Annotated in this window: 51 protein-coding genes (1 of these 51 running past the window's edge); 16 read left to right on the top strand and 35 right to left on the bottom strand. The window is 59.6% G+C overall.

The annotated features are described in order from the left end of the window. From AC3WN7_RS19780 to AC3WN7_RS19750, 7 genes are all read right to left on the bottom strand, one after another. Nucleotides 1-256: the start of a peptidoglycan DD-metalloendopeptidase family protein gene (locus tag AC3WN7_RS19780; protein ID WP_095965050.1), read on the bottom strand. It extends 602 nt beyond the left edge of the window; the window shows 256 of its 858 coding nt (coding positions 1-256); the start codon lies at nt 254-256; its stop codon lies beyond the left edge, outside the window. A gap of 211 nt (nt 257-467) precedes the next feature. Then, nucleotides 468-1,103 carry a protein-L-isoaspartate(D-aspartate) O-methyltransferase gene (locus AC3WN7_RS19775; RefSeq protein WP_172435346.1) on the bottom strand — a complete coding sequence of 212 codons (636 nt, stop codon included), beginning with the start codon at nt 1,101-1,103 and terminating at the stop codon, nt 468-470. Between the two features lie 41 nt (nt 1,104-1,144). Then, entirely contained in the window at nt 1,145-1,894 is a 750-nt protein-coding gene (gene surE / locus AC3WN7_RS19770; RefSeq protein WP_095965049.1) for a 5'/3'-nucleotidase SurE, read from the bottom strand. Beyond that, nucleotides 1,882-2,940, bottom strand: a complete 1,059-nt coding sequence (gene truD / locus AC3WN7_RS19765) for a tRNA pseudouridine(13) synthase TruD (protein WP_102674597.1) — start codon at nt 2,938-2,940, stop codon at nt 1,882-1,884. Before truD ends, surE begins: the two co-directional genes overlap by 13 nt. Then, nucleotides 2,937-3,410: a 2-C-methyl-D-erythritol 2,4-cyclodiphosphate synthase gene (gene ispF / locus AC3WN7_RS19760; protein ID WP_007970721.1), complete on the bottom strand. Its 474-nt coding sequence runs from the start codon at nt 3,408-3,410 to the stop codon at nt 2,937-2,939. Before ispF ends, truD begins: the two co-directional genes overlap by 4 nt. A gap of 44 nt (nt 3,411-3,454) precedes the next feature. Continuing rightward, on the bottom strand, nt 3,455-4,306 hold the full coding sequence (gene fghA, locus AC3WN7_RS19755; RefSeq protein WP_172435694.1) for an S-formylglutathione hydrolase: 852 nt from the start codon (nt 4,304-4,306) through the stop codon (nt 3,455-3,457). Nucleotides 4,307-4,391: 85 nt separating this feature from the next. Beyond that, nucleotides 4,392-5,504 carry an S-(hydroxymethyl)glutathione dehydrogenase/class III alcohol dehydrogenase gene (locus AC3WN7_RS19750; RefSeq protein WP_015093777.1) on the bottom strand — a complete coding sequence of 371 codons (1,113 nt, stop codon included), beginning with the start codon at nt 5,502-5,504 and terminating at the stop codon, nt 4,392-4,394. A gap of 107 nt (nt 5,505-5,611) precedes the next feature. Between AC3WN7_RS19750 and AC3WN7_RS19745 the strand changes: the two genes are divergently transcribed. Beyond that, nucleotides 5,612-6,508, top strand: coding sequence for a LysR family transcriptional regulator (locus AC3WN7_RS19745; protein WP_102674598.1), 897 nt, complete (start codon nt 5,612-5,614; stop codon nt 6,506-6,508). Nucleotides 6,509-6,686: 178 nt separating this feature from the next. On the opposite strand, the gene ispD is transcribed toward AC3WN7_RS19745, so the two are convergent. The 23 genes from ispD to rpsB form a co-directional block, all read right to left on the bottom strand. Then, nucleotides 6,687-7,394, bottom strand: coding sequence for a 2-C-methyl-D-erythritol 4-phosphate cytidylyltransferase (ispD, locus tag AC3WN7_RS19740; protein ID WP_095965045.1), 708 nt, complete (start codon nt 7,392-7,394; stop codon nt 6,687-6,689). Further along, nucleotides 7,391-7,669: a cell division protein FtsB gene (gene ftsB, locus AC3WN7_RS19735; RefSeq protein WP_007970710.1), complete on the bottom strand. Its 279-nt coding sequence runs from the start codon at nt 7,667-7,669 to the stop codon at nt 7,391-7,393. The genes ispD and ftsB overlap by 4 nt, the downstream gene beginning before the upstream one ends. Before the next feature lie 171 nt (nt 7,670-7,840). After that, the gene (eno, locus tag AC3WN7_RS19730) at nt 7,841-9,130 is read right to left on the bottom strand and encodes a phosphopyruvate hydratase (protein WP_015093774.1); all 1,290 of its coding nucleotides are present in this window, start codon (nt 9,128-9,130) and stop codon (nt 7,841-7,843) included. Between the two features lie 156 nt (nt 9,131-9,286). After that, nucleotides 9,287-10,132, bottom strand: a complete 846-nt coding sequence (gene kdsA / locus AC3WN7_RS19725) for a 3-deoxy-8-phosphooctulonate synthase (RefSeq protein WP_007970708.1) — start codon at nt 10,130-10,132, stop codon at nt 9,287-9,289. A 5-nt stretch (nt 10,133-10,137) separates the two neighbouring features. Beyond that, entirely contained in the window at nt 10,138-11,769 is a 1,632-nt protein-coding gene (pyrG, locus tag AC3WN7_RS19720) for a CTP synthase (RefSeq protein ID WP_007970707.1), read from the bottom strand. 274 nt (nt 11,770-12,043) lie between these two features. After that, nucleotides 12,044-13,372, bottom strand: coding sequence for a tRNA lysidine(34) synthetase TilS (gene tilS / locus AC3WN7_RS19715; RefSeq protein ID WP_102674599.1), 1,329 nt, complete (start codon nt 13,370-13,372; stop codon nt 12,044-12,046). A 131-nt stretch (nt 13,373-13,503) separates the two neighbouring features. Then, entirely contained in the window at nt 13,504-14,451 is a 948-nt protein-coding gene (locus AC3WN7_RS19710; protein ID WP_007978369.1) for an acetyl-CoA carboxylase carboxyltransferase subunit alpha, read from the bottom strand. A 139-nt stretch (nt 14,452-14,590) separates the two neighbouring features. Then, nucleotides 14,591-18,112 carry a DNA polymerase III subunit alpha gene (gene dnaE / locus AC3WN7_RS19705; protein WP_102674600.1) on the bottom strand — a complete coding sequence of 1,174 codons (3,522 nt, stop codon included), beginning with the start codon at nt 18,110-18,112 and terminating at the stop codon, nt 14,591-14,593. Nucleotides 18,113-18,189: 77 nt separating this feature from the next. After that, complete coding sequence (gene rnhB / locus AC3WN7_RS19700) at nt 18,190-18,816, bottom strand: ribonuclease HII (RefSeq protein WP_007978371.1); 627 nt, start codon at nt 18,814-18,816, stop codon at nt 18,190-18,192. Nucleotides 18,817-18,827: 11 nt separating this feature from the next. Then, the gene (lpxB, locus tag AC3WN7_RS19695; RefSeq protein ID WP_102674602.1) at nt 18,828-19,958 is read right to left on the bottom strand and encodes a lipid-A-disaccharide synthase; all 1,131 of its coding nucleotides are present in this window, start codon (nt 19,956-19,958) and stop codon (nt 18,828-18,830) included. Between the two features lie 2 nt (nt 19,959-19,960). Further along, nucleotides 19,961-20,737: an acyl-ACP--UDP-N-acetylglucosamine O-acyltransferase gene (gene lpxA, locus AC3WN7_RS19690; protein ID WP_007978373.1), complete on the bottom strand. Its 777-nt coding sequence runs from the start codon at nt 20,735-20,737 to the stop codon at nt 19,961-19,963. Continuing rightward, nucleotides 20,734-21,174, bottom strand: a complete 441-nt coding sequence (gene fabZ / locus AC3WN7_RS19685) for a 3-hydroxyacyl-ACP dehydratase FabZ (RefSeq protein ID WP_007978374.1) — start codon at nt 21,172-21,174, stop codon at nt 20,734-20,736. The genes lpxA and fabZ overlap by 4 nt, the downstream gene beginning before the upstream one ends. Before the next feature lie 272 nt (nt 21,175-21,446). Further along, a complete protein-coding gene (gene lpxD / locus AC3WN7_RS19680; protein WP_095965041.1) occupies nt 21,447-22,502 on the bottom strand; it encodes a UDP-3-O-(3-hydroxymyristoyl)glucosamine N-acyltransferase in 1,056 nt (351 codons plus the stop codon). Between the two features lie 3 nt (nt 22,503-22,505). Next, nucleotides 22,506-23,009, bottom strand: a complete 504-nt coding sequence (locus AC3WN7_RS19675; protein ID WP_015093768.1) for an OmpH/Skp family outer membrane protein — start codon at nt 23,007-23,009, stop codon at nt 22,506-22,508. Nucleotides 23,010-23,054: 45 nt separating this feature from the next. Beyond that, the gene (gene bamA / locus AC3WN7_RS19670) at nt 23,055-25,430 is read right to left on the bottom strand and encodes an outer membrane protein assembly factor BamA (protein WP_102674603.1); all 2,376 of its coding nucleotides are present in this window, start codon (nt 25,428-25,430) and stop codon (nt 23,055-23,057) included. 72 nt (nt 25,431-25,502) lie between these two features. Next, complete coding sequence (gene rseP / locus AC3WN7_RS19665; RefSeq protein WP_095965040.1) at nt 25,503-26,855, bottom strand: sigma E protease regulator RseP; 1,353 nt, start codon at nt 26,853-26,855, stop codon at nt 25,503-25,505. 53 nt (nt 26,856-26,908) lie between these two features. Beyond that, the gene (gene ispC, locus AC3WN7_RS19660; RefSeq protein ID WP_102674604.1) at nt 26,909-28,099 is read right to left on the bottom strand and encodes a 1-deoxy-D-xylulose-5-phosphate reductoisomerase; all 1,191 of its coding nucleotides are present in this window, start codon (nt 28,097-28,099) and stop codon (nt 26,909-26,911) included. Next, complete coding sequence (locus tag AC3WN7_RS19655; protein ID WP_015093764.1) at nt 28,096-28,902, bottom strand: phosphatidate cytidylyltransferase; 807 nt, start codon at nt 28,900-28,902, stop codon at nt 28,096-28,098. Before AC3WN7_RS19655 ends, ispC begins: the two co-directional genes overlap by 4 nt. Next, nucleotides 28,902-29,657 (bottom strand): polyprenyl diphosphate synthase, encoded by a 756-nt coding sequence (gene uppS / locus AC3WN7_RS19650; protein WP_095965038.1) that lies wholly within the window; start codon nt 29,655-29,657, stop codon nt 28,902-28,904. Before uppS ends, AC3WN7_RS19655 begins: the two co-directional genes overlap by 1 nt. Before the next feature lie 13 nt (nt 29,658-29,670). Next, nucleotides 29,671-30,228: a ribosome recycling factor gene (frr, locus tag AC3WN7_RS19645; RefSeq protein ID WP_007978385.1), complete on the bottom strand. Its 558-nt coding sequence runs from the start codon at nt 30,226-30,228 to the stop codon at nt 29,671-29,673. Further along, complete coding sequence (gene pyrH / locus AC3WN7_RS19640) at nt 30,225-30,968, bottom strand: UMP kinase (protein WP_003222124.1); 744 nt, start codon at nt 30,966-30,968, stop codon at nt 30,225-30,227. Before pyrH ends, frr begins: the two co-directional genes overlap by 4 nt. Before the next feature lie 209 nt (nt 30,969-31,177). Further along, nucleotides 31,178-32,041, bottom strand: coding sequence for a translation elongation factor Ts (gene tsf, locus AC3WN7_RS19635; RefSeq protein ID WP_095965037.1), 864 nt, complete (start codon nt 32,039-32,041; stop codon nt 31,178-31,180). A 189-nt stretch (nt 32,042-32,230) separates the two neighbouring features. After that, nucleotides 32,231-32,968, bottom strand: coding sequence for a 30S ribosomal protein S2 (gene rpsB / locus AC3WN7_RS19630; protein ID WP_007978390.1), 738 nt, complete (start codon nt 32,966-32,968; stop codon nt 32,231-32,233). Between the two features lie 370 nt (nt 32,969-33,338). Between rpsB and map the strand changes: the two genes are divergently transcribed. From map to AC3WN7_RS19610, 4 genes are all read left to right on the top strand, one after another. Beyond that, a complete protein-coding gene (map, locus tag AC3WN7_RS19625; protein ID WP_008057306.1) occupies nt 33,339-34,121 on the top strand; it encodes a type I methionyl aminopeptidase in 783 nt (260 codons plus the stop codon). A 41-nt stretch (nt 34,122-34,162) separates the two neighbouring features. Next, nucleotides 34,163-36,865 carry a [protein-PII] uridylyltransferase gene (locus tag AC3WN7_RS19620; protein WP_102674605.1) on the top strand — a complete coding sequence of 901 codons (2,703 nt, stop codon included), beginning with the start codon at nt 34,163-34,165 and terminating at the stop codon, nt 36,863-36,865. Between the two features lie 158 nt (nt 36,866-37,023). After that, nucleotides 37,024-38,223 carry a succinyldiaminopimelate transaminase gene (gene dapC, locus AC3WN7_RS19615; RefSeq protein ID WP_102674606.1) on the top strand — a complete coding sequence of 400 codons (1,200 nt, stop codon included), beginning with the start codon at nt 37,024-37,026 and terminating at the stop codon, nt 38,221-38,223. A 154-nt stretch (nt 38,224-38,377) separates the two neighbouring features. Continuing rightward, the gene (locus AC3WN7_RS19610; protein ID WP_102674607.1) at nt 38,378-39,133 is read left to right on the top strand and encodes a M12 family metallopeptidase; all 756 of its coding nucleotides are present in this window, start codon (nt 38,378-38,380) and stop codon (nt 39,131-39,133) included. 21 nt (nt 39,134-39,154) lie between these two features. On the opposite strand, the gene AC3WN7_RS19605 is transcribed toward AC3WN7_RS19610, so the two are convergent. Next, nucleotides 39,155-40,786 carry a Na+/H+ antiporter gene (locus AC3WN7_RS19605; protein ID WP_102674608.1) on the bottom strand — a complete coding sequence of 544 codons (1,632 nt, stop codon included), beginning with the start codon at nt 40,784-40,786 and terminating at the stop codon, nt 39,155-39,157. A 317-nt stretch (nt 40,787-41,103) separates the two neighbouring features. On the opposite strand from AC3WN7_RS19605, the gene AC3WN7_RS19600 reads away from it, so the two are divergent. The 4 genes from AC3WN7_RS19600 to AC3WN7_RS19585 all read left to right on the top strand — a co-directional run bounded on the left by AC3WN7_RS19600 (nt 41,104) and on the right by AC3WN7_RS19585 (nt 44,292). After that, nucleotides 41,104-41,466 carry an ArsC family reductase gene (locus tag AC3WN7_RS19600; protein ID WP_007978403.1) on the top strand — a complete coding sequence of 121 codons (363 nt, stop codon included), beginning with the start codon at nt 41,104-41,106 and terminating at the stop codon, nt 41,464-41,466. Between the two features lie 32 nt (nt 41,467-41,498). Then, complete coding sequence (gene dapD / locus AC3WN7_RS19595) at nt 41,499-42,533, top strand: 2,3,4,5-tetrahydropyridine-2,6-dicarboxylate N-succinyltransferase (RefSeq protein ID WP_008000057.1); 1,035 nt, start codon at nt 41,499-41,501, stop codon at nt 42,531-42,533. Nucleotides 42,534-42,685: 152 nt separating this feature from the next. Then, nucleotides 42,686-43,891, top strand: coding sequence for an aminotransferase class V-fold PLP-dependent enzyme (locus AC3WN7_RS19590; protein WP_095965032.1), 1,206 nt, complete (start codon nt 42,686-42,688; stop codon nt 43,889-43,891). Then, nucleotides 43,888-44,292: a SufE family protein gene (locus AC3WN7_RS19585; protein ID WP_095965031.1), complete on the top strand. Its 405-nt coding sequence runs from the start codon at nt 43,888-43,890 to the stop codon at nt 44,290-44,292. The genes AC3WN7_RS19590 and AC3WN7_RS19585 overlap by 4 nt, the downstream gene beginning before the upstream one ends. Before the next feature lie 118 nt (nt 44,293-44,410). Here the strand turns inward: AC3WN7_RS19585 and tcdA are convergent, their stop codons facing one another. Next, nucleotides 44,411-45,229 carry a tRNA cyclic N6-threonylcarbamoyladenosine(37) synthase TcdA gene (gene tcdA / locus AC3WN7_RS19580; RefSeq protein WP_015093753.1) on the bottom strand — a complete coding sequence of 273 codons (819 nt, stop codon included), beginning with the start codon at nt 45,227-45,229 and terminating at the stop codon, nt 44,411-44,413. Nucleotides 45,230-45,441: 212 nt separating this feature from the next. Between tcdA and AC3WN7_RS19575 the strand changes: the two genes are divergently transcribed. From AC3WN7_RS19575 to AC3WN7_RS19560, 4 genes are all read left to right on the top strand, one after another. Continuing rightward, entirely contained in the window at nt 45,442-48,033 is a 2,592-nt protein-coding gene (locus AC3WN7_RS19575; protein ID WP_095965030.1) for a glycosyltransferase, read from the top strand. 240 nt (nt 48,034-48,273) lie between these two features. Beyond that, the gene (gene dapE / locus AC3WN7_RS19570) at nt 48,274-49,425 is read left to right on the top strand and encodes a succinyl-diaminopimelate desuccinylase (protein ID WP_007995764.1); all 1,152 of its coding nucleotides are present in this window, start codon (nt 48,274-48,276) and stop codon (nt 49,423-49,425) included. Beyond that, nucleotides 49,425-50,234 (top strand): putative RNA methyltransferase, encoded by an 810-nt coding sequence (locus AC3WN7_RS19565; protein ID WP_095965029.1) that lies wholly within the window; start codon nt 49,425-49,427, stop codon nt 50,232-50,234. The genes dapE and AC3WN7_RS19565 overlap by 1 nt, the downstream gene beginning before the upstream one ends. Nucleotides 50,235-50,318: 84 nt before the next feature. Continuing rightward, on the top strand, nt 50,319-50,696 hold the full coding sequence (locus tag AC3WN7_RS19560; protein ID WP_007978418.1) for a hypothetical protein: 378 nt from the start codon (nt 50,319-50,321) through the stop codon (nt 50,694-50,696). Between the two features lie 146 nt (nt 50,697-50,842). On the opposite strand, the gene AC3WN7_RS19555 is transcribed toward AC3WN7_RS19560, so the two are convergent. After that, nucleotides 50,843-51,052 carry a cold shock domain-containing protein gene (locus AC3WN7_RS19555; protein ID WP_007954750.1) on the bottom strand — a complete coding sequence of 70 codons (210 nt, stop codon included), beginning with the start codon at nt 51,050-51,052 and terminating at the stop codon, nt 50,843-50,845. A 236-nt stretch (nt 51,053-51,288) separates the two neighbouring features. On the opposite strand from AC3WN7_RS19555, the gene plsB reads away from it, so the two are divergent. From plsB to AC3WN7_RS19540, 3 genes are read left to right on the top strand one after another with little or no spacing between them, the layout of a single operon-like run. After that, a complete protein-coding gene (gene plsB / locus AC3WN7_RS19550; protein WP_095965028.1) occupies nt 51,289-53,790 on the top strand; it encodes a glycerol-3-phosphate 1-O-acyltransferase PlsB in 2,502 nt (833 codons plus the stop codon). Between the two features lie 54 nt (nt 53,791-53,844). Continuing rightward, the gene (locus AC3WN7_RS19545) at nt 53,845-54,243 is read left to right on the top strand and encodes a YbaY family lipoprotein (RefSeq protein WP_095965027.1); all 399 of its coding nucleotides are present in this window, start codon (nt 53,845-53,847) and stop codon (nt 54,241-54,243) included. A gap of 29 nt (nt 54,244-54,272) precedes the next feature. Next, nucleotides 54,273-54,962, top strand: a complete 690-nt coding sequence (locus AC3WN7_RS19540; RefSeq protein ID WP_015093746.1) for a DUF4197 domain-containing protein — start codon at nt 54,273-54,275, stop codon at nt 54,960-54,962. A 50-nt stretch (nt 54,963-55,012) separates the two neighbouring features. Here AC3WN7_RS19540 and AC3WN7_RS19535 read toward each other — a convergent pair whose 3' ends face one another. Both AC3WN7_RS19535 and AC3WN7_RS19530 read right to left on the bottom strand, forming a co-directional pair. Further along, nucleotides 55,013-56,359: a Fic family protein gene (locus AC3WN7_RS19535; RefSeq protein ID WP_102674610.1), complete on the bottom strand. Its 1,347-nt coding sequence runs from the start codon at nt 56,357-56,359 to the stop codon at nt 55,013-55,015. A 144-nt stretch (nt 56,360-56,503) separates the two neighbouring features. Beyond that, entirely contained in the window at nt 56,504-56,785 is a 282-nt protein-coding gene (locus AC3WN7_RS19530; RefSeq protein ID WP_095965025.1) for a DUF6124 family protein, read from the bottom strand. Nucleotides 56,786-57,671: the final 886 nt, after the last annotated feature.

Below are 57,671 nucleotides of genomic sequence, written 5' to 3'. Positions count from 1 at the left end.
TGTTTCGGGCCGCAAGGGCCTTGTAGTCCCAGCCGTAACGGAAAGCAATGGAAAACAGGGTGTCCTTTGGACGCACCACGTATTGCCCGGTGGTCACGGCTGGACGCTGAGCCGCCGCATTGTTGCGATCCACGACACGAACATCACTGGATTTGTTGCTGGAACAACCGACCAGCAATGTACTCAAGACAAGGCCAGTCACCAGGCGCTGAAAGCTCGTTTTACTCATACGCTGCGCAATGACTGTGAGACTCACCCGCCGCTCCCTCTGTGGTGGCTGAAAATGTGAAATACCGGAGTCCGGCATGAACTGTCGCAAGTATAACGGGCCGTGCACGCTTTACCTTTAATGTGGCGAATCGCTGTCGCGCACACGTTTGCTGCCTGAAGATGAATCCCGTTGAAACAATCGATGCCGCTGTAAGACAAAGGCAATCGAAGAGAATTCAGCGTGCCGAAACAAATGCTCAGGCCAATGGCCCATTGAGCAATGGCACGAAGCGCACAGCCCCCAGAACATGCCTGGAAAAACCTTGTTCCTCGCGGATGATCAGCATCAATTGCTGGACTTCGCCGGCCCCGACCGGGATCACCATTCGGCCTCCCGGAGCCAACTGGTCAAGCAATGCCTGGGGCACGTCAGTCGCCACGGCGGTGACGATAATCCCGTTGTACGGCGCCAGTGCCGGCCAGCCTTCCCAACCATCGCCCCAGCGGAACACCACGTTGCGCAGGTTCAGTTCGACCAGACGTTCCTTTGCCCGATCCTGCAGAACCTTGATGCGCTCGACCGAGAACACACGCTCGACCAGTTGCGACAGCACTGCCGTCTGATAACCCGACCCGGTGCCGATTTCCAGCACCTTGTCGAGGGGACCGGCCTCCAGCAGCAGCTCGCTCATGCGCGCCACCATATAAGGCTGGGAGATGGTCTGGTTATTGCCAATCGGCAGCGCGGTGTCTTCATAGGCACGGTGCGCCAGCGCTTCGTCGACAAACAGGTGGCGCGGGGTCCGGCGAATGACCTCCAGCACCCTCGCGTTGGAAATGCCTTCTTCATACAGGCGCTGGATGAGCCGCTCCCGGGTTCGCTGGGAGGTCATGCCGATGCCGCGACGCAGCATATCGTCTTGTTCGCGACCCATCAGCGCAGCCCCTCCAGCCAGCCGTCCAGACTTCTGAAGGCATCATTGAAGGTGCGATCCAGTTGCAGCGGCGTGATCGACACATAACCCTGCATCACTGCATGGAAATCGGTACCCGGTCCACCGTCCTCGGCATCCCCGGCCGCGGCGATCCAGTAACCGGACTTGCCCCGCGGATCTACCACTTTAATCGGTGCCGCGGCACGGCCGCGATGGCCCAGGCGGGTCAACTGGATACCGCGGATGCGATCGAGCGGCAAATTCGGAATATTCACGTTCAGTACCGTACGCGGTGGCAGATCCAGGTCAGCATGGGCTTCAACCAGTTTGCGCGCGAAATGGGCAGCTGTGGGAAGGTTCTCTACCTGGCGTGAGACCAGCGAAAAGGCAAACGAAGGGTGTTTCAGGAAACGTCCCTCAAGGGCCGCCGCCACCGTGCCGGAATACAGGACATCGTCCCCCAGGTTCGCGCCCAGGTTGATACCGGAAACCACCATGTCCGCTTCGCGCTCCAGCAGGCCGTTGAGGCCCAGGTGCACACAATCGGTTGGCGTGCCGTTGAGGCTGATAAAGCCGTTGGCCAGGGTTTGCGGGTGCAACGGACGGTCGAGCGTCAGCGAACTGCTGGCGCCGCTCTTGTCCTGGTCCGGGGCGATAACCACGCACTCGGTGTAATCCGCCAGCGCAGCATAAAGCGCGGCGAGACCGGGTGCTGTTACCCCATCGTCGTTAGAAATCAGAATACGCATGGGCTGTCCGTCTGCCCCACCGGCACCAGATCAACAAGCTCGCGCACCAATACGGTGGCGAAGCATCCGGCCGGCAGGACGAATTCCAGTTGCAGAATGTCCAGCGAGGGATAATGCCACGTCAACCCGCCAATGGGCAGCCGCAGGATGCGACGTTCGTGGCTCATACCGGCGTTGATCAGCCAATCACGCAAATCCGCTTCGCGTCCGGCGATGGCCTGCTCCAGTTCATGGACAACCCCCATGGCCGGCGAGTCACCTTCGCCCCACTGAGGACCGGTCGGGTGCAGATCGAGAATCGCCAGGCGCGGGTCGCTGCACTCGGCTTCGCCTGCCGGGAAAAAGCTGCGACTGTCGGTAAATGCCAGCAGATCGCCCACCTGGGCACGCTGCCAGGTGCCGTCGGCGACACGTGCAGCCAATACCTGGTTGAACAGAAAACTGCGCGCCGTGGAGAGCAGCCGCGAGCGCACGTTGCGCTGCTCCGGCAAGGCCTTGCGCGCGGCCCAGGCGCGAGCATCGACGACGTTGCCGCCATCATGGCCGAAACGCTGAGCGCCGAAATAATTGGGAATGCCTTGCTTGGCGATCAGTTGCAGACGCTCTTCAAGCGCAGCCTTGTCACCGGCGAACTGCGTCAGGCGCAAGGTGAAGCCGTTGGCCGAGTGCGCGCCACGTTGCAGCTTGCGCTTGTGGCGGGCGGTCTTGAGGATCTTCAGCGTATCGTTTTCCGCGGCTGTCAGATCAGGGTCGGCCTTGCCCGGCAGCTGCACGCTGAACCACTGGCGAGTCAACGCCTGACGGTCCTTGAGGCCGGCATAACTGACAGTTCGCAACGGCACACCCGCAGCCTTGGCAATCCGTCGCGCCGCTTCTTCAGTATTCAGGCCGCGCTTTTCCACCCAGATCCACAGGTGTTCGCCTTCGCCACTGAGGGGAATGTCGAGGACTTCGTCGACCTGGAAATCTTCCGCGGTCGCCTTCAGGACCGCCGTGCCGAGGGCCTCACCGTAAGCCCGCGGGCCGAGCAATTGCAGTTCGTTCATGCGCGCAGCAACAAGGCAACGGAGTGCACGGCAATGCCTTCTTCGCGACCGACAAAGCCGAGCTTTTCGGTGGTGGTAGCTTTCACGTTCACTTGATCCAACTCTACTTGAAGATCCGCGGCAATCAGCGCGCGCATCGATTCGATATGCGGGGCCATTTTCGGCGCCTGGGCGACGATGGTGTTGTCGACGTTGCCGACTTTCCAGCCCTTGGCATGGACCAGTGCGACGACATGACGCAACAGCGCACGGCTGTCGGCGCCCTTGAATTGCGGGTCGGTATCCGGGAAATGCTTGCCGATGTCACCCAGCGCCGCGGCGCCGAGCAAGGCATCGCTCAAGGCGTGCAAGAGGACGTCACCGTCTGAGTGGGCGAGCAGCCCGAAGCTGTGTGCAATGCGCACACCGCCCAGAGTGATGAAATCGCCTTCAGCGAAACGGTGCACATCATAGCCGTGGCCAATACGCATAAAAAAAACGCCCCGATTTTTGTCAGGGCGTGATTCTACCTGCATTAGCCAACCAGAGCATGCGCGTGATGCCGCAAGTGCTCATCGATGAAACTGGCGATGAAGAAATAGCTGTGGTCATAGCCCGGTTGCAGGCGCAACGTCAGCGGATGACCGGCCAGTTTGGTCGCCTGCTGCAAGGCTTCCGGCTTGAGCTGGGTGGCGAGAAAATCGTCGCGATCTCCCTGGTCGACCAGCAGCGGCAGCTTTTCATCGGCCTCGGCAATCAACGCGCAGGCATCCCATTCACGCCATTTCGAACGGTCCTCTCCCAGGTAGCGGGAGAAGGCTTTGTGCCCCCACGGACAATCCATCGGATTGTTGATAGGCGAGAACGCCGATACCGAACGATAACGCCCCGGGTTGCGCAAAGCACAGACCAGCGCGCCGTGGCCGCCCATGGAGTGTCCGCTGATGCCGCGCTTGTCCGACGCCGGGAAATGGGCTTCAACCAATGTCGGCAATTCCTGCACAACGTAGTCATGCATCCGATAGTGTCGCGACCAGGGTTCCTGGGTGGCATTCAGATAAAACCCGGCGCCGAGGCCAAAGTCCCAGGCGCCATCCGGATCACCCGGCACATCAGGACCACGAGGGCTGGTGTCCGGTGCGACGATGATCAGCCCCAACTCGGCGGCCATGCGCATGGCGCCGGCCTTCTGCATGAAGTTCTCGTCGGTGCACGTCAGGCCGGACAACCAGTACAACACCGGCAGCTTGCCGCCCTGCTCCGCCTGCGGAGGCAGATAGACGGCGAACACCATGTCGCAGCCGAGCACGTCGGAGCGATGGCGATAGCGCTTGTGCCAGCCACCGAAGCTTTTCTGACAGGAGATGTTTTCCAGACTCATGGGAATCCTCCCAGCTGCAAGCCACAAGCCTGAAGCTGCAAGTCGAGGCGCGCTCTCTTGCAGCTTATGGCTTGCGGCTGACTGCTGCTTCTTAGAAATGAATGACCGAGCGGATGCTTTTTCCTTCGTGCATCAGGTCAAACGCCTTATTGATATCTTCCAGGCCCATGGTGTGGGTGATGAAGGTATCCAGCGGGATCTCACCGGTCTCGGCCATTTCCACATAGCTTGGCAACTCGGTACGGCCACGCACACCACCGAACGCCGAACCGCGCCAGACGCGGCCGGTGACCAGCTGGAACGGACGGGTGGAGATTTCCTGGCCGGCACCGGCAACACCGATGATGACCGACTCGCCCCAGCCCTTGTGGCAGCACTCCAGTGCCGCGCGCATCAGTTGCACATTGCCGATGCACTCGAAGGAAAAGTCGACGCCACCGTCGGTCATGTCGACGATGACTTCCTGGATCGGACGATCGAAGTCTTTCGGATTCACGCAATCGGTTGCACCCAGCTGCTTGGCGATCTCGAACTTCGCCGGGTTGATGTCGATGGCGATGATGCGGGCAGCCTTGGCTTTGACCGCGCCAATCACAGCCGACAGACCGATGCCGCCGAGGCCGAAAATGGCCACGGTATCACCCGGTTTTACCTTGGCGGTGTTGAGCACGGCGCCGATACCGGTAGTGACACCGCAGCCCAGCAGGCAGACTTTTTCCAGTGGCGCTTCCTTGGCGATTTTCGCAACGGAAATCTCCGGAAGCACGGTGTACTCGGAGAAGGTCGAAGTACCCATGTAGTGGAAAATCGTTTCGCCCTTGTAGGAAAAACGCGAAGTGCCGTCCGGCATCAAGCCTTTGCCCTGGGTCGCGCGAATCGCCTGGCAGAGGTTGGTCTTGCCTGACAGGCAGAATTTGCACTGGCGACATTCCGGGGTGTACAGCGGGATCACATGGTCGCCTACCGCCACGGAAGTCACACCCTCGCCGATGGCTTCAACGATCGCCCCGCCTTCGTGACCGAGGATCGACGGGAAGATGCCTTCCGGATCAGCGCCGGACAAGGTGTAGGCATCGGTATGGCAGACACCGGAGGCCACCACGCGCAGCAAGACTTCGCCGGCCTTGGGCATGGCAACATCGACCTCAACGATTTCGAGGGGTTTCTTGGCCTCGAAGGCAACGGCGGCGCGTGACTTGATCATGATGGCTCTCCAGTGAATAAAAACGAGACAGGGAGTGTAATACATGGCCAAGCGATGAATAATCGACGCAAATGCAAAATATTATTGCTACACAGGGATAATCATCGATGTCCGAAAACCGCTGGGAAGGGATCGACGAGTTTGTCGCCGTCGCCGAGTGCAACCAGTTCACCGCGGCGGCGGAACGCCTGGGGGTTTCGTCCTCCCATATCAGTCGACAAATCGTACGCCTCGAAGAGCGCCTGCAAACCCGTTTGCTCTACCGCAGTACCCGTCGGGTTGCGCTGACCGAGGCCGGACAAACGTTCCTGCAGCATTGCCAACGCTTGCAGGACGGCCGCGAAGAGGCACTGCGCGCGGTGGGCGACTTGACCAGCGAGCCCAAAGGCATGCTGCGCATGACATGCGCCGTGGCTTACGGTGAACGCTTCATCGTGCCGTTGGTGACCCGTTTCATGGGGCTGTATCCGCAGCTGCGCATCGATATCGAATTGACCAACCGGCAACTCGACCTGGTACATGATGGCCTCGATCTGGCGATCCGCCTCGGGCGCTTGCAGGATTCACGGCTGGTTGCCACCCGCCTCGCGCCCCGGCGCATGTTTCTCTGCGCATCACCCTCCTACATTGAGCGCTACGGCCGGCCGCACAGCCTGTCGGAACTCAGTCGCCACAACTGTCTTATCGGCAGTTCGGATCTCTGGCAACTGGAGCAGAACGGGCGGGAATTTTCCCAGCGAGTCCAGGGAAATTGGCGCTGCAATAGTGGGCAAGCCGTACTGGACGCGGCGCTACAGGGCGTGGGGTTGTGTCAGTTGCCGGACTATTACGTGCTGGAGCATTTGAAGAGCGGCGCATTGATTTCGTTGCTGGAGGCGCATCAACCGCCGAACACCGCGGTTTGGGCGCTGTACCCGCAGCAGCGGCATTTGTCGCCGAAGGTGCGCAAGCTGGTGGATTTTTTGAAGGAAGGGTTGGCTGAGCGACCGGAGTATCGGAGTTAGAATCACCAGTGTTTCTCAGTGACAGATTGGCTGACTGAAACGGCGCTTTCGCGAGCAAGCCCGCTCCCACAGGGGGAACAGTCTTGCTCACAAAAATTGCGGGCAACACCGGTCAAATGTGGGAGCGGGCTTGCTCGCGAAAGGCGCGACGCGGTCTCAAAGTTGATTGCCGCACAACTTAGCGACGATTAGCCCAACGCTGCCTCAACCATTCAAGATCTTCGGGACGCGTCACCTTGAGGTTATCGGACCGCCCTTCGATCAGCCGTGGTGCCGAACCGGCCCACTCCATGGCCGAAGCTTCGTCGGTAATGACGGCATCCGCCACCAGGCTGTCAGCCAACGCCCGATGCAATGCCCCAAGGCGAAACATCTGCGGCGTGTAGGCCTGCCAGATCACACTGCGATCCACGGTTTCGAGCACACGACCGTGCTTGTCGACCCGCTTGAGCGTATCCCGTGCCGGAACCGCCAGCAGTCCGCCGACAGGGTCGTCAGCCAGTTCAGCCAGCAGCTTGTCCAGATCGTCACGACTGAGGTTCGGCCGTGCGGCATCGTGAACCAGTACCCAATCCTCATTATCAGCGCCCTGCGCATGCAGGTGCAGCAAGGCATTGAGCACCGATCCGGAACGTTCGGAACCGCCCTCGACCCGGACAATACGCGGGTCACTGGCACACGCCAGGTTCGGCCAATAAGGATCGTCGACAGCAAGACTGACCACCAGGCCTTTCAGGCAAGGATGGTCAAGGAAACAGCCGAGGCTGTGTTCGAGAATAGTGCGCCCGCCCAGTTGCAAGTATTGCTTGGGACGGTCCGCGGCCATACGGGCACCGACGCCCGCGGCAGGAATCACGGCCCAGAAGGCCGGTAACGTCTGGCTCATTGCGCCAACTGGTAAAGGGTTTCACCGTCCTTGACCATGCCCAACTCATGGCGAGCCCGTTCTTCAACGGTCTCCATGCCCTTTTTCAACTCACTGACTTCGGCGTCCATTACCCGATTGCGCTCCAGCAATGCCTGGTTCTCAGCTTGCTGATCCGCGATCTGCTGCGTCAACTCGGCCACTTGCGCCAGACTGCCGTTTCCCACCCACAGGCGGTACTGCAAGCCAGCCAGCAACAAAAGCAGAATGAGGAACAACCAATTGGGACTGCGCATCGAATATCAGGTATCCAGTGAAAAAAGACAGCCATGCCAAACGTGAAGCTTCTGATAGCACGAAGCCTGGAAGAACCAGGCTTGTGCATATAAGGCATCAGATTAGTGGCAAAAACGTCGCTGTAGCGATTTTTCCGACACAATCCGGTGTCTTTTTTACCATGTACTGACTCAGCCGCGGAATTCGCCGCGACCGTTGTACTTGGCCTTGCCATTCAACTGCTCTTCGATACGCAGCAGTTGGTTGTACTTGGATACGCGATCGGAACGGCACAGGGAACCGGTCTTGATCTGACCAGCCGAGGTGCCCACGGCCAGGTCGGCAATGGTCGAATCTTCGGTTTCGCCGGAGCGGTGCGAGATCACGGCGGTGTAACCGGCAGCCTTGGCCATCTGGATGGCTTCCAGGGTTTCGGTCAGGGTGCCGATCTGGTTGAACTTGATCAGGATCGAGTTGGCGATCTTCTTGTCGATGCCTTCTTTCAGGATCTTGGTGTTGGTCACGAACAGGTCGTCGCCTACCAGTTGGGTCTTCTCGCCGATCTTGTCGGTGAGGATCTTCCAGCCAGCCCAGTCGGACTCGTCCAGGCCATCTTCGATGGAGATGATCGGGTAACGTTCGGTCAGGCCTTTGAGGTAGTCAGCGAAACCTTCGGCGGTGAACACCTGGCCTTCGCCGGACAGGTTGTACTTGCCGTCTTCGTAGAATTCGCTGGCCGCGCAGTCCAGGGCCAGGGTCACGTCGGTGCCCAGCTTGTAACCGGCGTTGGCCACGGCTTCAGAGATCACTTTCAAAGCGTCTTCGTTGGAAGCCAGGTTCGGCGCGAAACCACCTTCGTCACCGACGGCAGTGCTCAGGCCACGGGCCTTCAGCACGGCTTTGAGGTGGTGGAAAATCTCGGTGCCCATGCGCAGACCTTCCGAGAAAGACTTGGCGCCAACCGGCTGAACCATGAATTCCTGGATGTCGACGTTGTTATCGGCGTGCTCGCCGCCGTTGATGATGTTCATCATCGGAACCGGCATCGAGTAGACACCCGGGGTGCCGTTCAGGTTGGCGATGTGAGCGTACAGCGGCAGGTCCTGGTCCTGTGCGGCGGCCTTGGCGGCAGCCAGGGAAACGGCGAGGATCGCGTTGGCGCCCAGGGAACCTTTGTTTTCAGTACCGTCGAGCTTGATCATTGCCAGATCGAGCGCTTTCTGGTCGCTTGGGTCCATGCCTTTCAACAGGTCTTTGATCGGACCGTTGATGTTGGCTACGGCCTTCAGAACACCCTTGCCCAGGTAACGGCTCTTGTCGCCATCACGCAGCTCGAGCGCTTCACGCGAGCCAGTGGAAGCACCGGACGGCGCGCAGGCGCTGCCGATGATGCCGTTATCGAGAAGCACATCCGCTTCCACGGTGGGATTGCCACGGGAGTCGAGAACTTCACGACCTTTGATGTCGACGATTTTAGCCATTGTTGTAAACACTCCAAAGTTGACGAAAACGACGCAGCTGTAGGAAATCTTTGGTCGTCGGCAAGCGAGGTGCAGCGGGCAGTCTTGCAGACGACAAGGCTCAGGCTCGAGGGCCTGAGCATTAAATCGTGCGGTACTTTACCGGAGAATTGAGGATTACGCGGTTTCTACCGTCGGAAAACTCTTCACCAGTTCGTCCAGGGCTTTGAGCTGGGCCAGGAATGGCTCCAGTTTGTCCAGGCGCAAGGCGCAAGGACCGTCACATTTGGCGTTGTCCGGATCCGGGTGGGCTTCCAGGAACAGGCCGGCCAGCGACTGGCTCATGCCGGCCTTCGCCAGGTCGGTGACCTGGGCGCGACGACCGCCGGCGGAATCGGAGCGACCGCCAGGCATTTGCAGCGCATGGGTCACGTCGAAGAACACCGGGTATTCGAACTGCTTCATGATGCCGAAGCCGAGCATGTCGACGACCAGGTTGTTGTAGCCGAAGCTCGAACCACGCTCGCAGAGAATCAACTGATCATTACCCGCTTCCACGCACTTGTTCAGGATGTGCTTCATTTCCTGGGGGGCGAGGAACTGGGCTTTCTTGATGTTGATCACGGCGCCCGTTTTGGCCATTGCGACCACGAGGTCGGTCTGGCGCGACAGGAAGGCCGGCAACTGGATGATGTCACAGACTTCAGCGACGACCGCGGCCTGGTCAGGCTCGTGGACGTCGGTGATGACCGGCACGCCGAAGGCTTGCTTGATGTCCTGGAAGATGCGCATGCCTTCTTCCAGGCCCGGACCACGATAGGAGGTCACAGAAGACCGGTTGGCCTTGTCGAAACTGGCCTTGAACACGTAAGGGATACCGAGCTTTTCGGTGACCTTCACATACTCTTCGCAAACCTGCATGGCCATGTCACGGCTTTCCAGCACGTTCATGCCGCCGAACAGCACCATGGGTTTGTCGTTGGCAATCTCGATGTCGCCGACGCGGATGATCTTCTGTGCCATCGGGGTTACGCCTTCTTCTGGTGTTGAGCCAACGCGGCCTTGACGAAACCGCTGAACAGCGGATGACCGTCGCGTGGCGTCGAGGTGAACTCAGGGTGGAACTGGCAAGCGACGAACCATGGATGATCCGGTGCTTCAACCACTTCAACCAGTGCGCCATCCCCGGAACGACCGGAGATTTTCAAACCGGCTTCCATGATTTGCGGCAGCAGGTTGTTGTTCACTTCGTAGCGATGACGGTGACGCTCGACGATCACGTCCTTGCCATAGCAACCATGAACCAGGGAACCTGGCTCCAGCAGGCAATCCTGCGCGCCCAGACGCATGGTGCCGCCCAGATCGGAAGCTTCGGTACGGGTTTCGACCGCACCGGTGGCATCTTCCCACTCGGTGATCAGGCCCACGACCGGGTGACCGCTTGCACGATCGAACTCGGTGGAGTTGGCGTCTTTCCAGCCCATCACGTTACGGGCGAACTCGATTACGGCCACTTGCATGCCCAGGCAGATACCCAGGTATGGAACCTTGTTTTCGCGAGCGTATTGAACGGCAGTGATCTTGCCTTCAACGCCACGCAGACCGAAGCCGCCAGGCACCAGGATCGCGTCGACGCCTTCCAGCAGCGCAGTGCCCTGGTTCTCGATGTCTTCGGAATCGATGTAGCGCAGGTTGACCTTGGTACGGTTGCTGATGCCGGCGTGACTCATCGCTTCGATCAGCGACTTGTAGGCGTCCAGCAGCTCCATGTACTTGCCGACCATGGCGATGGTGACTTCGTGCTCAGGGTTGAGCTTGGCGTCGACCACGGCTTCCCACTCGGACAGATCGGCACCGCCGCATTGCAGGCCGAAGCGCTCGACGACGAAATCGTCCAGGCCCTGGGAGTGCAGGATGCCCGGGATCTTGTAGATGGTATCGGCGTCTTCCAGCGCGATCACCGCACGCTCTTCAACGTTGGTGAACTGCGCGATCTTGCGACGCGACGACACATCGATCGGGTGGTCGGAGCGGCAGACCAGCACGTCTGGTTGCAGGCCGATGGAACGCAGTTCCTTCACCGAGTGCTGGGTTGGCTTGGTTTTGGTTTCACCGGCAGTGGCGATGTACGGCACCAGTGTCAGGTGCATCAGCATCGCGCGCTTGGCGCCGACTTCGAAACGCAGTTGGCGGATCGCTTCGAGGAACGGTTGCGACTCGATGTCACCCACGGTGCCACCGATCTCGACCATGGCCACGTCAGCGTCGCCGGCACCCTTGATGATACGGCGCTTGATTTCGTCGGTGATGTGCGGAATCACCTGGATGGTTGCACCCAGGTAGTCACCACGGCGCTCTTTGCGCAGGACGTGTTCGTAGACACGGCCGGTGGTGAAGTTGTTGTTCTGGGTCATGGTCGTGCGGATGAACCGCTCGTAGTGACCCAGGTCCAGGTCGGTCTCGGCGCCGTCGTGTGTGACGAACACTTCACCGTGCTGGAACGGGCTCATGGTGCCCGGGTCGACGTTGATGTACGGGTCCAGCTTCAGCATGGTGACCTTAAGTCCCCGCGCCTCCAGGATGGCCGCCAATGATGCCGATGCAATGCCTTTCCCCAATGAAGAAACAACACCGCCCGTGACGAATATGTAGCGCGTCATGAAAAACCCTAGAAGTCTGCGTTAAAGCGGTCCGAGCCGCCGGGGAAAGCGAAGGAAGGCCGAAGCCCCCGATCACCTGCATTAATCACAGTGCACCTTTCAAAAAAACCGCCGCGTTGGGACAGACCGGGAAATGAATCACCGGTTCGTTGCTCGCTACACATTTTTTGGAATCGCCCAGCAAAGACTGCTTGGTAATCGGCAACTCCTGCAATTCAGGCGAATCCACAGAAGTTGTATCAAGAAGGGAGCGTAGTCTACCGGAAAGCCCCTTTCAGCTCAAACCTTGATCTTCGTTCAGTGGCTGCCAATGCAAATGCCAGTTACCGATCGCACCACCATCGAGCCCGTTGAGGTTCGCTACCGCCAGCAATTGCCCCTCTTTGTAGAGCAGCGGCAATCTGCCGCGCACGAAGGACGGTACAGCGCTTTCATTGAGCAAACGTTTCAGGTCCCGATGGCCGCGGCCTGGCAAAGCCATGACCTCACCCCCTTCACGATAGCGGATCTGTAACGGGCCATCGGGGATTTGTCCGGTGAGCGACAGCATGCCGTTGTCCGGGGTTACCAGCGGTGAACGCGGGTCCTGCCACGCTCCGGCGACAGGCAGAGGGCGCAACCAGCGGCCGGACAACCACCAGATCCGCCCGCCAGCCCGATGCAGCTCGCCATCGGCCAGCCGCCACACCGGGCAGGCATCGCCGCTGGCGTCGCGCAAATCCTGCCAGCCCGACCAATGGTCAGTGTCCGGCAGGCGGGTCAGCGGTTCGAGCCAATGACTCAAGGCATTGCGCTGCCGGGCGTCGGAGAGTTGCGCAAGCGACGCCAGTTCAAGGGATCGCAAGCCCAGCCAGGCGAACTCACTGACAGAGTTGGCGTTACGCAAATCCATGTCTGCCAGTTCTTCGAGCAACCCCTGCGCCTCGGTCAGATGCGCCGCGCTGCGGGCCATGGTTGCCACCGCTTGTGGCCAGCGCCGGGTCAAGGCGGGGAAGACTTGATGCCGCAGGTAGTTGCGCGAGTACTGCCGATCTTCGTTTGAAGGATCTTCGATCCAGCTCAAGCCATGCTCGTTGGCATAGGCCTCCAGTTCAGCCCGCGTGACGTCGAGCAATGGTCGCAGCAGATGGCCCTTGCCCAACGGGCGTTGACGCGGCATACCCGACAGCCCGCGCACGCCGGCCCCACGCAACATACGGAACAGCAAGGTTTCCGCCTGATCGTCGCGGTGCTGGGCTGTCAGCAGGACCTCATCGGGCAGTATCACTTCGGTGAACGCGTGATAACGCGCGTCCCGCGCCGCACGCTCCAGACTGGCACCGGGCTGCACCTGCACCTGAACGATCTGCAACGGGACGCCCAGCGCAGCGCACACAGAACGACAATGTTCCGGCCACGCATCGGCCACAGCTTGAAGGCCGTGATGAACATGGATGGCGCACAGCGCCGGCAGGGATTCGGTTTTTGCGAGATGTGCAAGGAGGTGCAGCAGGACGGTGGAGTCCAGGCCGCCGGAGAAGGCGATGTGCCAAGCCGGAGCGTTACGCCACGGTTTCAGATTCAGCAAAAGCCTGGAAGGCAAGTCAATCGCGGGCCGATCCATATCTCTCCCTTTGCACAAATCAAATGTGGGAGCGGGCTTGCTCGCGAAGGCGGCTGAACATTCAACACATCAGTTGATTGTTATACCGCTTTCGCGAGCAAGCCCGCTCCCACATTCAAGCCGAGATCAGATCAGAGACCGTAGCTCATCAGTCGATCGTAACGGCGCTTGAGCAGCGCGTCGTTATCGAACTTCTTCAGCATCGCCAGTTGCGAGCTCAGCTCGGCGCGGATCGATGCAGCGGCAGCGGCCGGGTCACGGTGCGCGCCGCCCAATGGCTCGCCAATCACCTTGTCCACGATGCCCAGACCCTTGAGGCGCTCGGCGGTGATGCCCATCGCTTCTGCGGCATCCGGTGCCTTCTCGGCGGTTTTCCACAGAATCGAAGCGCAACCTTCCGGCGAAATCACCGCGTAAGTCGAGTATTGCAGCATGTTCAACTGGTCGCAGACACCGATTGCCAGTGCACCACCGGAACCACCCTCACCGATCACGGTGGCGATGATTGGGGTTTTCAGGCGCGCCATGACCCGCAGGTTCCAGGCAATCGCTTCGCTCTGGTTGCGCTCTTCAGCGTCGATGCCAGGGTAAGCGCCCGGGGTGTCGATGAAGGTCAGGATCGGCATCTTGAAGCGTTCGGCCATTTCCATCAGGCGGCAAGCCTTGCGGTAGCCTTCCGGACGCGGCATGCCGAAGTTGCGGCGAACCTTCTCGCGCACTTCACGGCCCTTCTGGTGGCCGATGACCATGACTGGCTTGTCGTCCAGACGGGCGATGCCGCCAACGATGGCCGCGTCGTCGGAGAAGTGACGGTCACCGTGCAGTTCGTCGAACTCGGTGAAGATGTGTTCGATGTAGTCCAGGGTATACGGACGTTTCGGGTGACGTGCCAGGCGTGCGATCTGCCAGCTGGTCAGCTTGCCGAAAATGTCTTCGGTCAGCGTTTTGCTCTTGTCCTGCAGGCGGGAGATCTCATCGCCGATATTCAGCGAATTGTCATTACCGACCAAGCGCAACTCTTCGATCTTGGCTTGCAGGTCGGCGATCGGCTGTTCGAAATCTAGAAAATTCGGGTTCATAGGCGTCCGTCTTGGGTCGAGTCCCAAGGGATCTTGGGCCGGCCGGTTGTCTATTCGCGCCCTACCTTAAGGGACAGGCGCGTTGAGGTCGAGATTAAAAATTCAGGTCTGGGTCAGGGCAATCTAATAGCACTGACCGTCAACGGTATTGGAGGAAGACGTTGTCTCGCCCGAACTGGTCACGCAGGGCTTGAATCAACGCATCCGCCGGATCGATCCGCCAGCCCTCGCCGAACTGCAACAAGGCCTTCGCATCGGGACTGGTGTAGTCCATGGTGATCGGGCACGCACCGCGGTGACGCTTCAACAGTTCGCCCAACCAGCGTAGCTGATCGCCCTTGAGATCCTTGGCATGCAACTTCAGGCGCAGGCTTTCGGCCAGGTTGGTGCGCGCATCTTCCATGCTCATCACCCGCTTGACCCGCAATTTCAGGCCACCGGAGAAGTCGTCATTGCTGACTTCGCCTTCGACCACCACCATCGCGTCGGTCTGCAACAGTGACTGCGCCGAATGGAACGCCTCGGAAAACAGCGAGGCCTCGATCCGTCCGGAGCGGTCGTCGAGGGTGATGAACCCCATCTTGTCGCCCTTTTTGTTCTTCATCACCCGCAAGGCGATGATCATCCCGGCAACGGTCTGGGTATCACGCGCCGGTTTCAGATCGATGATGCGCTGACGGGCGAAGCGACGGATTTCACCCTCGTACTCGTCAATCGGGTGACCGGTCAGGTACAGGCCGAGGGTATCTTTCTCGCCTTTGAGACGCTCCTTGAGGGTCAGTTCCTTGGCCTTGCGGTGGTTGGCGTAGACGTCGGCGTCTTCTTCGACAAACAGACCGCCAAACAGGTCGGAGTGACCGCTGTCCTGGGTCCGCGCAGTCTGTTCGGCGGCCTTGATCGCCTCTTCCATGGCCGTCAGCAGCACCGCGCGATTGCGGTCGATATTGGCCTGGTAGGCTTTCTGCTCATCGTGGAAATACGGCCCGAGGCGATCCAGGGCACCGCTGCGGATCAAGCCGTCGAGGGTGCGTTTGTTGATGCGCTTGAGGTCGACCCGGGCACAGAAATCGAACAGATCCTTGAACGGCCCGGCCAGACGCGCTTCGGTGATGGCCTCGACCGGTCCCTCACCCACGCCCTTGATTGCACCCAGGCCGTAGATGATCCGGCCTTCGTCGTTCACCGTGAACTTGAACTCGGAAGTGTTTACGTCCGGCGCGTCGAGACGCAGCTTCATGGTCCGCACTTCTTCGATCAAGGTCACGACCTTGTCGGTGTTGTGCATATCCGCCGAGAGTACCGCGGCCATGAACGGCGCCGGGTAGTGCGCCTTCAGCCACGCGGTCTGGTACGACACCAGGCCATAGGCGGCGGAGTGGGACTTGTTGAAGCCGTAACCGGCGAATTTTTCCACCAGGTCGAAAATGTTACCGGCCAGGTCCGCGTCGATATTGTTGGTGGCGCAACCTTCAATGAAGCCGCCGCGCTGCTTGGCCATTTCCTCAGGTTTTTTCTTGCCCATGGCGCGACGCAGCATGTCCGCACCACCGAGGGTGTAGCCGGCCATGACCTGGGCAATCTGCATCACCTGTTCCTGATACAGGATGATGCCGTAGGTCGGTGCCAGTACGGGCTTGAGGCCTTCGTACTGGTAGTCCGAGTGCGGATACGCCAGCTCGGCGCGACCGTGCTTGCGGTTGATGAAGTCGTCCACCATGCCCGATTGCAGCGGGCCCGGACGGAACAGGGCCACCAGTGCGATCAAGTCTTCCAGGCAGTCGGGCTTGAGCTTTTTGATCAGCTCTTTCATGCCCCGGGATTCAAGCTGGAACACCGCCGTGGTTTCGGCTTTTTGCAGCAAGGTGTAGGTCGGTTTGTCGTCCAGCGGGATGAACGCGATATCCAGCGGCGGCTCGTTGACCTTGGCGCGGTCGCGGTTGATGGTTTTCAGCGCCCAATCGATGATCGTCAGGGTCCGCAAACCGAGGAAGTCGAACTTCACCAGACCGGCCGCTTCAACGTCGTCCTTGTCGAACTGGGTTACCAGGCCATCGCCCGCTTCGTCGCAGTAGATCGGCGAGAAGTCGGTCAGTTTGGTCGGGGCGATCACCACGCCACCGGCGTGCTTGCCGACGTTACGCACAACGCCTTCAAGCTTGCGGGCCATCTCCCAGATTTCCGCGGCTTCTTCATCGACCTTGATGAAGTCGCGCAGGATCTCTTCCTGCTCGTAGGCCTTTTCCAGGGTCATGCCGACTTCGAACGGGATCATCTTCGACAGACGGTCCGCCAGGCCATAGGACTTGCCCTGCACCCGCGCCACGTCGCGGACCACAGCCTTGGCAGCCATGGAACCGAAGGTGATGATCTGGCTTACCGCGTTGCGACCGTACTTCTCGGCCACGTAGTCGATCACCCGATCGCGACCGTCCATGCAGAAGTCGACGTCGAAGTCGGGCATCGATACCCGTTCCGGATTGAGGAAACGTTCGAACAGCAGGTCATATTCCAGCGGGTCGAGGTCGGTGATCTTCTGCACATAGGCCACCAGCGATCCGGCACCCGACCCACGGCCAGGACCTACCGGTACGCCGTTGTTCTTGGCCCACTGGATAAAGTCCATCACGATCAGGAAGTAACCGGGGAAACCCATCTGGATGATGATATCCAGCTCGAAATTCAGCCGGTCGACATAGACCTGACGCTTGACTTCATAGTCTTCGGTGGTGTCCTTGGGCAGCAGGACGGCAAGGCGCTCTTCCAGGCCATCGAAGGACACCTTGCGGAAGTACTCGTCGATGGTCATGCCATCGGGGATCGGGAAGTTGGGAAGGAAGTGTGTACCCAGCTTCACTTCGATGTTGCAACGCTTGGCGATCTCGACGGTGTTTTCCAGCGCCTCGGGAATGTCGCTGAACAGCTCGGCCATTTCCTCGGCGCTTTTGAGGTACTGCTGATCGCTGTAATTCTTCGAACGCCGCGGATCGTCGAGGGCACGGCCCTCACCGATGCAGACGCGGGTTTCGTGGGCGGCGAAGTCTTCCTGTTTGATGAAACGCACGTCGTTGGTCGCCACCAGCGGCGCACCGAGCTTCTCGGCCAGGGCCACGGCGCCGTGCAGTTGTTCTTCATCGTTGGGGCGGTTGGTGCGCTGGATCTCCAGGTAGAAACGATCCGGAAAAACGTCCATCCATTCGCGGGCCAGGGTTTCAGCCTCGGCGGGGTTGCCGCTGAGCATGGCCTGGCCGATCTCGCCTTCTTTGGCCGCCGACAACATGATCAAGCCGGCGCTGGCTTCAGCGACCCATTCGCGCTCGATGATGATTGCGCCATTGCGCTGCCCCTCGATAAAGCCGCGGGAAATCAGCTCGGTGAGGTTGCGATAGCCTTCGGCGTTCATCACCAGCAGGCTGATCCGGCTCAGCGGGTTGTCCGGATCCTTGTTCGACAGCCACAGGTCGGCGCCGCAGATCGGCTTGATCCCGGCACCCATGGCGTTTTTATAGAATTTGACCAGGGAACACATGTTGTTCTGGTCGGTGACCGCCACGGCAGGCATGTTCATGCCGACCAGGGTCTTGACCAGCGGCTTGATCCGCACCAGACCGTCGACCAGGGAGTATTCAGTGTGCAGGCGTAGGTGAACGAATGAAGCCGGCATAGTGATCCTGTCTGAGAACGTAAAGACAACAAGGCCCGGATTGTACCGGGCCTTGGTAAAAAAAATCAGCCTTGCGACTAACTCTCGATGAGACTTTCCCGCGCCTCGTAAGCCAGACGCACCGGAGCAAAGGAGCGCCGGTGAATCGGGGTCGGGCCAAGACGGGCGAGCGCTTCCAGATGAACGGGTGTCGGGTAGCCCTTGTGGCCACCGATGCCGTAGCCGGGGTAGATCAACTCGAACGCAGCCATTTCCCGGTCGCGACTGACCTTGGCCAGAATAGACGCAGCAGCGATGGCTGGAACCTTGCTGTCGCCCTTCACCACAGCTTCGGAACGCATCGGCAGTTTCGGGCAGCGGTTGCCGTCGATCATCGCCAGTTTCGGCTGAATATGCAGCCCGGCGACCGCACGCTGCATGGCCAGCATGGTGGCGTGGAGGATATTCAGTTCGTCGATTTCCTCGACTTCGGCGCGAGCGATGCACCAGCTCAGGGCTTTTTCGCAGATTTCGTCGTAGAGCTTTTCGCGACGGGCCTCGGTGAGTTTCTTCGAGTCGTTCAGGCCGAGGATCGGACGATTCGGATCAAGAATCACCGCCGCTGTCACTACCGCGCCACAGAGCGGGCCACGACCGACTTCATCGACGCCGGCAACCAATTCTTCGACTTCAGCGACCAAGGTAAAGTCCAGCCCCATCTGCATGTTCGTTTTACTCATTCTACTTGGCCGATCAGCTTCAGCACTGCGTCCGCAGCCTGGTTGGAGGCATCCAGACGCAGGGTCCGGTGAATTTCATCAAAACCACGGGTCTGCTCTCCCCCACCCTCGATCAAGGGTGACAAGGTCTGGGCCAGCGCTTCGACCGTGGCATCGTCCTGCAACAACTCGGGCACCAACAGACGCTGAGCCAACAGGTTCGGCAACGAAATGTAGGGGCTTTTCACCATGCGCTTGAGAATCCAGAACGTCAGCGGCGCCAGGCGATAGGCGACCACCATCGGCCGCTTGTACAGCAATGCTTCAAGCGTCGCGGTACCGGAGGCAATCAACACCGCATCGCACGCTGCCAGGGCAAGATGCGACTGCCCATCGAGCAGGGTCAGTGGCAGATCGCGACCAACCAACAGCTCTTCAAGCTGTGCGCGACGCTGTGCACTGGCGCAAGGCATGACAAACCGCACACCCGGGCGCAACGCCCGCAGGCGCTGCGCGGTATCGAGAAACAACGCACCTAGCCGGCCAACTTCACCGCCACGGCTGCCTGGCATCAACGCCACCAGCGGCCCGTCAGGCAAACCGAGCTCGGCCCGCGCAGCCGCGCGATCGGCTTCGAGTGGAATGGCATCGGCCAGGGTATGACCGACAAACCGCACCGGCACGCCTTTCTCTTCATAGAACCTGGCTTCGAACGGGAACAGCGTGAGCATCAGGTCGCAGCCTTCGCGAATCTTCAGCACGCGCTTCTGCCGCCAGGCCCACACCGACGGACTGACGTAATGCACGGTCTTGATACCGGCCTGACGCAGTTTGAGTTCGATATTGAGATTGAAGTCCGGCGCATCGATACCGATGAACACATCGGGTTTCGCGGCGATCAGGTCGGCGACCAGCTTCTTGCGCCGCGCCAGCAACTCGCGCAACCGGCCCAGCACTTCCACCAGGCCCATGACGGACAGACGCTCCATCGGGAAATACGAGGTCAGGCCTTCAGCCTGCATCAACGGGCCACCGACACCGATGAACTCGACCGCCGGGTGGCGAGCCTTGAGCGCGCGCATGAGGCCCGCACCCAGAATGTCACCGGAAGCCTCACCCGCTACCAGCGCAATACGCAGATTGGCCATGGTTAGCGGGTGATGCCGCGGGTCGAAGACTGGATGGAGTCACGGAACACCGCCACTTCCGGATACTGGGCGGACGGCTCTGCCAGTTCGGCAAGCGCCTGCTCCACGGTCAGGCCCTGGCGGTACACCACCTTGTAGGCACGACGCAGCGCGTGGATCGCATCTTCGCTGAAACCCCGACGGCGCATGCCCTCGAAGTTCATGCTGCGGGCTTCGGCAGGGTTGCCGAACACCGTGACGTAGGCTGGAACATCCTTGCCGATCGCCGTACCCATGCCGGAAAAGCTGTGGGCGCCAATGTGGCAATACTGGTGAACCAGGGTAAAACCGGAGAGGATCGCCCAGTCTTCCACATGCACATGGCCCGCCAGTGCGGTGTTGTTCACCAGGATGCAGTGGTTGCCAATCACGCTGTCGTGGCCGATGTGGGCATAGGCCATGATCAGGTTGTGATCGCCCAGGGTCGTTTCCGAACGATCCTGGATGGTGCCACGGTGGATCGTCACGCCTTCACGGATGACGTTGTGATCACCAATCACCAGGCGGGTTTCCTCGCCCTTGTACTTCAGGTCAGGCGTGTCCTCACCCACCGAGGAAAACTGGTAGATGCGATTGTGCTTGCCGATTCGGGTCGGGCCCTTGAGGATCACGTGCGGCCCGATGACTGTCCCCTCGCCGATTTCCACACCTGCGCCGACGATCGACCACGGGCCGACCTCGACGCCGTCAGCCAGAATGGCTGTCGGATCGATGATTGCACGAGGGTCAATCAAACTCATAGTTTGCGTTCCGCGCAGATGATTTCAGCGGAGCAGACCGGCTTGCCATCGACCGAAGCCTGGCATTCGAATTTCCAGATCTGACGCTTGCAGCTGATGAACTTGGCTTCAAGGATCAACTGATCGCCTGGCAGAACCGGCTGGCGGAAGCGCAGCTTGTCGGAACCGACGAAGTAATAGAGGGTGCCGTCGGCCGGTTTCACGTCGAGCATCTTGAAACCAAGGATCCCGGCAGCCTGAGCCATGGCTTCGATGATCAATACGCCCGGCATGATTGGATGCGCGGGGAAGTGACCATTGAAGAACGGTTCGTTGATGCTGACATTCTTGTAGGCGCGAATGCGCTTGCCTTCAACATCCAGCTCCACTACCCGGTCCACCAGCAGGAACGGGTAACGGTGAGGCAGGTATTCGCGAATCTCGTTGATGTCCATCATTTCGGGGGGAAGCCTATGTAAAGATTGGGAGCGCGCGACTGATGCACGTTCCGCTAGCAAATCAAGGAGCCAGTCTACAGACTGCATGGAAACTACTGCGGGCTACGCGCACAATACTGCGTTAAAAACAGGCTCGGAATGCTCATTTACAGCCAGTAAAGTCGCGTGCGACTCCAACCGTTCCTCGCCTGTTTTTGCCTTGTCTTGTCTTCGCTCGCTACGTTTCCATGCAGCCTGTTTTGCGGCTGTGCACACTTGATATGGAAATGGTATCAGCCATCTGATGAAGCATTACCGTCAGGGGTCACTTCCCCTACTTGCTTTTCCAGCTGTCGCAGGCGCCGCGCGATGTCATCGAGCTGACGGATGCGAGCCGCGCTTTTGCGCCATTCGGCTGCTGGTTGCATGGCCGTACCGGAAGAATAGGAACCCTTTTCGGTAATCGAGTGGGTCACCATGGTCATCCCGGTGATGAAAACGTTATCGCAAATTTCGATATGCCCCACCAGCCCTACACCGCCAGCGAGCATGCAATGCTTGCCGATTTTGGTGCTGCCGGAGATCCCGACACAGGCGGCCATGGCGGTGTGATCGCCGACCTGAACGTTGTGGGCGATCTGGATCTGGTTGTCGAGTTTCACACCATTGCCGAGAATGGTATCGGCCAATGCGCCGCGATCAATAGCGGTATTCACGCCAATTTCGACATCGTCACCGACCAGCACACCACCAATCTGGGCAATTTTCTGCCAGACACCTTTCTCATTGGCAAAACCGAAGCCTTCACCGCCGAGCACGGCCCCCGACTGAATGACCACACGCTTGCCGATGCGCACGTCGTGGTACAGCGTGACCCGCGGGGCCAGCCAGCCGTCTTCGCCGATTTCGCAACGGGCACCGATGAAGCAATGCGCACCGATGGTCACGCCGGCAGCAATTCGTGCCGCGCTTTCGATCACCGCAAAGGCGCCAATACTCGCAGCCGGGTCAACCACCGCGTCCTCGGCCACAACGGCTGTCGGGTGAATGCCGGCAGCCGCTTTCGGCTTTGGATCGAACAGATGGGAAACACGCGCATAGGCCAGATACGGATCAGGCACCACCAGCGCATTACCGGCATAACCTTCGGCATCAGCAGCCTTCAGCAACAGCGCTGCGGCCCGGCTGTCCGCCAGGTACTTACGGTATTGAGGGTTTGCGAGAAAGCTCAACTGAGCTGGGCCAGCCTCCTGCAAGGTGGCTAGCCCAGTAATTTCTCTCTCCGGGTCGCCACGTAGCGTGGCGCCGAGGAACTCGGCCAGCTGGCCGAGCTTAATGGTCACGGTCATGGATTACTTCAGCTGATTCATGCGCTCGATAACCTGGCGAGTGATGTCGTACTGAGGCTTGACATCAATCACTGCGCCACGCTCGAAGACCAGGTCAAAAGCACCTTTCTTGATGACTTCTTCCACAGCGCTGTCCAGTTTCGGCTTGAGCTGCTTCAGCATTTCACGGTCGGCAACGGCTTTGGCTTCGTTCAGCTCCTTGGACTGGAACTGGAAGTCACGGGCCTTTTGCTTGAATTCAAGCTCCAGACGCTCGCGCTCGCCCTGCTGCATTTTGTCGCCACCGGCCATCAGGCGGTCCTGAATACCCTTGGCGCTGGTTTCCAGCGTCTTGAGCTTGGTCAGCTGAGGACCGAACTTCTTCTCGGCATCCACGGCGTATTTCTTGGCCGCGTCAGACTCCAGCAGAGCCATCTGATAGTTCAGAACTGCAATTTTCATGTCGGCAAATGCCGGACCAGCGACCAATACGCTGGCCAGGAGAACCAATTGAGTCAACTTACGCACGATGCACTCCTACAAAATTCATTGTCGTTATCTTGGGTCAGACGCTTAGAACGTCTGGCCGAGGGAAAATTGGAACACTTGAGTCTCGGCGTCATCCGGTTTCTTGACCGGCATGGCCAATGCGAAACTCAAAGGACCCAGTGCAGTGACCCACGTCACACCTACACCAACAGAACTGGCCATATTGCTCAGGCTAATGTCGTTGCACTTGGTGTCGGACTTCGTGCCATCAGCGTTTGTGGTATCCGAGCACGACGAATCGAACACGTTACCCACATCCCAGAATACCGAGGTACGCAGGGAGCGTTGATCTTTGACGAACGGCAGCGGGAACAGAACTTCCACACCGCCCTGGATCAGGACGTTACCACCGAACGGCAGTGGATCCTGGTCCGGGTCGAACGCTGTACCAGGGTTCTTGCCAGTACTTGGCGTACTGCGAGGACCCAGGGTGCTGTCCTTGAAGCCGCGTACCGAGTTGAAACCACCAGCATAGTAGTTTTCATAGAATGGCAAGCCGTCGGTCGAACCGTAACCATCGCCATAACCCAGCTCGGTGTGCAGGCGCATGGTGTAGTTCTCGCTCAATGGCTGGAACAACTGACCACGGTAGTCGAGCTTGAAGAACGACAGGTCACTGCCTGGAATCGTGGATTCCAGCACCAGGCTCTGGGAATGACCACGGGTAGCGAGCACGCCCTTGTTCAGGGTGGACTCGGACCAACCGGCCGAAGCCTTGAAGTTCAGGTACTTGTCGCCTTCCTTGTTAACGAAGTCGAAGATCTCGTCAACGGTGTAAACGCCGGTCTTGATTTCGTCTTGTTGCGCATTCAGGCCGAAGGTCAGACGCGAAGTCTCGCTGATTGGATAACCGACACTCACACCGGCACCCAGGCTGTCTACGGCGTAGCTGGCGACGTCAGTATCGAGGTCATCGTAGTCAGTCGTGCGGTAGAAGGCGTTGTAACCCAGGCTCACGCCGTCGGCGGTCCAGTAGGGGTCGACGAAACCGAAGTTGTAGCGGGTCTGGTATTCGCTTTTGGTCAAGCCGACGCTGACCTTGTTACCGGTACCCAGGAAGTTGTTCTGGGTGATCGAACCACCAAGGATCAGACCGGCGCTCTGGGCGAAACCGACGCTGGCGGTAATCGAACCGGAGGCTTGCTCTTCAACGCTGTAGTTGACGTCAACCTGGTCATCGACACCCGGTACGGCCGGGGTTTCGACGTTGACTTCCTTGAAGAAGCCCAGACGCTCCAGACGGGTCTTGGACTGATCGATCAGGTAGGTCGAAGCCCAGCCGCCTTCCATCTGACGCATTTCACGACGCAGCACTTCGTCTTCGGACTTGGTGTTGCCACGGAAGTTGATGCGATTCACGTAGGCACGCTTGCCCGGATCGACCGCGAACAGGATGTCCACGGTGTGATCTTCATCGTGCGGCTGAGGCACGCCGTTGACGTTGGCGAAGGTGTAGCCTTCGTTACCCAGGCGACGGGTGATCAGTTCGGAAGTGGTGGTCATCAGCTTGCGCGAGAACACCTGGCCTTTTTGCACAAGCAACAGGGCCTTGATCTGGTCTTCAGGGACTTTCAGGTCGCCGCTGAGCTTGACGTCACGAACGGTGTATTTCTCGCCTTCGTTGACGTTGACGGTGATGTAGACGTGTTTCTTGTCCGGCGTAATGGAAACCTGGGTCGAAGCGATATCCATGTTGATATAGCCACGGTCCAGGTAGTAGGAACGCAGACGCTCCAGGTCACCGGACAGTTTTTCACGGGCGTACTTGTCATCGTTCTTGAAGAACGACAACCAGTTGGTGGTCTTGAGTTCGAAAAGGTCGATCAGGTCTTCATCGGGGAAGACCGTGTTGCCCACCACGTTGATGTGCTGGATAGCCGCAACGGTACCTTCGTTGATGTTGACCTTCAGGCCAACGCGGTTACGCGGCTGCGGCACCACTTCGGTGTCGACGGTAGCCGAGTAGCGACCCTGGGCGACGTATTGGCGCTGCAGTTCGTTACGCACACCTTCAAGGGTGGCACGCTGGAAGATCTCGCCTTCGGCCAGACCGGATTGCTTGAGGCCTTTCATCAGGTCTTCGGTAGAGATCGCCTTGTTGCCTTCGATCTCGATACTGGCGACCGACGGGCGCTCGACTACAGTGATGACCAGAACGTTGCCATCGCGGCCCAGCTGGATATCTTGAAAGAAACCGGTTTTGAACAACGCACGAGTGGATTCCACCAGGCGACGATCATCCGCCTGTTCACCGACGTTCAACGGCAAAGCACCAAAGACGCTACCCGCGGAGACCCGCTGGAGGCCATTGACGCGAATATCAGAGATAGTGAAGGACTCGGCGTGAACTTCGGCGATCATCAATACGGTGAGAACCGCAGTTAGCAGCAGACGTTTCATGAAGTCCTTTCTTATTCCAACTGGCAATAAACAAACTGCCGCAAAATGCGGCAGATTCGCAATTCAGCGACGTTACAGACGACCCAGATCATTAACCAGAGCGAGCAACATCACTCCGATCACCAAACTGATGCCGATCTGTATCCCCCAACCTTGCACCCGATCCGACAAGGGACGACCACGCGCCCACTCGATCAGATAAAACAACAAATGCCCCCCATCCAGCACAGGAATGGGCAGCAAATTCAGAACTCCCAGGCTAATACTCAGATAAGCAAGGAAATTCAGGAAATCAGCAACACCCGACTGGGCCGAAGCGCCCGCCACTTTAGCAATGGTTATCGGTCCACTCAAGTTTTTTACCGAGAGCTCGCCGAACAACATTTTCTTCAGTGAATCGAGGGTCAGCACGCTCATGGTCCAGGTGCGCCGAGCCCCCTCGCCAATCGCTGCCAATGGTCCATAACTGACCTCGCGGAGCATCTCCGGTGGCCAATCGACAGCCTTCACCCCTGCCCCCAGGTAGCCGTTGGGTGACTTGCTCTCGCCGCGAGCGGCAAGCGTCACCGGGACGTCGATTTGAGCACCGTCTCGCTCGACCCGCAGCATGATTTTGGTATCAGGATGCATACGGACGGTATCGACGACTTGCTGCCAATCATCCAGCGCACGACCATCGAGCGCCAGCAACCGGTCACCGGTCTTCAGGCCGGCAGCCTGGGCCGGCCCCTTTGGATCAAGTTCGGCCAGAACAGGCGGCAATGCCGGGCGCCACGGGCGAATCCCCAACGAATGAATGGGGTCGGGTTCGTCAGCCCCTTTGAGCCATTTATCCAGCGCAAGTTCACGTGGCGAATCGGTCGTCGACCCTTGCTCGCGAACCAATATCTGCAATGAGCCGCTTTCGCCCAGACGACGAACCAGTTGCAGATTCACCTCCGCCCAGCCGGAAGTCAGCTCACCATCAATGGCCACGATTTCCTGGCCGGGACTCAAACCCGCCTTGGCCGCGATGCTGCCGGACTCGACAGCCCCGATGACCGGACGCACCTGCTCGCTGCCGAGCATTGCCAGCCCCCAGAAGAACACCAATGCCAGCAGGAAGTTGGCGATCGGCCCCGCCGCTACGATGGCAATGCGCTGACGAACGGATTTACGATTGAAGGATTGATCAAGCTGATCGGGCGGCACTTCGCCTTCGCGCTCGTCGAGCATTTTCACGTAGCCGCCCAACGGGATGGCGGCAACGACGAATTCGGTGCCCTGCTTGTCGTACCAACGCAGCAAAGGCGTGCCGAAGCCTACGGAGAAGCGCAGCACCTTGACCCCACAGCGACGCGCGACCCAGAAGTGGCCGAACTCGTGGAAGGTAACCAGCACACCCAGAGCGACCAGGGTGCCGACAATCATATAGAGCGCGCTCATCTACTTTCTCCGCAATCCTATTCGCTGCTGCCTGGGTTGACTATCTGCAGCGTTTACCGCCCGTGACGGCTCAACCATTGTCCGGCCAGCAATCGCGCTTTCGCGTCTGCCGTGAACACTGCCTCGAGATCATCCACTGCCACGACGGGCTCCAGACTCAGTACTTCCTCGATGATACTCGCGATTTCCGGGTAACGAACCCGCTCGTCGAGAAATGCCGCCACCGCCACTTCATTTGCCGCATTGAGCATGGCCGGCGCGCTATTACCCGCTTCGGCCGCCTGACGGGCCAGACGCAAACAAGGGAAACGCTCCTCATCGGGCGCCTGGAAGTCGAGCCGTGCAATGGCAAACAGATCCAGCGGCGCCACACCCGAATCGATCCGCTCCGGCCAGGCCAGCGCATTGGCGATGGGCGTGCGCATGTCCGGATTACCCAGCTGCGCCAAGACAGAACCATCGACGTAGTCAACCAGCGAATGGATCACACTTTGCGGGTGAATCACCACCTCGACCTGGGATGGCCTGGCATCGAACAGCCAGCAGGCTTCGATCAGCTCAAGCCCTTTGTTCATCATGCTGGCCGAGTCCACGGAAATCTTTCGCCCCATGGACCAGTTCGGATGCGCACACGCCTGGTCAGGTGAAACATGCGCCAATTCAGCCAGTGGCGTCTGACGGAACGGACCGCCGGAAGCCGTCAGCAAAATCCGGCGTACGCCGACTGACTCGAGGCCACGGGCATAATCGTGCGGCATGCACTGGAAAATGGCGTTGTGCTCGCTATCGATCGGCAGCAATACCGAACCGCTCTTGCGCACCGCCTGCATGAACAGCGCGCCGGACATCACCAGCGCTTCTTTATTGGCCAGGAGGATCTTCTTGCCCGCCTCGACCGCCGCCAGTGTCGGGCGCAATCCCGCCGCACCGACGATGGCTGCCATGACCGTATCGACTTCCGGATCGGAAGCGACCTGACACAAACCGTCCTCCCCCACCAGAACACGGGTTGGAAGGCCCGCCGCGCGCAAATCATCCTGCAAGGTGCGGGCAGCCGCGACCTCAGGCACTACGGCAAATCGCGGGATATGGTGCACGCAGAGCGCCAGCAATTCACTCAAGCGAGTGAAGCCACTCAAGGCAAAGACCTGGTAACGATCAGGATGACGAGCAACGACGTCGAGCGTACTCAGGCCAATCGAACCGGTTGCCCCCAGAACGGTAATCTGTTGCGGGCGGCTCATGGTGCCGCCATCCACAACAGCACGGCGAACACCGGAATAGCCGCTGTCAGGCTGTCGATACGATCCAGCACACCACCGTGCCCCGGAAGCAGATTGCTGCTGTCCTTGATCCCGGACTGACGCTTGAACATGCTTTCAGTGAGATCGCCCACTACCGAAATGAACACGATCAGCGCAGCACAGATCAGCCCTTTGAACAGCTGCGCCACCGTCCAGTCGCGCACCAGAGCAACGAGCGTGGTAATGACCAGGCTCAGCGCCAGACCACCGTACACGCCTTCCCAGCTTTTGCCCGGACTGACCTGTGGCGCGAGTTTACGCTTGCCGAAAGCACGACCAGAGAAGTAGGCACCGATATCGGCACCCCAGACCAGCACCATCACCGCCATGATCAGCCAGTTACCCAGCGGGTACTGCTTGATCTGCACCAGCCCCTGCCAGGCCGGCAGGAGAATCAACAGGCCGATCACCAGCTTGGTCGCCGCACTGGACCAATGCTCGCTCGAACGCGGATAGGTCAGTACCAGATATGTCGCCACCGCCCACCACAGCACCGAAGCGCCCAATACCCAAGGCGCCAGCCCAGGCAAGATGTACATGACGAACAGCATCAAGGCGACCACAGCGGCAAAGCCGACGCGGAACGCTTGCCCGGCGAAACCCGCCAGACGCGCCCATTCCCATGCACCAAGGGTAACTACCAGCCCGATGAACAGTGCAAAACCGGAACCTTCAAGCAGGAAAAACCCGCACAGGGCAATCGGCAGCAGGATCAGCGCGGTGATGATTCGTTGTTTAAGCATTAAACCCGGGCTCCAGCCTCGACCTGCTCGCTCGTTTTACCGAAGCGGCGCTGGCGGGAAGCGTAATCGGCCAGCGCATCGCGCATGGCACCGTGTTTGAAGTCCGGCCAGAACAGGTCGGAGAAATACAGCTCGGCATAGGCCAGTTGCCAGAGCAGGAAATTACTGATGCGATGCTCGCCACCAGTACGAATACACAAGTCAGGCAACGGCAGGTCGCCTGTGACCAGGCAGGTCTGCAGCAGATCAGGCGTGATGTCTTCCGGACGCAAGTGTCCGGCCTGAACCTCTCGTGCCAGTCGTTGCGCCGCTTGCGCGATATCCCACTGACCGCCGTAATTGGCGGCGATCTGCAGGACAAAACGATTGGCGCCAACCGTCATGGCCTCGGCTTCGCGCATGGCAGCCTGCAGCTCGGGGTGAAAACGCGAGCGGTCACCAATGATGCGCAGGCTGATGTTGTTGTCGTTGAGGCGCTTGGCCTCACGACGTAGCGCCCTGAAGAACAGATCCATCAAAGCGCTGACCTCATCGGCCGGACGCTGCCAGTTCTCACTGGAGAAGGCGAACAGGGTCAGCACTTCGACCTTGGCCTCGGCACAGACCTCAATGACCGCACGCACCGCATCCACGCCCGCTTTATGCCCGGCGACACCTGGCATAAAGCGTTTTTTTGCCCAGCGATTATTACCATCCATGATGATCGCGACATGGCGCGGCACCGCGGACGGTGCAGTCTGTTTAGTCTTATCCATGAAAACGCGACTCTTATACGGCCATCAGGTCTTTTTCTTTCTCCGCCAACTTAGCGTCGATTTCAGCTACGAACTTCTTGGTCAGATCGTCGATCTCGCCAGTGGCGCGACGTTCTTCGTCTTCGCTGATTTCCTTTTCCTTGACCAGATCCTTCAGCGAGCTGTTCGCATCGCGACGGATGTTGCGCACGGCAACACGGGCATCTTCAGCCACATCGCGAGCCTGCTTGGTGAAACCGCGACGGGTTTCTTCGGTCAGGGCCGGCATGCTGATCAGCAGCAGCTCACCAAGGTTGGTCGGGTTCAGGTTCAGACCTGCACTGCCGATCGCCTTGTCGACGGCACCCAGCATGTTGCGCTCGAAGGCAACGACCTGCAGGGTACGGGCGTCTTTGACGGTGATGTTTGCCACTTGCTTGATCGGGGTGTCGGAACCGTAGTACGGCACCATCACGCCTTCCAGGATGCTCGGGTGCGCTTGACCGGTACGAATGCGGCCGAAGTTGTGCGCGAGCGATTCCACGGACTTCTGCATGCGCTCTTTAGCGTCTTTCTTGATTTCGTTGATCATTGTTGGCCTTCCTCGATCAGTGTTCCTTCAGCGCCGCCATGCACGATGTTCAGCAGGGCGCCGGGCTTGTTCATGTTAAATACGCGTAGCGGCATCTTGTGGTCGCGGCACAGGCAAATGGCCGTCAGGTCCATAACACCCAGCTTGCGATCCAGCACTTCATCGTAAGTCAGATGATCGAACTTCTCGGCATGCGGGTCTTTGAACGGGTCAGCGGTGTAGACGCCATCGACCTTGGTCGCCTTGAGCACGACATCGGCATCGATTTCGATTGCACGCAGGCAGGCAGCCGAATCCGTCGTAAAGAACGGGTTGCCGGTACCGGCCGCGAAAATCACCACGTCCTTGGAGTTCAAGTGGCGCATGGCCTTGCGGCGATCATAGTGATCGGTCACGCCAACCATGGAAATAGCGGACATCACGATGGCCGAGATGTTGGCGCGCTCAAGGGCGTCGCGCATGGCCAGGGCGTTCATCACAGTGGCCAGCATGCCCATGTGGTCGCCGGTCACCCGATCCATGCCAGCCTTGCTCAGCGCTTCACCGCGGAACAGGTTGCCACCACCGATAACCAGACCGACCTGAACACCGATGCCGACCAGCTGGCCAACTTCCAATGCCATGCGATCCAGAACTTTCGGATCGATCCCGAACTCTTCCGAGCCCATCAGGGCCTCGCCGCTGAGCTTGAGTAGAATGCGTTTATAGCGAGCCTGATAACCACTGCCCTGCTGAGCCATTGCGAATCTCTCCTGCGGCGTATTTTAAAAATTCTTTGCGAGCTGTTTACAGCTGGCGTTCACTCTAGCTTGGCGCTGCTTCAGCGCCATCGGAACATGGCTTTGTAAGCCAGTTCCAAAAGGAAACCAATAAAAATTGGTGCCCCATCTGAAAAGAGGCTGCGCGCGTGAGCGGGCAGCCTCTTCTGGGCGACAGTTAAAAAACCGTCTTATTGCTTGGCAGCAGCCAGCTGGGCAGCAACTTCTTCTGCGAAGTTGTCCACTGGCTTCTCGATGCCTTCGCCTACCTTGAAGTAAGTGAAGGAAACGATTTCAGCACCGGCTTTCTTGGCCAGAGCACCTACGGTGACTTCCGGGTTCATGACGAAAGCTTGCTCGACCAGGCTGGCTTCGGCCAGGAACTTGGTGATACGGCCAGCGATCATCTTCTCGACGATTTCAGCTGGCTTGCCTTTCATCTTGTCTTCGTTCAGGGTCAGGAAAACGCCCTTCTCGCGCTCGATGGCTTCTGGCGAAACCTGCGATGGCAGCAGGAACTCAGGGTTGCTTGCAGCCACGTGCATGGCGATCTCTTTGGCCAGCTGAACATCGCCGCCCTTGAGAACAACAGCAACACCGATCTTGTTGCCGTGCAGGTAGGTGCCGACAACGTCGCCCTCTACACGCACCAGGCGACGGATGTTGACGTTTTCGCCAACTTTGGCAACCAGTGCTTCACGAGCCGATTCCTGAGCGGCGATCAGCGGAGCTGCGTCGGTCAGTTTTTCGTCGAAGGCTTTCTCTACGCTGGCAGCAACGAAGTTCTTGAAGTCGTCTTGCAGGGCCAGGAAGTCGGTCTGCGAGTTGACTTCCAGCAGCACGGCTGCCTTGTCGTCAGCCTTGATGGCGATAGCGCCTTCAGCGGCAACGTTGCCGGCTTTCTTGGCAGCCTTGATGGCGCCCGAAGCACGCATGTCATCAATGGCTTTCTCGATGTCGCCGCCAGCCTTGGTCAAGGCCTTTTTGCAGTCCATCATGCCTTCGCCAGTACGCTCGCGCAGTTCTTTGACCAACGCTGCAGTAATCTCTGCCATTTCAAAATCCTCTTGGATAGGTTTTCAACCATTCCACCCGATCGAACGGGCGATCAATTCTTCCCGAACCACCCTTGTTAGCTGCCGCACATTACAGATAGAGCAGTGGGCGCCGACAAATGGTTTTCGAGGTGGCAAAAAGGGGGCCAAGCCCCCTTTTTGCTTACTGAGTCAACGCCAAGGCGTCAATTACTCAGCTGCTGCTACCGGAGCTTCTTCAACGAAAACTTCGGTGCCGCCGGCAACGTTGTTGCGGCCACGGATTACAGCGTCAGCCATCGAACCCATGTACAGCTGGATAGCGCGGATTGCGTCATCGTTGCCTGGGATGATGTAGTCAACGCCTTCCGGGCTGCTGTTGGTATCGACTACGCCGATAACCGGGATACCCAGCTTGTTGGCTTCGGTGATCGCGATGCGCTCGTGATCAACGTCGATAACGAACAGAGCGTCTGGCAGACCGCCCATGTCCTTGATACCACCCAGGGAACGATCCAGCTTTTCCAGGTCACGAGTGCGCATCAGCGCTTCTTTCTTGGTCAGCTTGGCGAAAGTACCGTCTTCGGCTTGAACTTCAAGGTCACGCAGACGCTTGATGGAAGCACGGATGGTTTTGAAGTTGGTCAGCATGCCGCCCAACCAGCGGTGATCGACGTACGGCGAACCGCAACGTGCTGCTTCTTCAGCAACGATCTTGCCAGCGGAACGCTTGGTGCCAACGAACAGAATCTTGTTTTTGCCCTGGGCCAGACGCTCTACGAAAGTCAGAGCTTCGTTGAACATTGGCAGGGTTTTTTCAAGGTTGATGATGTGGATCTTGTTACGCGCGCCGAAAATGTACTTGCCCATTTTCGGGTTCCAGTAACGGGTCTGGTGACCGAAGTGCACACCGGCCTTCAGCATATCGCGCATGTTGACTTGGGACATGATAGTTCCTTAATAAGTCGGGTTTGGCCTCCACGTATCCCAATGACCAACCAGCAGCATCAGCTGAAGGCACCCAGGTCATCGTGTCGACACGTGTGTGGATTTAGGCTTTTCGGGACATACCCGGAAAGCGGCGCATTTTATATCACAAGGCAGGGCAAAACGGAACCCGGATTCTGAAATCCTGGCGAGCGCTTTGCGCCATCCCTTGGAATCCTCCAAGAATGCACCATTCTATAGAGAGAAGCGATGCACACAGGCGCAGATTTGCGCTGATCGTCTGGTAGAATCGTATTTTTCAGGGCTGCGAAGACCCATCGCGCAATGCCCTTTCCGTTCAGAAAGCGCCACCGGCGCAGAGAGAGCCTGTATGACCGTCACCCTCAAAACGCCCGAGGATATCGCCAAAATGCGTATCGCCGGCAAACTGGCCGCCGATGTGCTGGAAATGATTGCCGAATACGTCAAGCCGGGCGTTACCACCGACCAACTGAACCAGATCTGCCACGACTACATCGTCAACGAGCAGAAGGCCATTCCTGCCCCGCTCAACTACAAGGGCTATCCAAAGTCGATCTGTACGTCGATCAACCATGTGGTCTGCCACGGCATCCCGAACGACAAGCCGCTCAAAGACGGCGACACCCTGAACATCGACGTCACCGTCATCAAGGACGGCTACCACGGCGACACCAGCCGCATGTTCCACGTCGGCACCGTGCCGGTCTGGGCCGAGCGCCTGTCCCAGGTGACCCAGGAATGCATGTACAAGGCGATTGAAATCGTCAAACCCGGCTGCCGCCTGGGCGATATCGGTGAAATCATCCAGAAGCACGCTGAAAAGAACGGATTCTCGGTGGTTCGCGAATTCTGCGGCCACGGTATCGGCAAGGTGTTCCACGAGGAGCCGCAGATCCTGCACTACGGCCGCGCTGGCACCGGCATGGAACTCAAGGCCGGCATGACCTTCACCATCGAGCCGATGATCAACCAGGGCCGTGCCGACACCAAGGTTCTGGGCGACGGCTGGACCGCGATCACCAAGGACCGCAAGCTCTCGGCACAGTGGGAACACACCCTGCTGGTGACCGAAACCGGTTACGAGATCTTCACTCTGCGCAGCGATGACACCATCCCTCGCGTTTCGGCCTGATCTCGCCAGCGTATCTCGCCTATAGAAAGGAAAGCCAATCGATGCCGCAGGTGGACCCCGAACTCTTCGACCGTGGCCAGTTCCAGGCTGAACTGGCCCTGAAGGCAAGCCCGATCGCGGCCTTCAAGAAGGCGATCCGCCAGGCCCGCGAGGTGCTCGACGCACGCTTTCGCAATGGCCGGGACATTCGCCGGCTGATCGAGGATCGCGCCTGGTTCGTCGACAACATCCTGCAAAAGGCCTGGGAACAGTTCAGCTGGAGCGAGGACGCCGACATCGCGCTGGTCGCGGTCGGTGGCTACGGCCGCGGTGAATTGCACCCTTATTCCGACATCGATTTGCTGATCCTGCTGGACAGCGCGGACCACGAAGTTTTCCGCGATTCCATCGAGCGCTTTCTGACACTGTTGTGGGACATCGGCCTGGAGGTCGGTCAGAGCGTTCGCTCGGTCGACGAATGCGCCGTCGAGGCCCGCGCCGACCTGACGGTCGTCACCAACCTGATGGAAAGCCGCACGATCGCCGGCCCCGAGCGTTTGCGCCAGCGCATGCTGGACGTCACCAGCACCGGGCACATGTGGCCGAGCAAGGACTTCTTCCTGGCCAAGCGTGCCGAACAAAAGGCCCGGCACCACAAGTACAACGACACCGAATACAACCTGGAACCCAACGTCAAGGGCTCGCCCGGCGGCCTGCGGGATATCCAGACGATTCTGTGGGTGGCTCGTCGCGAGTACGGCACCCTGAACCTGCGGGCACTGGCCGGCGAAGGCTTCCTGGTCGAGAGTGAAAACGCCCTGCTGGCCTCTTCCCAGGAATTCCTGTGGAAAGTTCGCTATGCCCTGCACATGCTCGCCGGTCGCGCCGAAGACCGCCTGCTGTTCGATCACCAGCGCACCATTGCCGGGCTGCTGGGCTTCAAAGGCGACGACGCCAAGCAAGCCATCGAAAATTTCATGCAGCAGTATTACCGGGTGGTGATGAGCATCGCACAGCTCAGCGACCTGATCATCCAGCACTTCGAGGAAGTCATCCTCGCACCGGAAGACGAGGCACCACCGCAGCCGATCAATTCGCGCTTCCAGTTGCATGATGGCTATATCGAAGCACGCAACCACAACGTTTTCCGCCGCACGCCGTTCGCCATGCTGGAAATTTTCGTATTGATGGCCCAGCAGCCGGAAATCAAGGGCGTGCGCGCCGACACCATTCGTATGCTGCGGGAAAACCGTCACCTGATCGACGACGACTTCCGCAACGATATTCGCAATACCAGCCTGTTTATCGAGCTGTTCAAGTGCAAGATCGGCATCCATCGCAACCTGCGACGAATGAACCGCTATGGCATCCTGGGGCGTTATCTGCCCGAATTCGGTTTTATCGTCGGGCAGATGCAGCATGACCTGTTCCACATCTATACGGTCGATGCCCATACCCTGAACCTGATCAAGCACCTGCGTAAGTTGCAGTACACCCAGGTATCGGAAAAATTCCCGCTGGCCAGCAAACTCATGGGCAAGCTGCCCAAACCCGAGCTGATCTACATGGCCGGCCTGTACCACGACATCGGCAAAGGCCGGCACGGCGACCACTCGGACATCGGTGCCGTGGATGCCGAGGCCTTTTGCCAGCGCCATCAGCTGCCAGTGTGGGACAGCCGCCTGATCGTGTGGCTGGTGCAAAACCACCTGGTGATGTCGACCACCGCCCAGCGCAAGGACCTGTCCGACCCGCAGGTGATCCACGACTTCGCACAGATCGTCGGCGACGAAACCCGCCTTGACTACCTGTATGTGCTGACCGTCGCCGACATCAACGCCACCAACCCGACGCTGTGGAATTCCTGGCGCGCCAGCCTGCTGCGCCAGCTCTACACCGAAACCAAGCGTGCCCTGCGTCGCGGCCTGGAGAATCCGGTGGATCGCGAAGAGCAGATCCGCCAGACCCAGAGCGCCGCCCTGGACATACTGGTGCGCGGCGGCACCGACCCGGACGATGTCGAGCAGCTGTGGGCGCAGTTGGGTGATGACTATTTCCTGCGCCATACCGCCGGCGATGTGGCCTGGCACAGCGACGCGATCCTCCAGCAACCGGCCGATGGCGGGCCGCTGGTGCTGATCAAGGAGACTACCCAGCGCGAGTTCGAAGGCGGAACCCAGATCTTCATCTACGCCCCCGACCAGCACGACTTCTTCGCCGTGACCGTGGCCGCGATGGACCAGCTCAACCTGAACATCCATGACGCCCGGGTCATCACCTCCAGCAGCCAGTTCACCCTCGACACCTACATCGTGCTCGACACCGACGGCGACTCGATTGGCGACAACCCGGCACGGGTCAAACAGATCCGCGACGGCCTGACCGAGGCCCTGCGCAACCCGGACAACTACCCGACCATCATCCAGCGCCGGGTACCGCGCCAGCTCAAGCATTTCGCCTTTGCACCACAGGTAACGATCCACAACGACGCCCAGCGGCCGGTGACGGTGCTGGAACTCACGGCACCCGACCGCCCGGGCCTGCTGGCGCGCATCGGCACGATTTTCCTGGAGTTCGATCTGTCGCTGCAAAACGCCAAGATCGCCACCCTCGGCGAGCGCGTGGAAGACGTGTTCTTCATCACCGACGCCCACAATCAGCCGCTGTCCGACCCGCTGCTGTGCAGCCGCCTGCAGGATGCGATCGTCGAACAACTGAGCGTCAACCAGGAACCCGATATCAAACTGTCGCGCATCAGCATCTGACTTAACAACGGCCCGCCTTTTGTAGGAGCGAGCTTGCTCGCGATGAACTCAAATACGCTGCGTTATTCTGGCAAGAACGCGTTATCGTTGACGACCATCGCGAGCAAGCTCGCTCCTACAGGGACCAGCGCCGCTCCAACACCGAACGAGATTTATCGATGAACAACGCTCTGTCCCAGCTCCAGCCCTACCCGTTCGAAAAACTCCGTGCCTTGCTCGGCAGCGTCACGCCCAACCCGGACAAACGCCCTATTGCACTGTCCATTGGCGAGCCTAAACACCGCTCGCCAAGCTTCGTCGCCGAAGCGCTGGCCAGCAATCTCGATCAGATGGCCGTATACCCGACCACCCTCGGCATCCCGGCCCTGCGCGAAGCCATCGCCGCCTGGTGCGAACGTCGCTTCGATGTCCCCAAAGGCTGGATCGATCCGGCGCGCAACGTGCTGCCGGTCAACGGCACCCGCGAGGCGCTGTTCGCCTTCACCCAGACCGTGGTCAACCGTGGCGATGACGCGCTGGTGGTCAGCCCGAACCCGTTCTACCAGATCTACGAAGGCGCGGCGTTCCTCGCCGGGGCCAAGCCGCATTACCTGCCATGCCTGGACGAAAACGGCTTCAATCCGGATTTCGACGCCGTTTCGCCGGACATCTGGAAACGCTGCCAGATCCTGTTCCTGTGCTCGCCAGGCAACCCGACCGGCGCATTGATTCCGGTCGAGACCCTGAAAAAGCTGATCGCCCTGGCCGATGAGCATGACTTCGTGATTGCCGCGGACGAGTGCTACAGCGAACTCTACTTCGACGAACAAACGCCGCCGCCAGGCCTGCTCAGCGCCTGCGCAGAACTGGGCCGCAAGGACTTCAAGCGCTGCGTGGTGTTCCACAGCCTGTCCAAGCGTTCGAACCTGCCAGGCCTGCGTTCGGGTTTTGTCGCCGGCGACGCCGACATTCTCAAAGGCTTCCTGCTTTACCGCACCTACCACGGCTGCGCGATGCCGGTTCAAACCCAACTGGCCAGCGTTGCTGCATGGAATGACGAAGTGCATGTGCGCGCCAACCGTGCGTTGTATCGCGAGAAGTTCGATGCGGTACTGGAAATCCTCAGCCCGGTGCTGGACGTACAGCGCCCGGATGGCAGTTTCTACCTGTGGCCGAATGTGGCCGGTGACGATGCAGCGTTCTGCCGCGACCTGTTCGAGCAGGAGCATGTGACCGTGGTGCCGGGCTCTTACCTGTCGCGGGATGTCGATGGCGTCAATCCGGGCTCCGGGCGCGTGCGCATGGCGCTGGTTGCGCCGTTGGCGGAGTGTGTCGAGGCTGCCGAACGGATCCGTGCATTTATTACGAGAAACCAGTAAGCGCTCCAAGCCTGCACCGTGCAACGCGGTGCAGGCCATGCTTAGTTATCGCAACATCCCCTAATAGGCAGCAACTTTACCCACAACAGAACGACAACTAATCTCCAAGCCGAATCAACCGATTCAACTAAAAAACATGACAAGGAGATAGTCAATGTCTCATTCACACCCCTGCAAAGTTATCGAACCGGCAGACTTACAAGCCTCTTATGACGCCGCCATTAATGAAAATCCTGACAATACCAACATTGCGACCACTGGAAGTCGAAAAAAAAGAGGAGTAGCAACTCACTCAAAATTTTGGGCTAACCAGAGGACACTCAAAGTAGCATTTCTCAACCCGCCGTCCGACACACATCGTGAGGCTGCCATAAAAGCCATCATGCTATGGCAACCTTCTATCAACTTGAATCTGGAGTTTGTCAGCGGCTCCAAGGGTGACATTCGGATCACCATGGAAGCTCCCTTAAACTACTCAGCCATCGGCACCGACGCCATGCTGCGCGGCCCTGGCGAAAACACCATGAACATTGGCACCGCTCCCGACCATCCTTGGTTTGAAGCTGCGGTATTACACGAATTCGGCCATGCACTCGGCATGGAGCATGAACATCAACATCCAAAAGCTAATATCCCGTGGAACAAACCTGCGGTATATGAGCACTACTGGACCGCTTTTCAATGGAGCAAGGAGGAAGTTGATCACAATCTGTTCAGATTGCTGGAAACAGCAACCTCTCGAACCACTGCTTATGATCCAACCTCAATAATGCACTACCCCATACCCAACGAACTGACAATCGGGGATTGGGCGGTATATAAAAATACAACAATAAGCCAAAACGATCGCCGACTAATGCGCAAAGCATATCCAAAGCCAGATCAAGACATCAATTATCATTCAGCGTAAACCAAACAACGAACCTCTTTATTATTTCACCGCTCCCAACTTGGCCTCACTCAGATCCAGTTCCCCCAACACCTCACGCAACACGTCATCGCCAATCTGGTGCTGACGACTGAGGCTGTACAACTCCAGGCGCTGTGCCCGCAGCGCCTTCAAACGTAGACGCCGCTCCAGCAAGTCCATCTGAAAGGCCAGGGCCTGGGCTTCGGCTGAATCGTTGAACACCTCCAACTGGTGCCGGTACTCGGACATGATCCGCGCCTTGAGTTCGGCCGCCAGCGCGGACTGGGCAGCGTCCTGCGGGTTGATTTCTTCTGTCTCAAGCGCATGAATGGCCGCTTCGGCGGTCTTGCGCCAGGCGTCGCGCACTTCGTTGCGGCGCTTGTCGTCCGGGCTGGCTTCGATGCCGCGCAACAACAGTGGCAGCGCGATGCAGGCCGCAATCAACGACAGCAGAATCACCCCGGCGGCAATGAATATCAGCAGATCGCGCTCGGGAAACGCACTGTCCCCCATGAGCATCGGCACCGACATTACCCCCGCCAGCGTCACGGCCCCACGCACGCCACCGACAGTCAGCAACCAGCAGGAACGCGCGCTTGGCACCCGGGTTATCTCAGCCTTGCCACGCCAGCGCCGCACCAAAATGGACAGCCGCCAGATGCTTTGCACCCAGACGAACCGCAAAACCAGCAGCACCAGGAAAATCGCCACCACATCCAGCCCGCGATACAACAACGTCGGCCATAGAGAGGTTTCGTGACTGGCCACCGCCTTGATGATGTCCGGCAACTGCAGGCCCAACAGCAGGAAAATCAAGCCGTTGAAGGCGAATTCCAACAACGACCAGACACTGCGATTGAGCAGGCGCGTGTTGGTCTGGCGCGGCAGCAGATCGAGCCAGCTCTGCATCATCCCCGCCGCCACCGCCGAGAGGATGCCCGACACTTCCATGCGCTCGGCCAGCACGTAGGCCGCAAACGGCAGCAACAACATGAACACCACGTGCGTCGCCGGATCATCCCAACCGCGAGCGATCATCCACGCCCGCAGACGGCCAACCAGCCAGCTCAAGGCCACTCCCACGGCCAGACCGCCCACCGCGACCAGCACGAACGTCAGGCTGGCATTGGTCAGTGAGAACACGCCGGTCACCGCCGCCACCAAGGCAAACTTGAACGTCACCAGGCCCGAGGCGTCGTTCATCAGCGCCTCACCCTGCAAGATGTGCATCAATGGCGTGGGCAGCCGATTGCGGGAGATGGCCGACACCGCCACCGCATCCGTCGGCGACAGTACCGCCGCCAAGGCAAACGCCACCGGCAACGGCACACTAGGTAGCAGCCAATGAATGAAATAGCCGGCGCCCACCACGGTAAACAACACCAGGCCCACCGCCAGGGTCAGGATCGGTCCGCGCAGGTGCCAGAATTCGCGCTTGGGCATGCGCCAACCGTCGGAGAACAGTAGCGGCGGCAGGAACAGAAACAGGAACAACTCGGGATCCAGGGCCACATGCAATCCCAGAGTCGGCCACGCAAGCAATGCCCCTGCGGCGATTTGCACCAGCGGCAACGGCAGCGGGATCACCCGTCCGATCAGGCGCGAAACGCCCACCAGCATCAACAGGATCAGGACGGTGTAGGCGGTTTGCATAAAGCGTGGTTCCCGGACAATCGACAACATTGAAGTGCCATATTAGCTGCTTAGACTGGATGGGGGCCCTTGCACCAATGTCGCACGCCGGAATACCGCCCTCCTGTAGGAGCGAGCTCGCTCGCGATGGTCGTTAACGATGACGCGGCATGCCTGATACCCCGCGGCGCTCTCAGGTTCATCGCGAGCAAGCTCGCTCCTACAAGGGATTTATGGCATGACAAAAATACAAACCCGACCACAGCCGCCGCGAAACCGTCCGGCCATGGCATAATCCTCCACCTTTTATTTCCAGCACCTGCAAAGGGGGCAATTCCTTGACCGTTTCAAGCAAAACGTTGCACCTTTTCGGCATCAAAGCCTGCGACACCATGAAAAAGGCGCGCACCTGGCTCGATGAACACGCTGTCAGCTATGACTTTCATGATTACAAAGCGGTCGGTATCGACCGTGAACACCTGACCCAATGGTGCAGCGAGCACGGCTGGGAAGTGGTGTTGAACCGTGCAGGCACGACCTTTCGCAAGCTCGACGACGAACGCAAAGCCGATCTCGACCAGACGAAAGCCATCGAATTGATGCTCGCACAACCCTCGATGATCAAGCGCCCGGTGCTCGATCTCGGTGACCGAACCCTGATTGGCTTCAAGCCAGATATCTACGCGGCCGCGCTCAAGTAAGCAGCCCGTTCAATTTTGTTAGAGGTATTCACATGTCCACTACCCTGTTCAGCCTGGCCTTCGGCGTCGGCACTCAAAACCGTCAAGGCGCATGGCTGGAAGTGTTCTACGCCGCCCCGGTTCTCAAGCCATCGGCTGAAGTCGTCGCCGCTATCGCACCGATCCTGGGCTACACCGAAGGCAATCAGGCCATCGCATTCAGCACCGCCCAGGCCTCGCAACTGGCCGAAGCCCTCAAAGGCGTCGACGCTGCCCAGGCCGCCCTGCTGACCCGCCTGGCCGAGAGCCACAAGCCGCTGGTCGCCACCCTGCTGGCTGAAGACACCCAGCTGTCGTCCACCCCGGAGGCCTACCTCAAGCTGCACCTGCTGAGCCATCGCCTGGTCAAGCCTCACGGCCTGAACCTGGCCGGAATCTTCCCGCTGCTGCCGAACGTGGCCTGGACCAGCCAGGGCGCTGTCGACCTGAGCGAACTGGCCGAACTGCAACTCGAAGCCCGCCTGCGCGGCGAGTTGCTGGAAGTGTTCTCGGTGGACAAGTTCCCGAAAATGACCGACTACGTGGTTCCGGCTGGCGTGCGTATCGCTGACGCTGCGCGTCTGCGCCTGGGCGCTTACGTGGGCGAAGGCACCACCGTGATGCACGAAGGTTTCATCAACTTCAACGCCGGCACCGAAGGCCCGGGCATGATCGAAGGCCGCGTATCCGCTGGCGTATTCGTCGGCAAGGGTTCGGACCTGGGCGGCGGCTGCTCGACCATGGGCACCCTGTCGGGCGGCGGCAACATCGTGATCAAGGTCGGCGAAGGCTGCCTGATCGGCGCCAACGCCGGTATCGGCATTCCGTTGGGCGACCGCAACACCGTCGAGTCGGGCCTGTACGTGACCGCCGGTACCAAGGTCGCGCTGCTGGACGAGAACAATCAACTGGTCAAAGTGGTCAAGGCCCGTGAACTGGCCGGCCAGCCGGACCTGCTGTTCCGTCGCAATTCGGAAACCGGCGCCGTGGAATGCAAAACCCACAAATCGGCCATCGAACTGAACGAAGCGTTGCACGCTCACAACTAAGCGTCACACGATGACCTGTGTAGGAGCGAGCTTGCTCGCGATGGACGTCAACGATAACGCGCGTCACCAGACAGTACGCGTTTTCCATGCGTCCATCGCGAGCAAGCTCGCTCCTACATGGATACGGCGTACCCTCACCAGGGCCCGATAACATGCTGATTCTCTCTCCCTGGCGCGCCGATTTTCCGGCCATCGCTGCCCTGCAGCGACAAGGCCAGACCTATCTGGACAACGCCGCCACCACGCAAAAACCCCAAGCCCTGCTGGACGCCCTGGCGCACTACTACGCCAATGGCGCGGCCAACGTGCATCGGGCGCAACACTTGCCCGGCGCCCACGCCACCCAGGCGTTCGAGGACAGTCGTCGCAAAGCCGCGCAATGGCTCAATGCTGGAGATTGCGGGCAAATCATCTTTACCCACGGCGCGACGTCCGCGCTGAATCTCCTGGCCTATGGCCTGGAACACCTTTTCAATCCGGGCGACGAAATTGTCATCAGCGCCCTGGAACATCACGCCAACCTTTTGCCGTGGCAGCAACTGGCGAACCGTCGCGAGCTGAAGCTGGTGATCCTGCCACTGGACGCCGACGGCGTGATCGACCTTGAAGCCGCCGCCGGTTTGATCGGCCCACGCACGCGTCTGTTGGCCGTCAGTCAACTGTCCAACGTGATTGGCGCGTGGCAGCCGCTGCTTCAATTGCTGGCACTGGCCAAGGCGCACAATGCCCTGACCGTGATCGATGGCGCCCAGGGCGTGGTCCATGGCCGCCACGACGTGCAAGCATTGGGCTGCGATTTTTATGTATTCTCCAGCCACAAGCTCTACGGTCCCGATGGCCTGGGCGTGCTGTTCGGGCGCAATACAGCGCTGCAACAGCTGCGTCCCTGGCAGTTCGGCGGTGAAATGGTGCTCGATGCCAATTATCACGACGCCCGCTTTCGCCCGGCCCCTCTGGGCCTCGAGGCCGGGACGCCGCCGATTGCCAGTGTGATCGGCCTGGGAGCGACCCTGGATTACCTCGCCGGGCTTGATCAGGACGCCGTGTCCGCCCATGAAGCGGCGCTGCATGCCTGTTTGCTCAAGGGTCTTGAGGCACGTCACGGCATCCGCCTGCTGGGCAGGCCGCAAGTGGCACTGGCCAGTTTTACCGTCGAGGGTGTACATAACTCTGACCTGGCGCACTTGCTGACTGAGCAAGGGATTGCAGTGCGCGCTGGCCATCACTGCGCCATGCCGCTGCTCAAACGCTTTGAACTGGCGGGGGCGATTCGGGTGTCGTTAGCGCTGTACAACGACTCCGAAGACCTGGAACGGTTTTTTGAAGCCCTGGATCAGGCCCTGGAGCTGCTGCGATGAACCTGCCTGCCGATGCCGTGACCGCACTCGATACCTTTGGCAACGCCGCCAGCTGGGAACAACGCGCACGCCTGCTGATGCAATGGGGCGAGCGCCTGCCTGCCTTGAGTGATACGCAGATGTGCGACGCCAACCGGGTGTACGGTTGTGAAAGCCAGGTGTGGCTGGTGGGCGAATTGCGCGACGGCCATTGGCAGTTCAGCGCCAACAGCGATGCGCGGTTGATTCGTGGGTTGGTGGCGTTGCTGCTGGCGCGGGTCAACGGCTTGTCGGCGGCTCAATTGCAGCAGGTGGATTTGCCGGACTGGTTCAATCAGTTGGGATTGGGGCGGCAGTTGTCCCAGTCTCGTAGCAATGGCCTCAATGCCGTACTTCAGCGAATGAATGAGTTGGCCGGTTAATCGCCTTCGCGAGCAAGCCCGCTCCCACATTGGATTTCGGTCGTACACAAAAACTGTACTCTCTGAACATCGAATGTGGGAGCGGGCTTGCTCGCGAAGAGGCCATCAGTAGCAACACTTAAATCTGAGGCTTGACCCGCTCCGCCGGCCGCCGCACTCCGGCCACGATCTTGTCCACAGCCTTGGTCGCCGCGACCATGCCGAAGGTCGCCGTCACCATCATCACCGCGCCAAACCCGCCGGCGCAGTCGAGCTTCACGCCATCACCGACAAAACTCTTCTGCAGGCAAATGCTGCCGTCCGGTTTCGGATAACGCAGCTGCTCGGTGGAAAACACGCACGGCACGCTGTAATGGCGGGTCACGGTGCGTGAGAAGCCGTAGTCGCGGCGCAGCGTTGAGCGCACTTTCGACGCCAGTGGGTCGTTGAACGTGCGATTCAGGTCGCAGACCTGAATCAAGGTCGGGTCGATCTGCCCTCCCGCGCCGCCGGTGGTGATGATCTGGATCTTGCGACGCTTGCACCAGGCGATCAGCGCAGCCTTGGCGTTGACGCTGTCGATGCAGTCGATCACGCAGTCGATGTTCGGCGTGATGTACTCGGCCATGGTGTCGCGGGTGACGAAGTCCGGCACCGCGTGCACCGTGCAGTCCGGGTTGATCCCGCGCAGACGCTCGGCCATCACCTCGACCTTGGGTTTGCCGACGGTACTGTCCAGCGCGTGCAACTGACGGTTGGCGTTGCTGACGCAGACGTCGTCCAGATCGAACAGCGAAATCTCGCCCACGCCACAACGGGCCATGGCTTCCGCCGCCCAGGAACCGACCCCACCGACGCCGACAATCGCCACATGGGCTGCGCGCAGGCGTTCAAGGCCTTCGATGCCATACAAACGGGCAATGCCGGCAAAACGCGGATCTTCAGTACTCATGACCATTACCCCAAAAACCGGCGGGCATTATAGGGCTTCGCAGCTACAAGTTTTAAGTTTCAAGCGACAAGTGTAAGAACTTATGTGAAAGCCAATTGCCCAACGTCAGGCATTTCCCTGTCTGCTGTACGGTCAGGGAAGGCCCGGTGTAGGATGCGCGCCCCTTGGCGGCAGCCAACCGTTCCTTCGTTCCACAGCCTTTGGAACCTGAAATAACCATGTCATCGCGTAAATTTGGACTCAACCTGGTCGTGGTGCTCGCCATCGCGGCCTTGTTTACCGGCTTCTGGGCGCTGATCAACCGCCCGGTCACCGCCCCCAACTGGCCTGAACAGATCTCCGGCTTCTCGTACTCGCCATTCCAGCAGGGCCAGTTCCCGCAAAAAGACCAGTACCCGACCGACGATCAAATGCGTCGCGACCTGGAGATCATGAGCAAGCTGACGGATAACATCCGCATCTACTCGGTCGATGGCACCCTGCAAAACATCCCGAAACTGGCGGAAGAGTTTGGTTTGCGGGTGACACTGGGGATCTGGATCAGTCCGGACCAGGAACGCAACGAACGGGAAATTACCCGCGCCATCGAAATCGCCAACTCTTCGCGCAGCGTGGTTCGTGTGGTGGTCGGCAACGAAGCGATCTTCCGCAAGGAAATCACCGCCGCCGAACTGAGCGTGATGCTCGATCGTGTCCGCGCCGCCGTGAAGGTGCCGGTGACCACGTCCGAGCAATGGCACGTCTGGGAAGAACACCCGGAACTGGCCAAGCACGTCGACCTGATCGCCGCGCACGTCCTGCCTTACTGGGAATTCATCCCGATGGACAAGGCCGGGCAGTTCGTCCTCGACCGCGCCCGCGACCTGAAAAAGATGTTCCCGAAAAAGCCGCTGCTGCTGTCCGAAGTGGGCTGGCCGAGCAATGGCCGCATGCGCGGCGGCGCCGATGCTTCGCCAGCAGACCAGGCGATCTACCTGCGAACCCTGGTCAACAAGCTCAATCGCCAGGGTTTCAACTACTTCGTGATCGAAGCGTTTGACCAGCCGTGGAAAGTCAGCGACGAAGGTTCCGTTGGCGCCTACTGGGGCGTATTCAACGCCGCGCGCCAGCAGAAGTTCAACTTCGAAGGCCCGGTGGTGGCGATTCCGCAGTGGCGCGTGTTGGCCATCGGTTCGGTGGTATTGGCGCTGTTGTCGCTGACCCTGCTGATGATCGACGGCTCGGCCCTGCGCCAGCGTGGTCGCACCTTCCTGACCTTCATTGCGTTCCTCTGTGGTTCGGTGCTGGTGTGGATCGGCTACGACTACAGCCAGCAGTACAGCACCTGGTTCAGCCTGACAGTGGGTTTCCTGCTTGCCCTCGGTGCGCTTGGGGTGTTCATCGTGCTGCTGACCGAAGCCCATGAACTGGCCGAAGCGGTGTGGGTGCACAAGCGCCGCCGCGAGTTCCTGCCGGTGGAAGGCGATTCCGGCTACCGCCCGAAAGTGTCGATTCACGTGCCCTGCTACAACGAACCGCCGGAGATGGTCAAACAGACCCTCAACGCCCTGGCCAACCTCGACTATCCGGATTTCGAAGTCCTGATCATCGACAACAACACCAAGGACCCGGCGGTCTGGGAACCGGTGCGCGACTACTGCGCCACCCTCGGCCCGCGCTTCAAGTTCTTCCACGTGGCACCGCTGGCCGGCTTCAAGGGTGGCGCGCTGAACTACCTGATTCCGCACACCGCCAAAGACGCCGAAGTGATTGCCGTGATCGACTCGGACTACTGCGTCGACCGCAACTGGCTCAAACACATGGTGCCGCATTTCGCCGACCCGAAAATCGCTGTGGTGCAGTCGCCACAGGATTACCGCGACCAGAACGAAAGCACCTTCAAGAAGCTCTGCTACGCGGAATACAAAGGCTTCTTCCATATCGGCATGGTCACCCGCAACGACCGCGACGCGATCATCCAGCACGGCACCATGACCATGACCCGCCGTTCGGTGCTTGAAGAGCTGGGCTGGGCCGACTGGTGCATCTGTGAAGACGCCGAGCTGGGCCTGCGCGTATTCGAGAAAGGCCTGTCGGCGGCGTACTACCACACCAGCTACGGCAAAGGCCTGATGCCCGATACCTTCATCGACTTCAAGAAACAGCGTTTCCGCTGGGCCTACGGAGCGATTCAGATCATCAAGCGCCACACCGCCAGCCTGCTGCGCGGCAAGGACACCGAGCTGACCCGCGGTCAGCGCTACCACTTCCTCGCGGGCTGGTTGCCGTGGGTGGCGGACGGCATGAACATCTTCTTTACCGTCGGCGCGCTGTTGTGGTCGGCGGCAATGATCATCGTGCCGCAACGGGTCGATCCGCCGCTGCTGATCTTCGCAATCCCGCCGTTGGCGCTGTTCGTGTTCAAGGTCGCCAAGATCATCTTCCTCTACCGTCGTGCGGTCGGGGTGAACTTGAAGGATGCCTTCTGCGCGGCGCTGGCCGGTCTGGCGTTGTCCCACACCATCGCCAAAGCGGTGCTGTACGGCTTCTTCACCAGCAGCATTCCGTTCTTCCGCACACCGAAAAACGCCGACAACCATGGTTTCTGGGTAGCGATTTCCGAAGCGCGCGAAGAGTTGTTCATCATGCTGCTGTTGTGGAGCGCGGCGCTGGGGATTTATCTGGTCAACGGCATGCCGAGCAACGACATGCGCTTCTGGGTCACCATGCTGCTGGTGCAGTCGCTGCCGTATCTGGCGGCGCTGATCATGGCGTTCCTGTCGTCGCTGCCGAAACCGGCCGCCGAGCCTGAAGCGGCACCTGTCGTCTAAATCTTTGCGGATGCACTAAACGGCGGCCAATGGTCGCCGTTTTGCTTTAAGATAACCGCCATTTTGCGGGGCTTGGGCACGTCGCGGTTTTCCGATCGAACCCAATACCTGTGGGAGCGGGCTTGCTCGCGAATGCGTTGTAACAGTTGAGGCGTATGTTGACTGACACACCGCTTTCGCGAGCAAGCCCGCTCCCACATTAAAAGCCCAAGCCCATATTCCATGATTCCGGAGTTTTCCATGACGGCCCACGCCGACCTTTCGCCGACCCTTCAACTCGCCATCGACCTGATCCGCCGTCCGTCCGTGACACCGATCGACGCCGATTGCCAGAAGCAGATGATGCAGCGCCTGGGCGATGCCGGTTTCACCCTGGAACCGATGCGCATCGAAGATGTGGATAACTTCTGGGCCACCCACGGCCAGGATGATGGTCCGGTGCTGTGCTTCGCCGGCCACACCGACGTGGTCCCGACCGGCCCGGTAACGGCCTGGCAGATCGAGCCGTTCAACGCGCTGATCGACGAACACGGCATGCTCTGCGGCCGTGGCGCTGCCGACATGAAAGGCAGCCTCGCCGCCATGACCGTCGCGTCCGAGCGTTTTGTCGCCGACTACCCGAATCACAAGGGCAAAGTCGCGTTCCTGATCACCAGCGATGAAGAAGGCCCGGCGCACCACGGCACCAAGGCAGTGGTCGAACGCCTCGCCGCGCGCAAGGAGCGTCTGGACTGGTGCATCGTCGGCGAACCGTCGAGCACCACCCTGGTGGGTGACGTGGTCAAGAACGGCCGTCGCGGCTCCCTCGGCGCCAAGCTGACCGTGCGCGGTGTGCAAGGTCACGTGGCTTACCCGCACCTGGCAAAGAATCCGATCCACCTCGCCGCTCCGGCCCTGGCAGAACTGGCCGCCGAGCACTGGGACCACGGCAACGATTTCTTCCCGCCGACCAGTTTCCAGATCTCCAACGTCAACTCCGGCACCGGTGCGACCAACGTGATCCCGGGTGACCTGGTGGCGGTGTTCAACTTCCGCTTCTCCACCGAGTCCACGGTCGAAGGCTTGCAGAAGCGCGTCGCCGACATCCTCGACAAGCACGGCCTGGACTGGCACGTCGACTGGGCCTTGTCCGGTCTGCCGTTCCTCACCGAGCCAGGCGCGCTGCTGGACGCGGTGTCGTCGAGCATCAAGGACATCACCGGTCGCGACACCAAGGCGTCCACCAGCGGCGGCACCTCCGACGGGCGCTTCATCGCGACCATGGGCACGCAAGTGGTTGAGCTGGGCCCGGTCAACGCGACCATCCACCAGGTCAACGAGCGTGTGCTGGCAGCCGACCTCGATGTGCTGACCGAAATCTACTACCAGACCCTGATCAAGTTGCTCGCCTGATGCTTGCCTGCCCTATCTGCAGCGAACCGCTCAATGCGGTGGACAACGGTGTGGTCTGCCCCGCCGGGCACCGGTTCGACCGTGCACGCCAGGGTTACCTGAACCTGCTGCCGGTGCAGCACAAAAACAGCCGCGACCCTGGGGATAACCAGGCGATGGTCGAAGCGCGCCGTGACTTCCTCAATGCCGGGCACTATGCGCCGGTGGCCAGGCGTCTGGCGGAGCTGGCCGCCCGCTATGCACCGCAGCGCTGGCTGGACATCGGTTGTGGCGAGGGCTACTACACCGCGCAGATCGCCGAGGCGCTGCCAGAGGCCGAAGGTTATGCCCTGGACATCTCCCGCGAAGCGGTCAAACGCGCCTGCAAACGCAACCCGCAGCTCACCTGGTTGATCGCCAGCATGGCGCGGGTGCCGTTGGCTTCCGGCAGTTGCCAGTTCCTCGCCAGCGTCTTCAGCCCGCTGGACTGGGAAGAAGCCAAACGCCTGCTCAGCGTCGGCGGCGGCCTGATGAAAGTCGGGCCGACCAGCGGCCACCTGATGGAGTTGCGCGAGCGGCTGTACGATGAGGTCCGCGAGTACATCGACGACAAGCATCTTGACCTGGTGCCGGAAGGCATGGCGCTGGCGCACAGCGAAACCCTGGAATTCAAACTGACGCTCCACAGTGGTCAGGACCGGGCGAACCTGCTGGCGATGACGCCCCACGGCTGGCGCGCCAGTGCCGAACGCCGTGCTGCCGTTATCGAGCAGGCCGAGCCGTTCGAGGTCACCGTGTCGATGCGCTACGATTATTTCGTTCTTCAATAACTTCAAACATTTTTGGTCTTGGGCAACGGCTCAAGGCCGGCTAAATCCGCGAATGGATTTTTCAGACCCGCAGTGAGGACATCCATGCGCCAGCCCGATATCGAGATTTACCTGAAAGACGCCGACGTCGATCACAAAGCCATTGCCGCCTGGCTAGGCGCGGCACTTGGCCCGTGTTCGGATTGGGTGCAGAAGGGCCAGACCTACAAGTGCAAGGCCGGCAACGTGCCGGTGACCTGGCTGCCAAAAGCGGTCGGCAAGTGGAACAGCCTGTACCTGGAAAGCGACCAGACCCCATGGGACGACGACATCGCCTGCGCCCGCGCCGCGTTTGCCGCGCTGAACGTCGAAGTGCGTTGCGCGCCGGGAACCTGGGTCGAGGAAGAAGGTGAAGAGACGGCGGACCGCTGGATTCGCATCAGCGCCGATGGTGAAGAAGAGATCACCTGGAAAACGGCTTAAAGCCTGAACACCGCCCCTGTAGGAGCGAGCTTGCTCGCGATGGTCTTCAACGATAACGCGCCAACTCCGAGTATGCGCGGCGTCCTTGAGTTCTTCGCGAGCAAGCTCGCTCCTACAGTGGTTTTTGAGTGAACTGAAGATCCGGTTTACAGACCCACCACATCCTCAGCCTGCAACCCCTTCTGCCCTTCGACCACCGCATATTCAACCTGCTGGCCTTCGGTCAGTGAGCGGTGCCCCTCGCCACGAATCGCGCGGTAGTGCACGAACACGTCCACCCCGTCCTCGCGCTGAATGAAGCCGTAGCCCTTGGCGTCGTTGAACCACTTCACGTTGCCGGTTTCGCGTGTTGCCATTTGTTCATACTCCCTTTTTATTATTGATCGGGCTTTTCGCAGGAAAGCCTCGGGAACGTCAGCCTGCGCATACCGGTCCCATGTGGGTAACGGCGACAGAGCGCCGAGTATATGACAGACGTGAAAACTCTCAACAAGACTTTACTTAGGTGCTTTTTTGCCGATTTTCAGCGAATACGGCACACTATCGGCTTCCCGAGCAAACGCTTGGTTTCATTCACTCACGCAGAAGCCGTATGACCCGTTCCCCGTTCCGCCGTCTTGTGTTTGGCACCCTGCGTCGACTGCTGTACCTCTGGGTTCGCTCAGAGACGATCAACCAGTCGTCGTTCACCCTCAACCTCGACCGCAGTCGTCCGGTGTTCTACGTCCTGCAAAACCCATCGCTGACCGACCTTGCCGTGGTCGACACCGAGTGCAGCAAGGCGGGTCTGCCGCGCCCCGTGCTGCCGGTATCGGTGGGCAACCTGCTGGAACCGGCCGCGTTCTTCTACCTGACGCCGGACCCGGACTGGCTCGGCCGCCAGGACAAGCGCGGCGCACCGCCAACCTTGACCCGCCTGGTCAGCGCCCTGAGCCAGAACGCCGCCGAAGACGCGCAGATCATTCCGGTCAGCGTGTTCTGGGGCCAGTCGCCGGACAGCGAAAACAGCCCGTGGAAACTCCTGTTCGCCGATAGCTGGGCGGTGACCGGGCGCCTGCGTCGCTTGTTGAGCATCATCGTGTTGGGCCGCAAGACCCGCGTGCAGTTCTCCGCGCCGATCCACCTGCGCGAACTGATCGAACACAACAAGGGCCACGAGCGCACCGTGCGCATGGCCCAGCGCATCCTGCGGGTACACTTTCGCAACCTGAAGGCGGCGGTGATCGGCCCGGACATTTCCCACCGTCGCAACCTGGTCAAGGGCCTGCTGAACCAGCCGCAGGTCAGACAGGCGATCCTCGACGAAGCCGAACGCGAGAACATTTCGCCGGAAAAAGCCAAGGCCCAGGCCCTGCGCTATGGCAACGAAATCGCCTCGGACTACACCTACACCGCCATCCGTTTTATGGAAGTGGTGCTGAGCTGGTTCTGGAACAAGATCTACGACGGCATCAAGGTCAACCACATCGAAGGCGTGCAGAAGGTCGCCCAGGGTCACGAAGTGATCTACGTACCCTGCCACCGCAGCCATATCGATTATCTGCTGCTGTCCTACCTGCTGTTCCGCAACGGCCTGACCCCGCCGCACATCGCCGCCGGGATCAACCTGAACATGCCGGTGATCGGCGGCCTGCTACGTCGTGGCGGCGCGTTTTTCATGCGCCGGACGTTCAAGGGCAACCCGCTGTACACCTCGGTGTTCAACGAATACCTGCACACCCTGTTCACCAAGGGCTTCCCGGTGGAGTATTTCGTCGAGGGTGGCCGTTCGCGCACCGGGCGCATGCTGCAACCGAAAACCGGGATGCTGGCGATCACCCTGCGCAGCTTCCTGCGTTCGTCGCGCATGCCCATTGTCTTCGTGCCGGTGTACATCGGCTACGAGCGCGTACTGGAAGGCCGGACCTACCTCGGCGAATTGCGCGGTGCGGCCAAGAAGAAAGAATCGATCTTCGACATCTTCAAAGTCATCGGCGCACTCAAGCAGCGCTTCGGCCAGGTCGCGGTGAACTTCGGCGAGCCGATCAAACTGGCGCAATTCCTCGACAGCGAACAGCCGGACTGGCGCCAACAGGAACTCGGCCCGCAGTTCAGACCGGCCTGGCTCAACGAAACCACCAACCGCCTCGGCGAGAAGGTCGCGCGGCATCTGAACGAAGCGGCAGCGATCAACCCGGTCAACCTCGTCGCCCTGGCGCTGCTGTCCACCAGCCGCCTGGCCCTGGACGACCGCGCCATGGCACGGGTGCTCGACCTGTATCTGGCGCTGCTGCGCAAGGTGCCGTACTCGCCGCACACCACCCTGCCGGAAGGTGACGGCCGGGCGCTGATCGAGCACGTGAAGGACATGGACCTGCTGTCCGAGCAGAGCGATGCCCTGGGCAAGATTCTGTATCTGGACGAACAGAACGCCGTCCTGATGACCTACTACCGCAACAACGTATTGCACATCTTCGCCCTGCCGGCACTGCTGGCGAGCTTCTTCCAGAGTGCCTCGCGCATGAGCCGCGAACAGATCCTGCGCTACACCCGCGCGCTGTACCCGTACCTGCAAGCGGAGCTGTTCATTCGCTGGTCGCTGGACGAACTGGATGCGGTGATTGATCAATGGCTGGAGGCGTTCGTCGAGCAAGGCCTGCTGCGCGTCGAGAACGATGTGTACCTGCGCCCGGCGCCAAGCTCACGGCATTTCGTGTTGCTGACGCTGCTGTCGAAAAGCATCGCCCAGACCCTGCAGCGTTTCTACATGACCGTGTCCCTGCTGCTCAACAGCGGCCAGAACAGCATCAGCGCCGAAGAACTGGAAGACCTGTGCACGGTCATGGCCCAGCGCCTGTCGATCCTGCATGGCCTGAACGCCCCGGAGTTCTTCGACAAGAGCCTGTTCCGCCACTTCATCCAGACCCTGCTCGACCTCGAAGTGCTCAAGCGCGACGAAGCAGGCAAGCTCGGTTATCACGAACTGCTCGGCGAACTGGCCGAAGGCGCGGCCAAACGGGTGTTGCCGGCGGAGATCCGTTTGTCGATCCGGCAGGTGGCGTTGCATCGCAGTGAAGATGCGGCGGATCAAGCGATCCCAGCGCCACAGGCCTGATGCAAAACCTGTGGGAGCGAGCAGGCTCGCTCCCACATCAATTGGAGATTGCTGATGAAAAAACTGACTCTTCTGGCCGCTGCCACCCTGCTCAGCGCTTGCCAATCGACTTCCCCGAGCGACAAGGCGAGCCTCGACGGCGAAGTCTTTTACCTGCAACGCAGCGCTCTGCCGCCCACAGCTACCCTGAGCGTGAGCTTGCAGGACGTGTCTGTGGCCGACGCACCGGCCATTGTCCTCGACGAACAGAACGGCCCGGTCAAAGGCCAGGTGCCACTGCCGTTTCATCTGAGTTACGATCCGGCGCAGGTCAAACCAGGCCATCGCTACTCGGTCAGCGCGCGCATCGAAGTCGACGGAAAGCTGATGTTCATCACCACCGAACACCATGCCGTGCGTCTTGATGGCAAGGACCCGCAACCGCTGAAAATCCGCGTCGACGCCATTCGCTAACTCTCTCTTTTTTGAACAAGGAAGCTGCCATGCTCCGCCCTACCCTTCGTTTTGCCGGCCTGTGCGCAGGATTGATGATCTGTGCCAACGCCCTGGCGCTCTCCCTCAGCGACCTGTCGCAGAAAGACGCCACCGGCGGGCTCAAGGACGCACTGACCCAAGGCGCGCAACTGGCCGTGAAACAACTCGGCACCCCGGGCGGCTTCAGCGACAACCCGGAAGTAAAAATCGAACTGCCGGGCAAACTGGGCAAGGTCGCGAGCAAAATGAAACAGTTCGGCATGGGTGACCAGGTCGATGAACTGGAAGCCAGCATGAACAAGGCGGCCGAAACCGCCGTCACCCAGGCCCAGCCAATCCTCGTCGATGCCGTGAAGAAAATGACCGTGGAAGACGCCAAGGGCATCCTCAGCGGCGGCAACGACTCGGCCACCCAATACCTCAACAAGACCAGCCGCGAACAGATCCGCGCCAAGTTCCTGCCGATCGTCAAGCAAGCTACCGACAAGGTGGGCCTGGCCCAGCAGTACAACTCGTTCGCCGGACAAGCGGCGACCATGGGCGTATTGGACGCGAAGAACGCCAACGTCGAAAACTACGTCACCGAACAGGCATTGAATGGCTTGTTCGAAATGATCGGCAAACAGGAAGAAACCATCCGCCAGAACCCGGCGGCTGCGGCGACCAGTTTGGCGAAGAAGGTGTTTGGCACGCTCTAAGCCACAACACAAAACCCTGTGGGAGTGGGCCTGCTCGCTCCCACATTGGTTCAGGTCATGGAGGCAGGTCGTAGAAAAAACACCCACTCCTGTCCCATCTTCCGTTTCTCAAATAACTTCAACTCGACCAGCCCATTCAATGTGGCTGATGCCGTGTTGTGAGAGCACCCCAGGTTTTCCTTCACATTGACCGCAGTAAACTCCTTTGCCATTCCGCTCTTGGCCACTTGAAACACGGCCCGCTGATTCTCCGTGAGTTGCTCGAGAAAACCACTTTCCCGCAACCATCGATCAAAGCACTCGGCATCAACCAGACTTTTCCGATACGCCTCGGTAAAACTGCCCACGGCACGCAGCACCACCGAACACTGGAAATCGACGAAATACGTCAGATCCAGATCATCCGCCTCGGTATCCAGGTATGAGCGCCCGTACTTCACCGGTGCATTGCGTAACAAGACGCTGATCGCGATATAGCGGAACGCCGAGAAGTCATTCTTGAACATGAACCAGTAAAACAGCGCCCGCGCGACCCGACCGTTGCCGTCACGAAAAGGATGTTCATAACCCAGGGCAAAATGCAGAGCGATGCCTTTGATCAAAGGGTGAAGGTAATCCGCTTGATGGAAGTTGTTATGGGAATGGTTGATCCATTCCGCCAGCTTCTGCAAACGCAACCCAATACCTGCTGCTGGCGGCGGCGTATGAACGGTGTTGCCCTCGCCATCCTGCACCACGACATCATCACGGCTTCTGAACACCCCCGGCGAATACTGCAGATCATCGATGCCCTCGACGCCAACGCAGTGCATCGCCGCGATCAACTCAATGCTCAGAGGCTCGTAGCGCTGCTCCCAGGCGAAGTTCATCATCTTGAAATTACCGATGACCATTCGCTCGTCCGGCGTACGCGGCAGGCGATGACGCTTGAGCATATCCTTGGCCACACGTGTCGTGGTTGCCGCGCCTTCGAGCTGGCTGCTACTGATGGCTTCATCTTCAATCAGGTCATTGAGCAGATAGCTGAAGTGCGCACGCTCGCCGATCTGGCTGGTCATGTACTCCAGCACGGCCGTAGTGGTTTGCCGGTCTACCGCGGAAATAGCCTTTTGCGCCAGCGGCGTCAGCACGAATTGCAGCCACCGCACCGGATCACCCAATGGCAAAAGACTCGAATACTGCGCCGTCCGGGCTTTCTTGACCAAGGCCCAGCACAAACTGGAATCCAGACCCGGCGCCCAGCGATAGCGCAACGCATCGAATGGCAGATAACGCCCCTGATCGTCCAGGGGCTTGAGCAGAGCCAAGTAATCCGCGAGACGCTCCTTGTGAGGCGACTGCCCTAGTCGATCAAACACCGGGTCGGTCCGTCCCCGCAACTTGGGTGGATTCTTCATACGCACTGTCTCAAACATTCACAAAACCGGGGTTTGAGTACAACACCTGGGCTCATGAGCCTCAATATCAGACGGGTCCGAGATAAATGTAGGAACAATGAGGGCCCGCTGATGGGTACAGGTTCAGCGGGCTTCTTCCTATTGCTATTGCTGCTGATCCAACTGATCGAGCACGCGATTCACTGATAGTTGCGCCAGGACAATCATCTGCTGAATGCCGAGTGCCAGATTGCAGGTTGGGCCGGTCAGGATGGACGACAGTTCGGTTGCCATTACATTGGCTGAAGCGAGGGTTTCGTAGGCATGGACCAACAAGGTTTCGGAGTCGACGCCTGGGTAGATAGTGAAAATTGGGCAGGGGCGGTTTGAAGTGCCGGTATTTTCTTCGGACTCTGGAGCCGGGGGGTTGGGGCTGGGTTTGATCATTGTGAAGCTCCTAACGAAAGTTGGAGCAGCCAGCATCACTTGCAGATGATGGGTGGCAGCTGTATGCGGGTCTGCAAGACCGAGTTGTTAGGCAAACCCGGCAGACCCGAAGATCTCCCGCACACAGCCACCATAAATCGGTGGTCGCTAAAAAAGCGCCACGATTATAGGTGCGCCAGTGGGCGCCTAACAAACTATTGGCGGGCTTGCAGTCCCGGTCGCTGAATTGGCAGCGACCATCAGAGGCTAGTGATCGTGCTTCCGACAGGCAACCTGAAAGTCTTGTGGGAATGGTCTGAATGGTTGGCTTGGGCGGTAAACGTTGTTGACTGTTGGGCAGCCATCGCGAGCAAGCTCGCTCCCACAGTTGGGCCGGGGACACCTGAAAGAAATTGGTTGGCTGACAGGCCGTCTTCGCGAGCAAGCCCGCTCCCACAATTGGACCGAGTGCATTCGGTAGAAATTGGTCGGCTGTCAGGCCGCCTTCGCGAGCAAGCTCGCTCCCACAGTTGGGCCGGGGACACCTGAAAGAAATTGGTTGGCTGGCAGGCCGTCTTCGCGAGCAAGCCCGCTCCCACAATTTGACCGAGTACATCTGAAAGAAATTGGTCGGCTGTCAGGCCGCCTTCGCGAGCAGGCTCGCTCCCACAGAAGAGCAAAGGCAGAGCGGCGTACACCCACGCTTCTCACCACTCAACAGGCCGAGCGTTAGCTCGCCTGCAGCTCTTGATCTTGATCCACCCGCCCCCTCGGCAGGCTGAGTGGAGGTGTTCATCCGGGGATGGGCGCGCAGCGCCGTTCGGCGCAGCCGAACTCATTGCATGTAGGTCGAAGCGAAGCCGACCGGAGGGCAATGCCCCCGGATGAATACCGGAGCGAAGGAACC

This window comes from Pseudomonas sp. FW305-70 (genome assembly GCF_058783925.1).
This window is presented reverse-complemented; position numbering and strand designations above follow the sequence as displayed.

What these genes read in the sequence shown, in the direction of transcription:
- AC3WN7_RS19775 (WP_172435346.1), bottom strand. Translation starts at nt 1,103, where the DNA reads ATGACCTCCCAGCGAACCCGGGAGCGGCTCATCCAGCGCCTGTATGAA.
- surE (WP_095965049.1), bottom strand. Translation starts at nt 1,894, where the DNA reads ATGCGTATTCTGATTTCTAACGACGATGGGGTAACAGCACCCGGTCTC.
- truD (WP_102674597.1), bottom strand. Translation starts at nt 2,940, where the DNA reads ATGAACGAACTGCAATTGCTCGGCCCGCGGGCTTACGGTGAGGCCCTC.
- ispF (WP_007970721.1), bottom strand. Translation starts at nt 3,410, where the DNA reads ATGCGTATTGGCCACGGCTATGATGTGCACCGTTTCGCTGAAGGCGAT.
- AC3WN7_RS19750 (WP_015093777.1), bottom strand. Translation starts at nt 5,504, where the DNA reads ATGATCAAGTCACGCGCCGCCGTTGCCTTCGAGGCCAAGAAACCCCTC.
- AC3WN7_RS19745 (WP_102674598.1), top strand. Translation starts at nt 5,612, where the DNA reads ATGTCCGAAAACCGCTGGGAAGGGATCGACGAGTTTGTCGCCGTCGCC.
- ispD (WP_095965045.1), bottom strand. Translation starts at nt 7,394, where the DNA reads ATGAGCCAGACGTTACCGGCCTTCTGGGCCGTGATTCCTGCCGCGGGC.
- ftsB (WP_007970710.1), bottom strand. Translation starts at nt 7,669, where the DNA reads ATGCGCAGTCCCAATTGGTTGTTCCTCATTCTGCTTTTGTTGCTGGCT.
- eno (WP_015093774.1), bottom strand. Translation starts at nt 9,130, where the DNA reads ATGGCTAAAATCGTCGACATCAAAGGTCGTGAAGTTCTCGACTCCCGT.
- kdsA (WP_007970708.1), bottom strand. Translation starts at nt 10,132, where the DNA reads ATGGCACAGAAGATCATCCGCGTCGGCGACATCGAGATTGCCAACGAC.
- pyrG (WP_007970707.1), bottom strand. Translation starts at nt 11,769, where the DNA reads ATGACGCGCTACATATTCGTCACGGGCGGTGTTGTTTCTTCATTGGGG.
- tilS (WP_102674599.1), bottom strand. Translation starts at nt 13,372, where the DNA reads ATGGATCGGCCCGCGATTGACTTGCCTTCCAGGCTTTTGCTGAATCTG.
- AC3WN7_RS19710 (WP_007978369.1), bottom strand. Translation starts at nt 14,451, where the DNA reads ATGAACCCGAATTTTCTAGATTTCGAACAGCCGATCGCCGACCTGCAA.
- dnaE (WP_102674600.1), bottom strand. Translation starts at nt 18,112, where the DNA reads ATGCCGGCTTCATTCGTTCACCTACGCCTGCACACTGAATACTCCCTG.
- rnhB (WP_007978371.1), bottom strand. Translation starts at nt 18,816, where the DNA reads ATGCAGATGGGGCTGGACTTTACCTTGGTCGCTGAAGTCGAAGAATTG.
- lpxB (WP_102674602.1), bottom strand. Translation starts at nt 19,958, where the DNA reads ATGGCCAATCTGCGTATTGCGCTGGTAGCGGGTGAGGCTTCCGGTGAC.
- lpxA (WP_007978373.1), bottom strand. Translation starts at nt 20,737, where the DNA reads ATGAGTTTGATTGACCCTCGTGCAATCATCGATCCGACAGCCATTCTG.
- fabZ (WP_007978374.1), bottom strand. Translation starts at nt 21,174, where the DNA reads ATGATGGACATCAACGAGATTCGCGAATACCTGCCTCACCGTTACCCG.
- lpxD (WP_095965041.1), bottom strand. Translation starts at nt 22,502, where the DNA reads ATGACCGTGACCATTAAGCTCGGCCAGCTGGCCGAGTTCCTCGGCGCC.
- bamA (WP_102674603.1), bottom strand. Translation starts at nt 25,430, where the DNA reads ATGAAACGTCTGCTGCTAACTGCGGTTCTCACCGTATTGATGATCGCC.
- rseP (WP_095965040.1), bottom strand. Translation starts at nt 26,855, where the DNA reads ATGAGCGCGCTCTATATGATTGTCGGCACCCTGGTCGCTCTGGGTGTG.
- ispC (WP_102674604.1), bottom strand. Translation starts at nt 28,099, where the DNA reads ATGAGCCGCCCGCAACAGATTACCGTTCTGGGGGCAACCGGTTCGATT.
- AC3WN7_RS19655 (WP_015093764.1), bottom strand. Translation starts at nt 28,902, where the DNA reads ATGCTTAAACAACGAATCATCACCGCGCTGATCCTGCTGCCGATTGCC.
- uppS (WP_095965038.1), bottom strand. Translation starts at nt 29,657, where the DNA reads ATGGATAAGACTAAACAGACTGCACCGTCCGCGGTGCCGCGCCATGTC.
- frr (WP_007978385.1), bottom strand. Translation starts at nt 30,228, where the DNA reads ATGATCAACGAAATCAAGAAAGACGCTAAAGAGCGCATGCAGAAGTCC.
- pyrH (WP_003222124.1), bottom strand. Translation starts at nt 30,968, where the DNA reads ATGGCTCAGCAGGGCAGTGGTTATCAGGCTCGCTATAAACGCATTCTA.
- tsf (WP_095965037.1), bottom strand. Translation starts at nt 32,041, where the DNA reads ATGGCAGAGATTACTGCAGCGTTGGTCAAAGAACTGCGCGAGCGTACT.
- rpsB (WP_007978390.1), bottom strand. Translation starts at nt 32,968, where the DNA reads ATGTCCCAAGTCAACATGCGCGATATGCTGAAGGCCGGTGTGCACTTC.
- map (WP_008057306.1), top strand. Translation starts at nt 33,339, where the DNA reads ATGACCGTCACCCTCAAAACGCCCGAGGATATCGCCAAAATGCGTATC.
- AC3WN7_RS19620 (WP_102674605.1), top strand. Translation starts at nt 34,163, where the DNA reads ATGCCGCAGGTGGACCCCGAACTCTTCGACCGTGGCCAGTTCCAGGCT.
- dapC (WP_102674606.1), top strand. Translation starts at nt 37,024, where the DNA reads ATGAACAACGCTCTGTCCCAGCTCCAGCCCTACCCGTTCGAAAAACTC.
- AC3WN7_RS19610 (WP_102674607.1), top strand. Translation starts at nt 38,378, where the DNA reads ATGTCTCATTCACACCCCTGCAAAGTTATCGAACCGGCAGACTTACAA.
- AC3WN7_RS19605 (WP_102674608.1), bottom strand. Translation starts at nt 40,786, where the DNA reads ATGCAAACCGCCTACACCGTCCTGATCCTGTTGATGCTGGTGGGCGTT.
- dapD (WP_008000057.1), top strand. Translation starts at nt 41,499, where the DNA reads ATGTCCACTACCCTGTTCAGCCTGGCCTTCGGCGTCGGCACTCAAAAC.
- AC3WN7_RS19590 (WP_095965032.1), top strand. Translation starts at nt 42,686, where the DNA reads ATGCTGATTCTCTCTCCCTGGCGCGCCGATTTTCCGGCCATCGCTGCC.
- AC3WN7_RS19585 (WP_095965031.1), top strand. Translation starts at nt 43,888, where the DNA reads ATGAACCTGCCTGCCGATGCCGTGACCGCACTCGATACCTTTGGCAAC.
- tcdA (WP_015093753.1), bottom strand. Translation starts at nt 45,229, where the DNA reads ATGGTCATGAGTACTGAAGATCCGCGTTTTGCCGGCATTGCCCGTTTG.
- AC3WN7_RS19575 (WP_095965030.1), top strand. Translation starts at nt 45,442, where the DNA reads ATGTCATCGCGTAAATTTGGACTCAACCTGGTCGTGGTGCTCGCCATC.
- dapE (WP_007995764.1), top strand. Translation starts at nt 48,274, where the DNA reads ATGACGGCCCACGCCGACCTTTCGCCGACCCTTCAACTCGCCATCGAC.
- AC3WN7_RS19565 (WP_095965029.1), top strand. Translation starts at nt 49,425, where the DNA reads ATGCTTGCCTGCCCTATCTGCAGCGAACCGCTCAATGCGGTGGACAAC.
- AC3WN7_RS19560 (WP_007978418.1), top strand. Translation starts at nt 50,319, where the DNA reads ATGCGCCAGCCCGATATCGAGATTTACCTGAAAGACGCCGACGTCGAT.
- AC3WN7_RS19555 (WP_007954750.1), bottom strand. Translation starts at nt 51,052, where the DNA reads ATGGCAACACGCGAAACCGGCAACGTGAAGTGGTTCAACGACGCCAAG.
- plsB (WP_095965028.1), top strand. Translation starts at nt 51,289, where the DNA reads ATGACCCGTTCCCCGTTCCGCCGTCTTGTGTTTGGCACCCTGCGTCGA.
- AC3WN7_RS19545 (WP_095965027.1), top strand. Translation starts at nt 53,845, where the DNA reads ATGAAAAAACTGACTCTTCTGGCCGCTGCCACCCTGCTCAGCGCTTGC.
- AC3WN7_RS19540 (WP_015093746.1), top strand. Translation starts at nt 54,273, where the DNA reads ATGCTCCGCCCTACCCTTCGTTTTGCCGGCCTGTGCGCAGGATTGATG.
- AC3WN7_RS19535 (WP_102674610.1), bottom strand. Translation starts at nt 56,359, where the DNA reads ATGAAGAATCCACCCAAGTTGCGGGGACGGACCGACCCGGTGTTTGAT.
- AC3WN7_RS19530 (WP_095965025.1), bottom strand. Translation starts at nt 56,785, where the DNA reads ATGATCAAACCCAGCCCCAACCCCCCGGCTCCAGAGTCCGAAGAAAAT.